Source organism: Phaeobacter sp. JH204B, from assembly GCF_048055755.1.
In the GTDB taxonomy this organism is placed as follows: domain Bacteria; phylum Pseudomonadota; class Alphaproteobacteria; order Rhodobacterales; family Rhodobacteraceae; genus Phaeobacter; species Phaeobacter bryozoorum.
The window spans coordinates 55,911-100,057 of the sequence record NZ_JAYMXF010000018.1; the positions used below are offsets into that span (position 1 = coordinate 55,911).

Consider the following 44,147-nt stretch of genomic DNA (forward strand, 5'->3'; position numbering starts at 1 on the left):
ATCAAACCCCGGATCAAAGACGGTCACCGGGCCATCGGCGGTGCTGATCTGGTCGGGGAACACTACGGCATTGTCCTGCTTGATCAGGGTCAGCCTGTCTGCATTGACGGGCAGGCCGTAGAAGGCCGGGCCATGTTCCGAGGCAAAGCCCGCCAGCTTGTCCAGCGCGGCCTCTTCTTCGAAGACATGCGCGAGCAGCGACATCGTGTTGGGGGCCGTGAAACAGCCGGCACAGCCACAGGTGCTGAGTTTGTTGGGGTCGGTATGGGGCGCGGAATCCGTGCCGAGGAAAAACCGCCGATCGCCGGAGGTGGCGGCCGCGCGCAGGGCGATCCGGTGCTCTTCGCGCTTGGCCACCGGCAGGCAGTAGTAATGCGGTTTGATGCCGCCGGCCAGGATGTGGTTGCGGTTGATGATCAGATGGTGCGTGGTGATTGTCGCGCCGAGGTCTTCGTCCTGGCTGGTCACATAATCGGCGGCGTTTCTGGTGGTGATATGTTCCATCACCACCCGCAGGCCCGGTGTCGCCTTGCGGATCGGGTCCAGCACCCGGTCGATGAACACCGCCTCGCGGTCGAAAATGTCGATATCATGGTCAGTGACCTCGCCATGGGTGCAGAGCGGCAGGCCGATCTCTGCCATCGTCTCCAGCACCGCACGGACCTTGTCGAAATTGCTCACCCCCGAAGCAGAGTTGGTGGTGGCCCCGGCCGGATACAGCTTCACCGCCTTGACCAGACCGCTGGCGTGGGCCGCTGCCACATCCGCAGGATCGGTGTCCTCGGTCAGGTAGAGCGTCATCAGCGGTTCAAATGCCATACCGTCGGGCAGGGCCGCCAGAATACGGTCGCGGTAGGCGGCGGCCTGGTCACCGGTCACCACGGGCGGCACAAGATTCGGCATGATGATCGCACGGCCGAAATGGCGGGCGGTTTCGGGGAGAACGGCCTTCAGCATCGCGCCGTCGCGCAGATGCAGATGCCAGTCATCGGGGCGGGGGATGGTGAGCTGAACGGTCATGGCGTTCGCCTAGCACAGGGCCGCGCGAAGGGGAAGCGACGGGATCATCTTGTCGCGCTGCTGGCCTGTCCCCGGTGTCGCTCAGCGCTCGGGTGGCAGGGTGATCTCGCCCTCGGCAGCGCGTTTCCGGAGCGCCTCAAGCCGACGACGGAAGCGCGGGGCGCGCAGCCTGCCGGTGACATTGCGGCAGAGCAGCGCCATCAGATAGGGGCGGTCTGTCTGTTCCAGCTCTGCCATCAGCTTTCGCAGATACGGGCCATTGGTGCGGCGGGCGCGATAGAGTTTGTAGAACTGCTGTTCCGTCAGCCGGTCAGCACCGGCCAGCGCCAGAATATTATAGAGGATTTCCATCTCGATCAGCCGGGTCTGCACAGTGTCGCCCAGATGGGGCGTGCGCAGGCGCATCACGTTTTTGCGCGCAAACAGGGCGGCATGCATGGAATCCAGCCGCTCACGCGGATCGTAGATCACAAAGCCCTGCCGGGCCGCATCCATCATGTCGGGGGCAAACCCGTAGCGATTGCTGAAATCGACACGGCGCATCTCGGTGAAGCGGTCGTCCCAGTCTGTCAGCCGGGGATCAAGGGTTGCTTGCGGCTGGATCGCGACCACGGTAGCGCCAGGCGCGGCCACGGAGAAGGCGGCCGCGGCATAGCCGCAGGGACCGGCGCCGTAGAACACCACCTTGTCGAATTCGTCAAAGAAACCATCATCGATCAGCTGGTCGAAAAACCCGAAGATGCGGTCATTTCGAAACCAGGTGTCGCCGTTGGAGATGAGGCACAGATGCGACCAGCCCAGGTTCTTGACCAGATCAAACCCGAGGGGCTGCGCCAGATCTGACAGGTTGTGGATGCCTTGGATTGTCTCAAAGCTGACCAGCAGCGTATTGCCCTGATCGATGAAGCTGGCAAAGTGACGATTCCCGAGCGGCTGATACATGCCGTTTTCTTCGGCCAGCGCGGCCATGCGGGCCTGCCACTGCGCGGGCTTCAGCCCGGACAGATCCTCGTCCAGCGTGTCCAACGTATCCTGCTGCATAGCCTCGTCCTCTCGCCCCGTCCTGGATCGGACGGGTTTGCCTCCAGCAACATCTAAAGGCGAAATAAGGCTAAAATTGGAAATTGTAAGGCCGGTTTGTCGGCCATTGTTGCGCGCAAAAGGAGGCGGAACGGCTTGCTGCGCGGGCGGCGGGGGCGGGCCGATCGCATCCGGTCAGGGCTCAGCTCTGCCCACTGCTCAGTCCTGCCCATTGTCGGGTTTGTCGCTGCCCTGCTGCGCGCTGTGACGGCCCAAGGTGGCAAAACCGGCGAGAGTGCGGGCGGTTCCGGGGCTGATCAGCCGCGAAGGCGGTGTCATCAGCAGGCGCGAAAACAATGTCCGATAGGCGTCCTGCTGCATCAACATGCGAAAGCGGTCGTGGCGCCACTGCACCGCGCGTTCGTGCAGGCGCTGAAGCTTGGGGTCTTCGCGCAGCAGCTCGGCGATCGCCTCACGGGCGGGGCGATAGCGGGCGATGCTGCCGTCCTCATCGGTGTTGAAATTGCGTTCCACCCAATAATCCATGCCCAGCTCGCCCGGGCGGTTGACCCGTCCGCGGTCGGCTTTCAGCACATAGCTCTCCATCGCGCCAAGCGGGTAGTGGTTGAGCTGCACCAGATCGAAATTCGACTGGCCATAGTTGGAGTAGATCCGCTGCGTCCTGAAGTCCTGACCCAGTTCACGACCCGATCCGTCGAACCAGCGATACCGCGCCAGCGCGGCCTCATCCTGTGGGCTTCGCGGGCGATGCACCCCCAGTTTGCGATAGGTGCCGTCATTGCGATAGAGCGTCTTGAACATCGCCGCGCGCCACGGCCAGTGGATCACCTCCGGTGCGCAGCGGGTAAAGCTGTCGGTCACCGGCTGGTCCTGATAGCGCACCGTTTCGCCATTGCCGAACAGCCGCCAGGTGAGGGTGATCGCATCCGCCTCCGGCAGCGCGTCATGCAGGTCGGTCAGGCGGCCGTCTCCGACGTGGATATTGACGAACTCATCCACGTCAAACGCCATCACCCAGTCCGCCTTGCGCATCAGCCGGTGTTTGTCCGCTTTCTTAAGCCCGGTGAACTGGATGCCGCCCTTGTCATAGGGGCCGTCGTTGCGCAGATGGGTGATATGGCCCAGTTCATCCAGTCGATCCAGCATCCGGTCGGTGCCATCCGCGCAGTCATTGGACAGGATCAGAATGTCGCTGAAGCCGACGGCCTTGTGATGGGCGATCCACTCCAGCAGGAAAGCCCCTTCGTTCTTTACACATGTTACGGCCAGTGTTCGCATGCTGTCTCCCGCTACGTCTGTGCCGTCGCCGCCTTGGGGGCATGGCGCGCCCTTGGGGCGGATGGCCTGCCTCTGTCATCGCATTGCAGCGAAAGCCGGTCAATGTCATGCGCCGCTGCGCCGGGTGTTTGGGCCTTGCTGTGCAGATCGGTACATGCGGTGCTGGCGTGGTCGGCGGGGCGTCTATGAGACCAAAGTGGCATCGACAAGCGCTTGACCCGACCGGTTCGGCGTGGCCTCTTGGTGCCGAACATATGGCCTGTTGGTCAGGGGCCAGATGTCTCCTGATCAGGGACCAGAAGGGGGGCAGATGTCGCAGGAAACACAGGCGGTCGAGCCGGAAAATCCCACCCGCCACGCAGCGGACAGTGCCCAGGCTCGGGGACGGGCTCAGGGGCAGGCTCAGGCCAACGGTCTGCCCGGCTCCATTGATGCGGTGCAAACCCTGCTGACAGGCGCGGGCTATGTCGCGGATCGCGGGCTTGCCACGGTGGTCTTCCTGTCGCTGCGCCTCGGTCGGCCGCTGTTTCTGGAGGGCGAGGCCGGGGTCGGCAAGACCGAGATCGCCAAGACACTCGCTGCCGCGCTTGGACGTCGGCTGATAAGGCTGCAATGCTACGAGGGGCTGGATGCCGCCAGCGCCGTCTATGAATGGAACTTTGCCGCCCAGATGATGGCCATCCGCACCGCCGAAGTCGCCGCCGAGGAGGCAAGCGACCGTGCTGCGCTTCAGGCGGAACTCTTCAGCGACGACTATCTGATCCGCCGCCCGCTGCTTGAGGCGATGCAGCCGGACCCGGCGGGCGCACCTGTCTTGCTGATCGACGAACTCGACCGCACCGATGAGCCGTTCGAGGCCTTCCTGCTTGAGGCGCTCAGCGATTTTCAGGTCACCATCCCCGAACTTGGCACCATCAAGGCTCCCGAGCCGCCCATTGTGATCCTCACCTCCAACCGCACCCGCGAGGTGCATGACGCGCTGAAACGCCGCTGTCTCTATCACTGGGTGGATTACCCGGACTTTGAGCGCGAAATGGAGATCCTGACCGCCCGCGCTCCCGGTCTCGCACCGCGTCTGTCGCAGGAGGTCGTCGCCTTTGTGCAGGCCCTGCGCACCGAGGATCTGTTCAAACGCCCGGGCATCGCCGAAACCATCGACTGGGCCAATTGCCTGCTAGCGCTGGATGTGATCGACCTGTCGCCCGAGGTGATCGCCGACACGCTGGGGGCCATCCTGAAATATCAGGATGACATCAGCCGCCTGCATGGATCAGAGGCCAAACGCATTCTCGATCAGGCCCGTGCCGCGCTGGGTCCCGCCTGATGCGCCAGCCCTGTCCATATGCCTGAATACCCGCCATTGCCGCTGCCGGAAACGCCCCGGCTGGCGCAGAACATCACCCATTTCGCGCGGGCTTTGCGCCGCGCTGGGCTGCCTATCGGTCCGGGCCGGGTGAGCGAGGCGGTGGAGGCTGTTGCCGCTGCTGGCTTTACCTCGAAACAGGATTTCTACTGGACGCTGCACGCCTGTTTTGTCTCCAAGCCGGAGCATCGTCAGGTCTTTGCGCAGATCTTTCGCCTCTATTGGCGCGATCCGCGCTTTCTGGAGCATATGATGGCGGCGATGCTGCCCGCAATCCGTGGCACGCAGGAGGAGAAGGCCGCCAAACCGGCCCAGAAACGCGCCGCCGAGGCATTGCTGGACGGGGCTGAGGCACCGGATCGCCCTGACCCGCCGGAGGGGGAGGAGCCACCGGAACAGCTGGAATTAAACGCCGAACTCACCATGTCGCGCGAGGAACGGTTGCGGCAGCTCGACTTTGAGCAGATGAGCACCGCCGAGGTGGCCGAGGCCAAGCGGATGCTGGCCAAGATGCAGCTGCCGATCCGCCCCATTCAGTCGCGCCGTCTGATGGCGGCTCCATCTGGCAGCCGGATCAACTGGCGGCGCACGCTCGCCCAGGCCGCACGTCAGGGCGGAGAGGTCACGACCCTCGCGCGGGCGCAGCGCCGGCTGCGCTGGCCCAATCTGGTGGTGATCTGCGATATCTCCGGCTCGATGAGCCAATATTCCCGCCTGATCCTGCATTTCCTGCATGCGGTCGCCAATCGCAAGGGGCCGGGCTGGGCGCGGGTCCATGGTTTTACCTTCGGCACACGGCTTACCAACATTACCCGCCATCTGGCGCAGCGCGATGTTGATGCCGCCCTGGCCGCAGCCGGGGCCGAGGCGCAGGACTGGGAGGGCGGCACAAGGATCGGCGCCTGCCTGCATGATTTCAACCGTGACTGGTCGCGCCGCGTCATGGGGCAGGGGGCCGTGGTCCTGCTGATCACCGACGGGCTGGACCGCGACGACAGCGATCAGCTCAGTGCGGAAATGCAGCGGCTGCATCTCTCCGCGCGCCGTCTGATCTGGCTCAACCCCTTGCTGCGCTTTGACGGGTTCGCCCCCAAGGCGCGCGGCATCCGCGCCATGCTGCCTCATGTCGACAGCTTTCGCGCAGGCCATTCCATTGCCGCGCTTCAGGATCTGGCGGATATGCTCGCGCGTCAGGATGACAGCGGCGAAAAACAGCGCCTGTTGCAGATGCTGACCGCCGACTGACCCCGGCGCCCGACGCCCGCATCGGCAGGCTCTGGCCGAAAAATGACCCTCACAGGCAACTTATTTGCTTTGCCGCGAGTTGGCTCCTTAGGCTTTGCACCGCACAGCGAAAGGAACACCGCATGGTTTCGCAGCTTCTCAGATCCTCGACCGCGTTGGCGGTCATCGTCTCTCTCAGCCTTCCGGTCGCCGCACCGGCGCAGTCCAAATCGGATCCGACCGATCTCAGCCAGATGACGGCGGAGCAGATCACCGAGGCCGTGCAGCGCTGCCTGCGTTGGCTGCAAAACGGCCGCATCACCCCCGAGGGTGAGATCCTCAAAGGCAAGGGCAAAGGGGCCAAGGCACAGTTCTGCCAGGCCTATGTCACCGGAGAGCTGGACGCAGCATTGGATCCGGCGCTCGCGTCCGTTGCCCTGATGGCGGGCGCTGAACAGGCTGAGCCTGCACCTGAGGCAGGCGAACAGGCTGAGCCAGCAGCCCCGACCGAGGCCGAGCAGGTCGCCGCCGCTCCGGTTGAACCTGCCCCAGAACCTGCCACAGACGCTGCCGAATCTCAGATCGCGCCGACCGAAGCTCCGGCCGAGACGGCAGAGACAGCCGCTGAACAGAGCGCAGGTGAAACCACCGCAGAGGCAGAGACACCGGTGGAGCCGGCAGCCAATGACGGGGTGGATACAGCCGCCAGCACAGAGGCAGGCGCCGCCGCCGCACCCGAGGCTACGGCTGAGGCCGAGACCACCTCCGACACCGAACTGGCCGCAGCGCTGGCAGAGGCTGAGGCCGGGACCGACCCTGCACCTGCGTCCGATCCTGAACCCGAACCCGAGGTTGAGCCGCTCGACAGTCAGGCGCAGGCCGACGCCCTTGCCCAGACCGAGGAGGCAGATGACAGCGCCGCCGCCGCAGCGGCCAGCGCCGCCGCCACCGAGGAGGCAGAGGTTGTCGAGGAAACCGTGACCGAGGACAGCGCGCGCAGTTCGGATGAGGAATTTGAAACTGCGGTGAACACCCCGGCGGCTGAGGCCGCGGCCACTGCCGAGACGTCTGCAAACGCTGAAACTGACAGCAACAGCGCCCCTGCCACCGCAGACAACGACGATGACGGTCTCAGCAAGTTGCAGAAGGCCGCTCTGCTTGGACTGGGGGCCGTGGCCATCGGCCAGCTCCTGAAACAGGGCGAAACCGTTGTCAGCAATTCCGGCGACCGCGCGGTGGTTGAACAGAACGGCCAGTACCGGGTGATCAAGAATGACGACGCCCTGCTTCGCCAGCCCGGCAGCAATGTCACCACCTATAAGTTCAAGGACGGGTCCACCCGCACCGTTGTCGTACGCGAGGATGGCGCAGAGGTGGAAACCATCCGCGCCCGCGATGGTCGGGTGCTGCGCCGCACCCGCACGCTGACCGATGGCAGCACCGTGGTCCTGTTCGACGACACCCAGCGCAGCGACAATGTTGTGGTCTCCGAACTGCCCACCGCCGCGCCGCGTCAGTCAGGTTTCAGCAGCGACGCGATCAGCGCCGATGAACTGGCGCTGGCGCTGGCGGCAAAGGAAGCGCCGCAGGTCAACCGCCGCTTCTCCCTGCGCCAGATCCGCAATATTGACGCGGTGCGCCGCTTGGTGCCGGAAATCACCGTGCAATCCATCAACTTCGAGACCGGCTCTGCCGTGATCCGCGCCGCCGAGGCCGAAGAGCTATCGGCGCTGGGCAATGCCATGCGCGAGATGATTGCAAAGAACCCGCAGGACGTGTTCCTGATCGAAGGCCACACCGATGCGGTCGGTGCCGCGCCCTATAATCTGGCACTATCGGACCGCCGCGCCGAGAGTGTCGCGCTGGCGCTCACCGAATATTTCAACGTGCCGCCGGAAAACATGGTGGTGCAGGGCTATGGGGAAACCGATCTGGCCGTGGTGACACAGCGCGCCGACCGCGCCAACCGCCGCGCTGCCGTACGCCGCATCACGCCGCTGCTACAGGGCGGTAGCTGACCGGGTGGCAGGGGGCAAAACCCCCGCATCTGCACATAGTAAAAGGGCGCCCCAACGAGGCGCCCTTTCTGTCTTGATCGCGCAGCGCGGTTACTTCCGGTTGCGTTTCTTGATCGACTTCACGGTTTTCACCATCTTGCCAAAGCTCTTGTCCTTGGCACGGCGCTGCGCCAGCGAGGCCGAGTTGAACGCCTCCTCCGCCGCCAGCTTGCGCCAGCGGTCAAGCCGCGCCGGGTCCACCTCGCCGGCTGCGATACCGGCCTGCACCGCGCAGCCCGGTTCGCCCTCATGGGCGCAGTTGCGGAACCGGCACTGGGTGGACAGCTCTTCAAGATCGGCGAAAACATCGCTCACCCCCTCGGCGGCATCGGTCAGCTGCAACTCCCGCATTCCCGGCGTGTCCAGCACGCCGCAGCCGTTTTCGATGAAATAGAGCTGCCGCCGGGTGGTGGTATGGCGCCCGCGCGCGTCGTCTTCGCGGATGCCTTGGGTTGCGATATCCAGATCATCGCCCAATGCCTTGGTCAGCGTGGATTTGCCCACGCCGGAGGTGCCGAGAAAGGCAATCGTCTGCCCGGCCCGGACCCAGGGCGCCAGCGCCTCACGCGCGGTCTCGCTCTTGGCGTTCAGCGGAACCACCTCAACCAGATCGGAAATCGCCTTTGCCTTGGTGACATAGGGCTCAAGATCGTCGCAGAGGTCGATCTTCGTCAGCACGATCACCGGCGTCACCTCCGCGTCAAAGGCCATGGCGATAAATCGTTCCAGCCGCGCGACGTTGAAATCCGCGTTGCAGGAGGTGACCACGAACATGGTGTCGATATTGGCCGCAATCAGCTGGATCTTGCGATCCTTGCCCGGCGCGCGGCGGCGGATCAGGCTCTTGCGCTCCAGCACCCGGCTATGGGTCGGCAGCTCGGCGTCCAGCATCAGCCAGTCGCCCACCGTGGCCTCGGGGCCGGGGGGGATCACCATGTCGATGCCATCGCCAAGGGCGCGCAGCCCGCTGCGGTTCACCTCGGTGATACGCACGGGCGGATGGCTGGCGATCTCTTCGAGATCGGTTTGCTGAGAGAAAAAGCTCTGCCAGCCCAGATGCTCCAGCGGGCTCAGCGGTCGCGCGGTATCGGCAGATCCGTCAGTGGAGGCGGGGCTCAGGAATTGGGAATAGTCCCTTGTCATTGGGAATGTCTTTCTTGGTGTGATCGCGGGGCCTGCCCGGATCCGTGTCTCTGATGAATGTCGCGCAGATCTTTCCTGACACCTGCGGATGAGCGCAGGTGGTCTTCACCGGGGCAATCTGCAAACCGGGGTGGCCTCTGCCGCCCCTTCTTCACCAGGACATAAACTCTCCAATTCTCTGGCGCTTGGTCTACCCGAGGCGGGGTGACTTGGCAAGCTTTCGCCGCGCGTGGCCTGTGCGGGCTGCCGGGCCTAGCGCGTCAGCTCCCGCATGCCGCGCTCCAGTCCCGCCAATGTCATCGGCACCATCTGATCCTCGAAAATCTCCCGGATTATCTGGATCGAATGGGTATGGCCCCAATAGGCCTCCGGCACCGGGTTGATCCACAGATGTGAGGCCCACTGCGCCCGCGCTCGCTCCAGCCAGACCTGGCCTGCCTCCGGGTTCCAATGCTCATTGGCGCCGCCGGGATAGGCGATTTCATAAGGCGACATCGAGGCATCGCCGACAAAGATACATTTATAGTCCGCCCCATAGGTGCGCAGCACCTCATGGGTGGGGATCTGCGCCTCCCAGCGGCGGCGGTTGTCGCGCCAGACCCCTTCATAGAGGCAATTGTGGAAATAGAAATATTCCAGATGCTTGAACTCGCTGCGCGCCGCCGAGAACAGCTCCTCCACCACCTTGATATGCGGATCCATCGACCCGCCGACATCCAGAAACAGCAGTACCTTCACCGCATTGTGCCGCTCGGGCCGGGTCTTCACATCCAGATAGCCATGTTCGGCGGTGGCGCGGATGGTGCCGGAGAGGTCCAGCTCCTCGGCAGCGCCCTCGCGCACCCAGCGGCGCAGCCGTTTCAGCGCCACCTTGATGTTGCGGGTGCCCAGTTCGACATCGCCGTCGAGGTTCCTGAACTCGCGCTTGTCCCAGACCTTCACGGCGCGCTGGTGGCGGCTTTCCTTCTGGCCGATGCGCACGCCTTCGGGATTGTAGCCATAGGCGCCAAAAGGCGAGGTGCCAGCGGTGCCGATCCACTTGTTGCCGCCCTGATGGCGGCCTTCCTGTTCCTTCAGCCGCTCTTTCAGGGTTTCCATCAGTTTTTCAAACCCGCCAAGCGCCTCGATTTCGCGGCGCTCTTCCTCGCTCAGATGCTTTTCCGCCATCTTGCGGATCCACTCTTCGGGGATATCCACGGCCTGCATCACCGCCTCGGCGGGGATCACCTCCAGTCCTGAGAATGTCGTGGCAAAGGCACGGTCGAATTTGTCGATATTGCGCTCATCCTTCACCATGGCGGCGCGCGCCAGATAGTAGAAAGCGTCGATATCATAGGTCGCCAGCCCGGCCTTCATCCCCTCGAGAAAGGTCAGATACTCCCGCAGGGATACCGGAACCGCCGCCTTGCGCAGGTTTTCAAAGAAGGGCTGAAACATCGGGGTCTCCGTCAGGGCTCATCAGGCGGTCATGTCGCGGTCCATAGCCCCGCGTCAGAGCAGGGCGCGGTCCGCAAGGATGGTTGCAAACATCCCCAGAATACCAAAAACAATGGCGTATGCAGCGCCATATTGCAGTTTGTCCGCCAAGCTGCCGCCGCGTTTCTGGGCCGTACGGGCCCCCAGGAATGCGCCAATGATCAATGCGCCGATTACGATCATGCCAATGTCCGTATGTTAGAGTGTTCAGGTCTCAGGTGGGGCCGCCGCGGGCCGGGTCAAGCCGGTGCGCCCCTCAGCTGTGGTTATTGCGGCGGCGCCAGGGCTGCGATTTCGCGCATTGCCCCCCGGACCGCCCAATCCGGGCCAAACCCGTATCGCGCCCACCCCTGACTGTCCAGCCTGACCGCATAGGCAGCGTCAGTTTGCCCCTCCAGCAGCAGCGCCTCGGCCTCCAGCAGCATCAGGCTTGACAACAGCACCGCATTCTCGCCGCGCGCTGCCACCGGCAGGGCAGGGCGGATCCGCGCCAGGGCGCTGGCGCCGTCGCCGCGCACGATGTCAAAGGCCGCCATGCGGCTGGCGATCTGCGCGCGCAGCAGCGGGCTGTCATAGCGCCCCTGCAAATAGATCAGCGCGGTCTCGAAATGCTGCTGCGCCAGCTCCGGCTCGTCCCGCTGCAGAATGCGCCCCAGCACATAGTGGTTGAACGCCCGCCGGTGATCCTGCCAGCCCAGATCGCGGGCAATGGCGGCGCCGCGATGGGCGGCCTGCAAACGGGTGCCGCGGCCAGTGCCCGGTGTCAGCGCCGCCTCGGTCGCGCGGATCCAGTCCCGAGAGGTGCGCGGCAGCGGCGCCGCGGCGCGCCCGGCACCTGCCGGGTTCAGCCGTGCCAGAATGGCAGGCAGGCGCGCGGCCACCTCGGCCCGTGTCATGCCGGTACGCAGCTCGGGCGCATAGCCCAGCCGCAGGATCAGCATGTCAAACCCGGTCAGTACCGTATGGATATTGTCATCGTTGAACACCGAATCCGGCAGCCGGTAGAGATCGTTCAGCGGCCCGATCGCCTGCGCCAGCTCTTCGTGCAGGCAGTCGCGGGTCTCTTGCGGGCTGACATCATTCGGCACAAAAATCGCCAGCCGCTGACGGGCGCGCAGATTGGCCCAATTGGTGCGCGGATGGCGCTTGTAGCGGCGATACTCCGCCAGCGAGCTGACGTTGGGGACCACGAAACAGGCCGCCCGGGGCGAGGCGCGGCGGATCGCCTTGCGCGGCACGGCTTCGATGGTGATATTGGCCGCCCCGGTGGTCAGCTGCCGCAGGTCCAGCCCCGCTTCTCGGCGCAGTCGCAGCAGCAGCGCCTCCAGATCGCGGGTCAGCCCGCTGCCCGGCTGGCCGGTGACGCGCAGCGTGATCGGAGTTTCAAACCGGGTAAACACAGGCAGTTCGGTGCCGCCTTCGAGCTGGAAATGCAGATCCAGGAAATCCCGTGCGATATCGCTGTTGGCCCGCTGCGGCGCCACCGGATGGGCACGGGCAAAGCTCTTGGCCGGGGCCAGCGCTGCCGTGGCCGCGCCGCGGTGACCGGGGGCCGGCGGGGCGCTTCCGGTGCCACATCCCGCCAGTGTGGCGAGCAGCACCAGCGCGGCGCAGCCGCGCCGGAACACGCAGGACAGGGCAGCCGCCGGGCCGCTGCTGCCGCTGGCAGGCTTGCGCGGGGCCGCGAAGGGGGGCCGGAATGTGAACAAGCGATATCTCCTGCGGCGCGATCGCCCCAGCTTGTGCCAAGACAGGGTTAAAAATCAATGTTATGGCTGGCCTTATCGCAGCGGTGTGACAATGAGAAGAGCCACCCGGCATCACATTGACGGCAAAATTTCGCCCGCGCCGCGGGCGGTGCGTCTCTGTTGATGCAGACAGAGGTTGTGCATCACGGCGGGTCCGATCAACCCTGTCAGCGGTGACGGAACGCAGAGACAGGTTGAAAAGGCTACGCCAATGGCGTATATACGCAAAGAGACACAGAAATGCCTGCGGGTGGATTATCGCATCACCCCGGTCGCGGTCGAGGACGCCATCCACGCCTATCTGGACGAGGATGAGCTGGCCCGGCTGATCGCAACCCTGGTGCGCGACCCCACCATCGGGCGCAAGACGGATGAAGATTACACCCATGTCGCCGGGGATCTGGCGCTGCGCTACCGCATCCATCAGGCCAGCCCTGATCTGATGATGGTCTATGTGCTGCGGATCCACCGCCGACAGCCCGATCCGCGGCTGTCCGGCTTGATGGCGCAGGGGGCACGGGCAGTGCGGGATCTGGCCCTGGATGTGGTCAAATCCCGGATCAAGGCACTATTGAAGGAGGGCAACTGACATGGCAGAGCATCACGCACGGCGTCGAACCGGCAGCCGTATCCGCCAGCAAAGCGAAGCGGACCGCGACGCCATGGCGCTCAAACAGATGCAGGAGGACATCTCCGGCAAGACGCCCTTGGAGACCATCGCAACCCGCGAGGTGCCGATGGTGGATGTCGTGCGCCTGCGCAAGACCCTCGGCATGTCGCAGGAACGCTTTTGCAGCCACTTCGGCTTTCGCCTCGGCTCGGTGCGCAACTGGGAACAGGGCCGCCGCCTGCCGGAACGTCCCGCCCGCATCCTCTTGCGCATGATCGAGGATGACCCCGAGCGCGTCGAACGCTTCCTGCGCGAGGCGTATTGACCTTGTGACCGCTTCCATGCGGGCAGGGCAGGCGGACGGGGCCACCCCGCGGTGCCCCACACCGCAGACGGAAGACGCGGCATAGGCGCCGGTCCAGCCCACTGGCGCACTCAGCCGTCAGCAGGCCGGTGTATGTGCCGCCCCCTTACCAACCCCGTCGCGTCGCCGCGCACCATGCGTGAGCACCGTAAACAACGCTCAACAATCAGGGAGCGGACGTGCCTACATCACAGCTTACGATCACACCCCGGCTGTCCTGCGATGATCTGGTCACATGGGCGCATCGCGGACCCGGCGACAGGCTCGTCGTGTGTTTTTCAGGGATTGGCAAGGATGCCGAAACCTGCCCGCCTTATGAATTCGCGCGAAGCGCGACGGGAAATGGCCGCCACAACACCCTGTTCATCGCGGATCCGCAGCGAAGCTGGCTGAACACGCCGGGTCTTCTGAGCCGCATCGGTGCCGAAATTGAGAGTTACCGCGCGATATGCGGCGCCACCCGTGTGATTGCGATGGGCCATTCCATGGGCGGCTTCAGCGCCATCGTCGCATCCTCCGTTACCCGCATAGACGCCGTTCTCGCCTTTGCGCCGCAGATTTCGATCCACCCCGATATCGTGCCTGACGAAACACGCTGGGCGGCCTATCGCAACCGGATCTCGCATTACGAGGTGAAATCTGCTGCCGATCATTTTCGCGACGGCACGGATTATACCGTCATCCACGGGAGACATGGCCGCGAGGCACCGCAACGGGACCGCTTTCCCCGGCGCGACACCCTTCGCCACTATGTGATGCCCGGCACCCATCATAATGTCCCGCAACGGCTCAAACAGCTGAACTGTCTGGAGCAGGTCGTGCACCTTGCCATCGAAGGGCGCTCACGCAAGCTGCGGCTTCTGTTGAAGCAGACAGCGCAGGCCTATCTACGACCAGAAGAGGAACAGCCCGTCTGATACGGAGGCAAGGACAAAAAAGGCCCGCAACAAGGGGCGGGCCTCTGGTCTGATCCTGCGCGGCTGGCCTTCAGCGACGTCCCCGCGCCATAAAGGCGAGTCGCTCGAACAGATGCACATCCTGTTCGTTCTTCAGCAGCGCGCCATGCAGTTTCGGCAGCGCATCCGCGCCATCGCGCTTCAGATCTTCCGCGCTCAGATCCTCGGCCAGGAGCAGCTTCAGCCAGTCCAGCACCTCTGAGGTCGAAGGTTTCTTCTTCAACCCGGCCGTATCGCGGATCTCGTAGAACTGCGTCAGCGCGGTGGTCAGCAGGCTGTCCTTGATACCGGGATGATGCACCTCGACGATCTTGCGCATGGTTTCGGCATCGGGAAACTGGATGTAGTGAAAGAAGCACCGACGCAGAAACGCGTCCGGCAGTTCCTTTTCATTGTTGGAGGTGATGATCATGATCGGGCGCTGCCTGGCCCGGATCGTCTCGCCGGTTTCGTAGACATGGAACTCCATCTTGTCGAGCTCCTGCAACAGGTCGTTCGGGAACTCGATGTCGGCCTTGTCGATTTCGTCAATCAGCAGAACGACCTTCTCGTCGGCCTCAAAGGCCTCCCAGAGCTTGCCTTTCTTGATGTAGTTCCTGACGTCATGCACCCGCTCGTCGCCCAGCTGACTGTCGCGCAGCCGGCTGACCGCATCGTATTCATACAGCCCCTGCTGCGCGCGGGTGGTGGATTTCACGTTCCATTCGATCATCCGCAGTCCCAGCGCATCCGCCACCTGCCGCGCCAGCTCGGTCTTGCCGGTGCCCGGCTCGCCCTTCACCAGCAGCGGCCGCTCCAGAGTGACCGCGGCATTGACCGCGATTTTCAGATCTTCGGTCGCGACATAATCCTTAGTGCCCTGAAACTGCATGTCTTTCCTGCCTCGTTGCCTCGCTGCAACCCCTGGGGGCGCTCTTATGCAGGTTTTAACCCTTTGTGCGTACTATTGTGTAGTGACAATCGCCTGCGCAGGGGATAAACGCTGCGGCATGCGGGGGGAGCCGCTGAGTTTGTAAACAATACCGAGGAAGACCGGCAGTATGGGGCAAACCAAAGGTAGCGAAATGAAGCAAGACGTGTTCCTGCCGGATGATTATCGTCCGGCTGAAGATGAACCCTTCATGAATGACCGGCAGCAGGAGTATTTCCGTCGTAAGCTCTATGACTGGAAACAGGAACTCCTGGCCGAAAGCCGTGACACCATCGAGGGGTTGCAGGACAATACCCGCAATATTCCCGATGTTGCCGACCGCGCCAGCGAGGAAACGGACCGCGCGCTGGAACTGCGCACCCGGGACCGTCAGCGCAAACTGGTCGCCAAGATCGACGCCGCGATCCGCCGCATCGACGAAGGCGAATACGGCTATTGCGAAGTCACCGGTGAACCGATTTCGCTCAAGCGTCTGGACGCCCGGCCCATCGCCACGATGAGCCTTGAGGCACAGGAACGCCACGAGCGGCGCGAAAAAGTCCACCGCGACGACTGATTTTCTTGCATTTGTGAAAAAAATCACAACGCCGGGGCCTGTCGCTCCGGCGTTTTTCGGTTATCTGGGGGTATCGCCTGGCCAGAACAGACCGGTCGGCGTGCAGACAGCGGGACAGCATGAGACTGACAGACCGGAAAATCACCATCATCGGCGCGGGCATCGGTGGGCTGGCGGCGGCACTGGCGTTCAGCCAGCAGGGCGCCGAGGTCACGGTCCTCGAACAGGCCGAGGCGATCACCGAGGTCGGCGCGGGTATTCAGATCAGCCCCAATGGTGTCGCGGTTCTGCGCGCGCTGGGGCTGGCCGATGATCTCGCCTGGACTGCGCCGCGCGCCCGTGCGGTGGTTCTGCGCAGCCACCGGCGGGGCCGGGAGGTGCTGCGTCTCGATCTCGACCAATATGCGCCGGGGCGGAATTTCTACTTTGTCCACCGCGCCGATCTGATCAACCTGCTGGCTGATGCCGCACGTCGCAGCGGCGTCAAGGTGCGCCTGTTGCAGAAGGTCGACCGCATCAGCTGCGGCGCCCGGCCGGTGGTGCATCTGGCCAATGGCGCGCAATGCGGCGGCGATCTGGTGATCGGCGCAGACGGGTTGCACTCCAAGGCGCGCGCCGCGCTGAACGGCGTGGCCAAACCGCGCTTTACCGGGCAGGTGGCCTGGCGCGCTACGGTTGCCAATCTTCACAATCACCCGGCCGAGGCGCAGGTCTTCATGGGGCCGGGTCGCCATCTGGTCACCTATCCGCTGCGCGACAGCAGCCTGATGAACATCGTCGCGGTGCAGGAACGCAAGACCTGGGCGGATGAGGGCTGGCATCAGCAGGATGACCCCGAAAACCTGCGCGCCGCCTTCCAGGGCTTTGGTGGCGCTGCCGCAGAATTGTTGGGGCAGGTCGATCAGGTGGCGCTCTGGGGGCTGTTCCGCCATCCGGTGGCCGAAGTCTGGCACAAGGGCGCGCTGGCGATCATGGGCGATGCCGCGCATCCCACCCTGCCGTTCATGGCTCAGGGTGCGAACCTCGCGCTTGAGGATGCCTGGGTGCTGGTTGATGCCCTGCGCACCGCCAAGACCACCGAGGCCGGTCTGGCCGCCTATCAGGCGCGCCGCCACGACCGCACCGCCCGGGTTGTCGATGCCGCCACCGGCAATGCCTGGAAATACCACCTGCGCCAGCCGCTGGCCTGGCCTGCGCATCAGATCCTGCGCCTCGGCGGTCGCCTCGCGCCCCAGCGCATGGTGCAGCAATTCGACTGGATCTACGGCCATGACGTCACCGGCGACAGCGCGGCCCCGACCGAAAACGACCCCGGCACCGGCGGCCCCGTCACCACGCTGGCCTGACCGGCGGGCAGGGCGTCAGAACCTGGGGCGCGGCGCTGGAGCTGGCGCATTCGCACACCCTCGTCGCAACAATCCGCAGTTGCTGCTTGCTTAGTTGCACAAAGGCAGGTAGGGAGGTCGGGTTAGGTTATCTCTATCGACTTTTCTGCTCCTTACGGCTCAGCGATGCGATCTTGCACTGACTGGCCGAGCTGCCGCATTCCGCGGGTGGCATTTTTAAGGAGACTTACGATGGCTAATGGCACCGTAAAATGGTTCAACTCTACTAAAGGTTTTGGTTTTATCGCCCCCGAGGGCGGTAGCAGAGATGTGTTTGTGCATATCTCGGCGCTTGAGCGCGCAGGCCTGACCACACTGAATGACGACCAGAAAGTCACATTCGATATCGAAGCCGGTCGTGATGGCCGCGAAAGCGCAGCCAATCTGGCTCTCGCCTAAGCTTTTGCCCCCGCGGGGGTATCTGCTGAGATGATATTCGGGCGCATCGGAAACGATGCGCCCTTTGTTGTTCTTGCGGACTTGTTCTTGCGGACTTGTTCTTGCGGACTTGTTTGTGCGGAGTTGTCCGTGCCGAGGTGAAATCTTTGCGGACCTCAGGGGGCGGCCGATATCAGCGGCCCGCGCGCCGTTAGGGCTGACCCCGGTCAATCCGCCGGATCGCCCGCGACCCGGCACTCAGGCTGCTGCCTTATCCGCCTATAGGTCCAGATCGACCCAGACCGGCACATGGTCTGACGGTTTGTCGCGGCCGCGCACCTCCTTGTCGATCTGGCAGTCGCGCAGCAGATCGGCGGCCTGCGGGCTCAGCAGGAAATGGTCGATGCGGATGCCGTTATCGCGGTTCCAGGCCCCGGCCTGATAATCCCAGAACGAATAATGCCCCGGCCCCTGATGGCGGGCGCGGAACGCTTCGGTAAAGCCGAGTGCGACAATCCGCTGGAATGCCGCCCGGCTTTCGGGGCGGTGCAGCGCGTCGTCTTTCCAGGCTTCGGGCGTCTTGGCGTCTTCGGCCTGCGGAATGATATTGTAATCCCCGGCCATCAGCGCGGGCATTTCCTCGGCCAGCAGATCCTTGGCCCGCTGCCGCAGCCGCTCCATCCAGGCCAGTTTATAGGCGTATTTGCCGCCGTCGACCGGCTGTCCATCTGCGTCCAGCTCAACCGGGTTGCCATTGGGCAGATAAAGCCCGCAGATGCGGATCGCCTGTTTGCCCACCACGGTTGCCTCGATCCAGCGCGCCTGTTCGTCGCTGTCATCTCCCGGCAGGCCGCGCCGCACATCCTCCAGCGGCAGCTTCGACAGGATCGCCACCCCGTTGAAACTCTTCTGGCCATGGGTTTCAACATTGTAGCCCCGGTCCTCGAACAGCTCACGCGGAAAGGCCTCATCGACCGATTTGATCTCCTGCAGCACCACCACATCGGGTTGCGCCTCATCCAGCCATTCCGGCAGCGCATGGATGCGGGCCTTGATGCCGTTGATGTTGAAGGTGGCGATTTTCATATACGGTCTCCTGCCTCAATGGCCCGCAGCGGGGCGCCTGATCTATCGCGCAATCCGGGCGAGGGGGCAAGGGCGTGCCCCGGCAACAGCAGCGAATCAGCAGCACGCGATCCGCTCGGTATCGCCCTCCCGGCTGCCGGGTGATTTGCAGCCCTGCAAAATCATCGCCTGACGGTCTGCTTATGCTTTGTGCGTCTGCGGTTGTGGATAGCTCTGTGGCTAACCTGTGCAGAACCTGCCATTCGGTTCAGGATCAACGGATTGACGCTCCTTCCTAAACCGTGGACCTATCAGAAAAACAACCGATAGGCGTGTTTATCAGTTGCGAAACAGGCATCCCGTGCCAATCGTCGACGGGTGTTTTTCACCTAGAACGGGAGACGATCCATGACCACATCAACCTTGCGCCACGACCTCTTTGCACAGCCGTCGACACCTGCGGCGGCGGAGCTTCATACCGGCGATCTTCATGCCGGGGACGGGGTCGAGATGTTCTCCTCCGGTTCGATCTGCCGCGAGGGCGACGGCAATCTGGGTGCGGGCGCAGGCACCGCGCTGTTCTCCTCCGGTTCCGCCCCGCAGGCCGATGGCGCCACCACCACCGGCGCGGCCACCGGCCTGTTCTCCTCGGGCAGCTAAGCCGCGATGAGCCAGCCCCCCCGGCAGCCTGTCTGACGGTTGACGGGCACAGGGCGCGTTCCATCTTGGTGCTTCAACCATGACCATCATCCTGCCTTTCAAGATCCCGGACGCCGAAATCCGCGCGTCCGCAGATGGCCCGCCCGACCATCCGCCTCCCTCTGGACCGGGGCGGCGGGGCACGGCGCCGGGTACATCGGCTGCAACATGGGTCGAGAGCTTTGCCTGCCACCGGCGCCGGCCGCAGGAGGTCTACTGGCTGAAGGAGAACGCAGAACTGCTGAGCCTGCTGCGGGTGATGCAGCAGCGGGCCGGAGGACCGGCAGGCGCAGGGGGGATCGGCGGCGAGGCGGCGCTGTCCCCCCTGCGCCCCTTCTGTGACGGCGCCACGCGCCAACTGCGGTTTTTCCCGCAATATTATCGCTTTATCCTGTCGATCTGCCTCGACTACGAAGATCTGACCGGCACGCCCGCCGCCGCAGCGGAGCTGGCACATTGGGCCGCGGCTCAGGGTCTCGTGGAGGCGGAACTGTCGGATCTGCAACGCGCTGAGGCACAGCAGTTACTGGCCCGCCGTGGCATTGCGCTGCCGGTTGATCCTGGGCTTGCGGACCGGCTGCGCCGCTTCACCCGCCGCAGCGCGACCTTTGCGATCCCCAATCGCAAGGCTGCCTACGAGCTGACCCATATCGTGTTCTACCTCTCCGATTACGGGCGCCGGGATCCGGGGCTGGACGCCCGCGCCCTGCAAAGCCTGACCTACGCCGGGCTGTTGGCCTGCCTTGATCAGGATCTGGACCTGTTGGCCGAGATCTGCATTGCCCTGCGCTATGCCGGCGCGACGCCTGCGCCCTATTGGGAGCAGCTGCTCAGCCACGCGACCGCGCAGTTTACCCTGACACCAGACGGGTTTGACGGGCGCATGGATGGCTATCACGCCTGTTTCGTTACGCTGTGGTGGCAGCAGGTAACTGCGGTGGGCCGGAAAACCGAGCCCGCCTGTCGGCTCCCCGCAGGCGCCGGGCAGGCCCTGCATATCGCCGCCCCGGCCACCCGCAGCCTGCTGGCGCCGCTGTCGGTCTGGCTGATGGAGGCAGGCGCTGGACCCGGCCGGACAGCACCCGCACTCTGGCAGGATGCCCTCAGCCATATGGCGGCGCACTCTGGTCCCGAGGCCCGCAAACAGTTGCGGAACCTGCAAAACAGCACCCCCGCATTCGAGGCGTTCTGGCAGATCTTCAGCAGGGCGGGGGACTGTCACGCCCGATATCGACGGATCGGGGCAGGGGGACTCAGCCTGTCGCCGTGATCAGAACGCGCCAGCCCGTTTAGCGGCGACGCTCCGGCCATATGGAAGCAGATGACGGATCTGGTCCGCAGGGCACCGCGCGGCCAGCATCACTTAGCGCAAACCGATGGTCATGCAGCCCCTGCGGGCGTTTCTACATCGAAAACGAGGTGCCGCAGCCGCAGCTTGAGGTGGCATTGGGGTTGTTGATCACGAACCGCGCGCCAATCAGCTCTTCGGTAAAGTCGATCACCGCGTTTTCCAGAAACGGCAGCGAGACCTCATCCACCACCACCTTCTGCCCCTGACCCTCAAGGATCAGATCATCGGCCTGCGGGGCATCCAGTGCAATTTCGTACTGAAACCCGGAACAGCCGCCGCCTTCGACAGCCACGCGCAGCGCCTGACCCTGATCGGCCGCGCCGATTTCGGCCAGCCGGGCAAACGCGCGCTCGGTCACTTTTGGAGGCAATTGCATCTCTGGTCTCCCAATACGGTGATCACTGCCGTGTTGCAGCTGAGTTCATAATATAGAAAGGTGACGCCACAGGGACAAGATTGACCGGGGAAAAGATTAGTGACCTACGCGCCTTATGCGACCATGCCCGACCGTAGCCGTGGCCGCCAAGTCCCCGAAGAAGAAAGCAGTTTCCGCTCCCCCTATCAGCGCGACCGTGACCGGATCATCCACGCCAGCGCCTTTCGCAGGCTGAAACACAAAACCCAGGTCTTTGTTGAACATGAAGGCGACAATTATCGCACCCGGCTCACCCATTCGATCGAGGTGGGTCAGGTGGCGCGGACCATTGCGGGCGCACTTCGGCTCAATCAGGAGTTGACCGAGGCGGTGGCGCTGGCGCATGATCTGGGGCACACGCCCTTCGGCCACACCGGCGAGGATGCTCTGCACGCGCTGATGGCCCCCTATGGTGGCTTTGATCACAATGCGCAGGCCATCCGCATCGTCACCTCGCTGGAACGGCATTACGCCGAATTCGACGGGCTGAACCTCACCTGGGAAACCCTTGAGGCGATTGCCAAACATAATGGTCCGGTTGTGGGCGATCTGCCCTGGGCGCTGGCCGAATGCAATGCGGCGCTGGATCTGGAGCTGCACACCCATGCCAGCGCTGAGGCGCAGGTTGCGGCCTTGGCCGATGACATCGCCTATAACAACCACGACCTGCACGACGGTCTGCGCGCCGGGCTGTTCACCGATGCCGATATTGCCGAGCTGCCGGTGATCGGACCGGCCTATCAGGCGGTGGATCGCCGTTATCCCGGCCTTGACGCGCGCCGCCGCCGGCATGAGGCGCTGCGGCGGGTCTTTGGCGTGATGGTCAGCGATGTGATCGACGGCGCCCGCGCCCGTCTTGCTGCCAGCGGCGCGCAAAGCGTCGAGGATGTGCGTGCCCTGGGCGCGCCCGTGGTGGTGTTCTCCGATGCGCTCTGGGCCGACCTGAAGGAAATCCGCGCCTTTCTCTTCACCCGCATGTACCGCGCGCCCAGCGTGATGCGCAAACGCGCTGAGGTCTCCAAGGTGGTGGAGGCGCTGTTTCCGCATTTCCTCAACCATCCGGCAGAGATGCCCGCGCGCTGGCAGGGCGATATCGCCGCCGCCGCTGATGAAACCGCTCTGGCCCGGATCGTGTCGGATTACATCGCAGGCATGACCGACCGCTTTGCATTGCAGGAGCACCGCCGCCTGTTCCCGGCTGAGGCCGCTGCCGCTGCGGCAGATCTGCAAGCCGGGCAATAGGCGCGGGCTGCGCTGCGACTGGCGGTAACGCTGATGCCAACTGGCACTATCCTGAGGCAGGTCAGATGCGGTTTCATGGGGAAGACGCCCAGAACCGCAATCGCAGATGCAAGAGGCCGCCATGGCAAACAATGGCATGACGCATTGGACCGTGACCTTTCAGGATGCGCCAGAGATGGCGCGGATCCGCGCGGATCGCCCGCGCCGGGATGCTCATATCGCCTTTGTACGCGCCCATCCCGAATTGCAGATCGGCGGCGCATTGGCGATGCGGCCCGAGCAGGATTTTCCGGGGGCGATCTGGAATGTCGAGGCGGCCAGCCGCGATGAGGTTGAGCGTCTGATTCTGCGCGACCCCTATTATGTCGCCTCGCTGCGCCGGTATCAGATCACCAGATGGGGCCGTCTGCCGGCCCGTGATGTACCGGTGGCCTGACCTGCCGCGCCTTGGTGCGCATATCGCGTAACCTCGCCCCGCGCGCAATTTTCTTCACCCGGAAAATTGACCGGAAAGCGGGAATTCTCCGGGGCGCCCCGGCCGCTGATGGTGATGGGTTCTGCAATCCTGTTGACCCTTCCTGCCGCCCCCGGTATCCGCTGTGCTGAACAGTTGGGACGCCAGATATGAACCTCTTTACCGATATCCGCTCGCTCGTGATCGACAGCCTGACCGCCATGACCGGCGAGGGCGCGCTGCCCGAAGGGCTCGATTTTGCCAATGTGGCGGTGGAGCCGCCGCGCGATGCCGCCCATGGCGACATGGCGACCAATGCGGCGATGGTGCTGGCCAAGCCCGCCAGGATGAAGCCGCGCGACATCGCCGAGGCGCTGGCGGCGAAGCTGGCCGCGGACGATCGGATCGCCAGTGCTGAGGTCGCAGGCCCTGGCTTCCTGAACCTGCGGCTGGCTCCGGGCATCTGGCAGGGCGTGCTGAAATCGGTCCTGGACGCAGGCACGGATTTCGGCCGCTCGGACGTCGGCGCGGGCAAGCGGGTGAACGTGGAATATGTCTCCGCCAACCCGACCGGCCCGCTGCATGTGGGTCACACCCGCGGCGCGGTCTTCGGCGATGCGCTGGCGGCGCTCCTGGCCTATGCCGGCTATGACGTCACCCGCGAATATTACATCAATGACGGCGGCGGTCAGGTCGATGTGCTGGCGCGCTCTGTCTACCTGCGCTACCTCGAGGCACACGGGCAGGACGTGGCCTTTGCCGATGGCACCTATCCGGGCGACTATCTGGTTCCCGTCGGGCAGGCGCTGAAGGACAAGGTGGGCGATGCCTATGTCGATCAGGGCGAAGATGTCTGGCTGGCCGAGGTGCGCGAATTCGCAACCGATGCGATGATGCAGCTGATCCGCGAGGATCTGGCCCAGCTTGGCATCGAGATGGATGTGTTCTACTCGGAAAAATCCCTCTACGGCACCGGCAAGATCGAGGCGGCGCTGAAAGAGCTGGATGCCAAGGGGCTGATCTATCAGGGCGTGCTGGAACCGCCGAAGGGCAAGAAACCCGACGATTGGGAGCCGCGCGAACAGACCTTGTTCAAATCCACTGATCACGGCGACGACGTTGACCGGGCAGTGAAGAAATCCGATGGTTCCTGGACCTATTTCGCGCCCGACATCGCCTATCACTACGATAAGGTTGAGCGCGGCTTTGACGAGCTGATCGACATTTTCGGCGCCGACCACGGCGGCTATGTCAAACGGATGAAGGCGGCGGTTTCGGCGCTGTCCGATGGCCGGGTGCCGCTGGATATCAAGCTGTGCCAGCTGGTGAAGCTGTTCAAGGACGGTCAGGAATTCAAGATGTCCAAACGGGCAGGGACCTTTGTTACCCTGCGCGATGTGGTCGATGCCGTCGGCGCCGATGTCACCCGTTTCATGCTGCTGACGCGCAAGAACGATCAGGGTTTCGATTTCGACCTCGACAAGGCGCTGGAGCAGTCCAAGGACAACCCGGTGTTCTATGTGCAATACGCCAATGCGCGGATCTGCTCGACCCTGCGCAAGGCGGCAGAGGCCGGGATTGCGACCGACGAGGCCACGCTGGCCGCGGCCGACCTGTCGCTTCTGGACGATTCCGCCCAGCTGGCGGTGGCCAAGAAGCTGGCCGAATGGCCACGTCAGGTGGAAATCGCCGCCCGCACCCACGAGCCGCACCGGGTTGCCTTCTATCTCTATGATCTCGCCTCGGAACTGCACGGGCTGTATCACCTTGGCAAAACCAACGAAGGTTTACGTTTTGTTAACGAGAGCAACCCATCTGCAACACATGCAAAAATGGCACTGGCCAAGACCGTTTCCATTGTCATTTCTGCCGGTCTTGGTATTCTTGGGGTCACACCGGCGCAGGAGATGCGATAGCTAAAATCGCCCAGGCCGCCGGATCGAGGCAGATCATCAAGTAGAAACCCGGATCGGCGCACTGCGTGCCGTCTGCGGGCAGTGAGGCGGAAATGGCGTATTTTACGCAGGCAGGTCACGGCCAGTCGTATTCCAATGGTGGGGACCGTTCTTCGGCCTCCGCCACTGAAACACAGGGCACCCGGCAGGAGCCTTCCTTTGCCGATGCGCATCTGCCCTATCCGCAGCCCAAACACCCCTTCGGATTCGATCCGCAGACATCGGCCGCCGCGCCACAGGCCCAGCAGCCGGCAGCGGGCGGCTATTTTGCGCAGCCCCATACATCCCCCGGACAGGGCGCGCAGTCCTACAGCCCCTATCAGCAGCCCGCGCCCAGCTATGGTGCCTCCGCGCAGGACGCCTATAGCGGGCCGGGCACCGGTCAGGGGCATCGCTACGATGACTACGGGTTTAGCCCGGAACCGGCAGGGGCCGGTCGCGCCGGCCTCAGCAAGGCGTTCAGCGTCCTTGGCGCCGTGGCCTCGCTTGCATTGGTCGCAGGCATCGGTCTCTGGGGCTACCAGCTGATTTCCCGCGATGTCAGCGGCGTGCCGGTCGTGCGCGCCGTCGAAGGCCCGCTGCGGGTGCAGCCCGAGAACCCCGGCGGCCTGCCCGCCGATCATCAGGGGCTTGCCGTCAATGCGGTTGCCGCCAATGGCAATGTCGAAACTCCTGCCGACCGGCTGACACTGGCGCCGCAGGACGTGCAGCTGACCGAGGATGACCAGCCCATGCAGGCGGCGCTCACCACCGGTGCTGCGCGGATCAACGACACCCGCGATGGCGCGGCTGATGCTGCTGCGGCGGCCAATGCCGATACAGGCAGGCTCTCCAGCGAAGCGGTCGCGGCCTATCAGGGCGGCGATATCGACGCGCTGGTGGCTGAGCTGACCGAGGATTTCGCCCCTCTGGGGGAGGAGACCCTGCGCGGCGCCGAACAGCTGTCGGCTTCCGCCACAGCCCCGGCCATCGTCCAGCCACAACCCCTACAGGCAGTGAGCGTCGCGGCCGTGGCGCCCGCGCCAAATGCAGCCCTGCGCAATGCCCCCGGTGTGCGCGTCTCGCTGCGCCCCGCCGCGCGGCCCGCCCGTTTTTCACCAAGCCGCGCCACAGCGTCTGCCCCGGTTGCGCAGACCACGCAGGATGTCTCGCCCGACAGCCTGCCCGCAGGCACCCGTCTGGCCCAGCTCGGCGCCTATGAAAGCGCCGAGGTCGCGCGCGCCGAATGGGATCGCATCCACGGACGCTTCGCCGATTATCTGGAAGGCAAGAAACGGGTGATCCAAAAGGCGGAAAGCGGAGGTCGCACCTTCTACCGCCTGCGCGCGATGGGCTTTGACGACCTCTCCGATGCGCGCCGTTTCTGCTCCGCTCTGGTGGCAGGCAACGCCGACTGTATCCCCGTGACCACCCGCTAGGACATGGGCCTCCCCCCGACACCTCCGCGCCCGGCTCCAGCCGGGCGTTTGTCGTTTTCCATCCGGCAAACTGCTGCCAGTTCGACCCATCCGGCCATGGCGCCGCCCCCGACACTGGTGTATCAGCGCCCCAGCACAAGAGGATCGCAATGCGTTACGGAGCCACAATTCTAGATGCCGAAGGTCTGCGTCTCAGCGCCGCCGAAAAGGCGCTGTTCGCCCGCGCCAATCCCTTTGGCTTCATCCTGTTTGCCCGCAATATCGACAGCGCCGAGCAGACCCGCGCGCTCTGTGATGAACTGCGCGAGGCGGTTGGCCGCAACTGTCTGATCACCATAGATCAGGAGGGCGGCCGCGTGCAGCGCCTGCGCCCGCCGCTGGCACGCCAGTGGCGGCCCGCGCTGGATCACGCGGCGGCTGCCGGGGCAGGGGCGGATCGCGCCATGTATCTGCGCGCCCGCCTGATCGCGGAGGAACTGCGCGGGCTGGGCATCGACAGCAACTGCGCACCGCTGGCCGATGTGGCCGGTCCCGATACCCACCCGTTTCTCCAGAACCGCTGTTACGGCAGCGATCTGGCGGCGGTGGTGCGCCGCGCCCGCGCCACCGCCGACGGCCTGCTGGATGGCGGCGTCGTGCCGGTGGTGAAACATATCCCCGGTCATGGCCGCGCGACACTGGACAGCCACAAGGACCTGCCCCGCATCAGCGCGCCGCTGGATCAGCTGACCGGCTCGGATTTTGCCGCCTTTGCCGCGCTGAATGACCTGCCGATGGGGATGACCGCCCATCTGGTCTATGAGGCGCTGGACAGCCGCCCCGCCACCCTGTCGCCCCGCGTCATGCAGATGATCCGCACCGACATCGGTTTTGACGGGCTGATCATGAGCGATGACATCTCGATGAAGGCGCTGAGCGGCACACCGCAGGATATCGCGCGCGACACGCTGGCGGCAGGCTGCGATGTGGTCCTGTTCTGCAACGCCCCGCTGGATGAGCGCGCCGCGGTGGCGGAGGCTTCGGGCCAGATGGGCGTGGCTGCACAGGCCCGCGCCGAACAGGCCGAGGCCGCCCGCCGCGCTCCGGCCCCGCTTGACATAACCGCGGCCGAGGCCGAACTATCAGCCCTCATGGGCGGACAGGTATATGGCTGACACTTTGTTTGACGACGACGCGACCAGCGTCGAGGAGCGGCTCGCGGCCGAAGCATTGATCGTGGACGTTGACGGCTACGAGGGGCCGCTGGACGTGCTCTTGTCGCTCTCGCGCACGCAAAAGGTCGACCTGCGCCGCATTTCGGTGCTGGAACTGGCGCGCCAATACCTCAGTTTCGTGGAAAAGGCCCATGAGCTGCGCATCGAACTGGCCGCCGATTATCTGGTCATGGCGGCCTGGCTTGCCTATCTGAAATCCCGCCTGCTGCTGCCGCCCGACCCGACGGAGGACGGCCCCTCCGGTGAGGAACTGGCGGCGCATCTGGCCTTCCAGCTGGAGCGGCTTCAGGCCATGCGCGACAGTGCCGCCCGCCTGATGGCGCGCGATCAGCTGGGCCGCAACTTCTTTGCCCGTGGTCAGGGTGAGGATGTGACCCGCATCCGCACCGTCAGCTATTCGGCCAATCTCCTGGACCTGATGCAGGCCTATGCCCGGATCCGCACCCGCGATGATTTCCGCCCCTTCGTGCTGGACCGCGAGGCGATCTTTACCATGGAGGCGGCGCTGGAACGGATGCGCCACCTGATCGGCTACACCGGCAGCTGGACCGATATGCTGACCTATCTGCCCGATGGCTGGCACTCCGACCCGATGAAACGCCGCTCCGCCACCGCCTCCACCTTTGCCGCCTCGCTGCAACTGGTGAAAGAAGGCCGGTTGGAGCTGCGACAGAGCGAGACCTATGCGCCCATTCAGCTGCGCATTCGTGACAAGGATACCTGATGGACGACCACAGCCAGAACACTGTTGCGGAGGAAACCCAAACCCTCTTCGACGCGCCCCCAATGGCCGAACAGGAGCGCATGGTTGAAGCGGTGCTCTTTGCCAGCGCCGAACCGGTGACGGTGCGCGATCTTGAGGCGCGGATGCCGCATGGCTGCGAACCGGGCACCGCGCTGGAGCACCTGCGCAAACGCTACGACGGGCGCGGCGTCAACATCGTGCGCGTCGGCGATGCATGGGCGCTGCGCACCGCCTCTGACCTTGGCTTTCTGATGCAGAAGGAAACGGTCGAAACCCGCAAACTCTCACGCGCGGCCATCGAAACCCTTGCGATCATTGCCTATCACCAGCCGGTCACCCGCGCCGAAATCGAAGAGGTGCGCGGCGTGTCGGTGTCGCGCGGCACCATCGACCAGCTGCTGGAAATGGACTGGATCCGCCTTGGCCGCCGCAAGATGACACCGGGCCGCCCGGTGACCTTTGTGGTGACGCCCACGTTCCTCGATCACTTCGGGTTGGAAAGCGCGCGTGATCTCCCCGGCCTCAAGGAGCTGCGCGCCGCAGGTCTGCTGGAAAACCGCCCGCCACCGGGCAGCCTGCCTCTGGGCGGGCGCGGCGACAGCGACGAGGTCGAGGAACAGCCGGAACTCTTTGGCGACTGAGGGCAGGCCGCCGCGCCGCAAAAGGGCCGCAAACCTCTGCGATACTGCCGGTGCACGCGGTAAGATCCGCATGCAACAGATGCCAGGGCCAAGGAGTGACGCAGATGAGCATAGACCGGTTGATCAACATGATCCTGCGCCGTCTTGTGGGCCGCGCGGTCAATGCAGGCGTCAACGCCGGGATCAGGGCAATCGCCAAGCGCGACAAGGGGCAGGGCACGGAAAAATCCGCGCGCCCGCTGCCACAGGACAAGGCAACCGCCCAGAAGGCGCGCCTGACCGGGCGCAATACCCGACCCCCACGGTTCTAGGCTCAGGCTCCCCCAGTCAGGGCGTCAGCCCTTGGTTTGGGGTTTGAAATGCTTTGATAGCTTCAGCCCCTGACCCTGATAGTTTGATGCGATATCAACGCCATAGAGCTGTTCGGGGACTTCCGACATCTTCTCGTAGACCAGCCGCCCCACGACCTGCCCGTGCTCCAGCACAAAGGGCGCATCATGGCAGCGCACTTCCAGAACGCCACGCGATCCGGCCCCACCAGCGGCAGCATAGCCAAAACCGGGATCAAAGAAGCCCGCGTAATGCACCCGGAATTCGCCCACCATCGCCAGATAGGGCGCCATTTCGGCAGCATAATCCGGCGGGATGGCAATCGCCTCGCGGCTCACCAGAATGTAGAACGCACCGGGATCCAGAATGATCTGCCCCTTGGTGGTGCGGACCTCTTCCCAGTACTCCGCCGGATCGTAATGGCCGAGCTTTGACAGATCGACCACACCGGTGTGATGTTTGGCGCGGTATCCCACCAGATCGCCCCGCTCAGGCCGAAGATCGACGGAGAAGCCCAGACCGTCGGAGATCACCGGTGTTCCCGACACAATCGGCGTCGCCTCATGCACTGCGCGCAGCTCCGCGTCACTGAGGAATGTGCGCCCCTGACGAAAGATGATCTGCGTCAGCAGCTGCCCCGGCTGCACCACAACTGAGAAGCTCTGCGGGCAGATTTCCGCATAAAGCGGCCCGTCATAGCCATCGGTGACCCGGTCGAACTCAACACCCTGATCGGTGATCACCCGCGTCATCACATCCAGCCGCCCGATGGAGGATTTGGCGCTGGCGGCGGCTGTCATTCCCTCGGGCAGACGGATCCGCTCCATTAGCGGCACCACATAGACGCAGCCCTTTTCCAGCACCGCACCACCGGTCAGCGCCACCCGGTGCATGGTCAGATCCTCCAGCCGGTCGGCCACCGTGCGCCCCAGACCGGGCAGAAAGGAGGCCCGCACCCGATAGGCACAATCACTCAGCCGCAGATCAAGGCTCGCCGGTTGGATCTGGTCATTCAGGATCGGAGAAGAAGCGGAAATCGCAGCCTCGGTGATCATCTGGCGGATTTGGCGATCCGACAGCACGCCCTGTGCCGCTCCGCTCACGAGCCGTGGTTCTGATGTCATCCCGATCCTCCCAACGCTTTATTATCAATACCTTGCACGAAAGGCAGATACAAAAACACCCACCCCAGAGAGGGGCGGGCGTTTTTTAGCCCCTTGCGAGGCGGGGTATTTTGGTCGGGCTAGCAGGACTCGAACCTGCGACCTTCCGTCCCCCAGACGGACGCGCTACCAGGCTGCGCTATAGCCCGTTGCGCTGGTTTCTACCCGTTTTTCCGGCAGGGGCAAGCGAAAAAACCAGATTATTTCGCCGTCTCTGCAAGATTAATGTGACGCGACCCTAGGCAGCGCCCCGATGCGCCCGCAATGCCTCGGCACAGGCGCGGGCCTGTCCGACATGATCCGCAGGCAGCTGCGCAATCCCCGCAAGCCGCGACAGCGCGCCGGAGGTCTGCGCAGCGCGCGGCTCCGCCTCATCGGGGATATCAATCACCAGCGGTCGAAGCTCCGGCGCCGCAGCCTCGGTGGGATCGTCGGCGGTAGGGGTGTCAGCGGCAGATGTATCAGCGGCGGGCAGGTCCGCTTCGGCCACATCGGCTGCGGGGAGATCGGGTTCGACAAATTCCTGCCCAGCCGGGGCGGAAACCGGCGCGGCAGGCTCTGCCGGTTCATCCAGCGGCGGCGCCGTCTCCGTGACCTCTGCGACCTCGATAACCTCTGCCATCGCCTCATGGTCCGGCGTTGCCGCATCCACAGGCTCTGCGAGCGGCGCGGTCTGCGCCAGCTCTTCAGGCTCTGCCAATTCGGTTGCCGCGCCCAGTTCGACAGGGGCGGTCAATTCGCTCGGCAGGCTCAGTTCGCCCGTGGCAGCCATATCGGAGCCACCCGCGGGCATCGCAGCCGCATCCTCGTCATGTGGCTCAGGCGCGATAGGTTCAACCGCGCCTTCGGTCACCTCGGATGCCGGGTCAGCGGTGGCCAGTTCCGTGGCCTCCGCTTCGGGATGCTCCGGCGCGACAGCCGCAAATCCTGCGTCCTCAAGTCCCGCAAGGTCGGGTTCCACGAGGTCAGGTTCCGGCAGGTCAGGTTCCGGCAACGCGGCATCCTCCTGCACCGGCGTGGTCAACAGATCCTCATCAACCGCAGGCGCAGCCAAGACCGGGTCGCTGACAATGCCCGCGTCCAGCTGCGGATCCTCCAGGGCAACCGGAGCCGCAACCTCAACCTCGGTCGCAACCTCAGCCAGATCTGGCAGCTCTTCCGGCCCTGCTTCCAGTGCCGCCACAGCCTCAAGATCCGCACGATCGGCAACCGGGTCAGGCATATCCAGCACGTCAGCCGGAGGCGCGGCAGCGTCCGGCGTCTCCGCCGCATCGGCAAAGGCCAGCGGCACATCCTCGGGCGAGGGGGCCTCATTGTCGTCGGGCAGATGATCATCCGCTGCGTCGGTCAGCAGATCGCTGCCCGCCAGTTCGCCCGGCATCAGATCGCCATCTGCCAGCGCGTCATCTGACACATCGCCACCAGCGAAAAAGTCGGTTGTCGCTACCGGCTCGGCAGCTTCCTGTGCGACATCGGCCTCAGGATCGGCCAGCGGCTGCACTGTGACCTCTGGCACGGCCTCCGCCGCAGGCGCGTCCGGTGGCATATCGCCAAGTGCGGGATCGCTGTCCAGCGCCTCAACCACGGGTGCCGGGCTGTCGCCCTGATCAAACACCACGGGATCTTGCGTATCCGTCTCGGCGAGGGCCTCGGCCATCGGCGCATCAGAGTCGGCAGCAAATACATCCGCGCCAGCACCGGCAGGGGCCTCGGCCTCATCGGCGGCAGGCGCCATTGCCATGGATACCGGCGTTTCCACCTCGGGCGAGGCAAGCTCCTCATCCCCCCAGGGAGAGGGATTCGGTGCCTCGGCCTCGATTGATGCGTCTTCGGCAGTCTCTTCCACGGCCTCCGGGATGAGCTCAGGCTCAGGCTCGACCTCAGGCTCAGGCTCAGGTGCGAGGAGCGGCGCTGGCTCAGCCTCGGCCATCAGCTCCACCGGCGCGATAGTTGTCACCGGCTCGCCCGGTTCTGCCATCAGCGCGGCGCTGTCAGACATGGCGCTATCAGACATGGCGCTGTCAGGCGCATATGGCGCAGGCGCGGCGCTGTCATCTGCGCCCGCATCTGTGTCCAGAGCCATGGCAACCGGGCTGTCCGCTGGACTCTCAACCGGACTCGCAACCGGCATCTCGATTGTCGCCTCCAGCGCCGGATCCGCTGACGGTTCGGCAAGCCTGTTCCCTTCCGCCGCCACCGGCGGGAGCGCCGCAGCCTCGGCGACCTCCACGGTGCCGGGGTCTTGCGCCTCCGGCGTCTCCGGCCAGAGCTGCGCCTGCCCCTGCTCCGGCGCATCCGCCACAGCCTCGACAGGCGCATCCAGCAGCGCATCGTCTTCCTCACCAAGCGGCAGGCCCGGTTGGGTCAGCTCCGCTGCAACATCGGATGGCGCCGCCGGGGGCAGGTCCGCGATCGCGTCGGCGGTATCCGCCGGCACGGAAACGTCGGGTGCCTGCGGCATGGCCGCGCCCATCATGGGCGGGAGGTCATCCGCAGGACCATCTGCCTGTGGCGCGCTCTCGGGGGCGTCGGCCATGACATGCAGATCGCTGGTGGGTTCGGCGGCGGCAGGGATGGCGGTTTCGCTGACCGGTGCGGCAGGCGGGTGGACCGAACCGGTCTGCGCGACAGCCGCGTCAATCGGATCCATCGGCGCCATGGCAGGCTCCGCCGCAAGCGGCGCTGCCGGAGCGGGTGCAGCTGCGGCGGGTGGAACATCTGCCAGTGGGGCCATTGGTGCCGCGCCCTGAGGCTGCACAGGCGTCAGGGAGGCAGCGCCGGTTTCGGGCTGCGCCGGGACAGGGCCAGCATCGGAAGGCTGCGCCACGGCGGCGGCGTCGAAGGCGGCAGCCTCAACCGGACCGGCATCCACCGGTGACGTTGCTGCGGAGCCGACCACTGGCGCGGGCGGGCCACCTGCGGCGGGCGCTGCGGGCATTACCGGCGCAACAGGCGCGGCGGAAGCAGGGGCCATTGGTGCCGCTGCTGCGGGCTGCATCCCAGCCGAGGCCGCGCCGGGGGAGGCATCCGCAGCCAGAGGGGCCATTGGTGCAGCGGCAGGAGTGGTCGCAGCGGAGGCGACAGGCGCGGTGACAGGCGCAGTGGCGGGCACGTCCGTAGCAGGCATCTCAACAGCGGGGGCGGCTGCCACCTCTGGCGTCTGCGCGGTTGCAGGCTCGGGCGCGGGCGCTTCGGCGTCGGAGAAAAGATCACCCCCGGACAGCTCCGCGCTGGCGGGTTCCTCCTGCGCCTCTGCGACCGTGGCCTCAATTGTGTCCGCCTCGACCGCGTCCGCCTCAACCGTGTCGGCATCTATCGGCGCGCCACCGCCCATCGCGGCGACATGGACCGGGCCATGTTCGCGTAACAGCGCCTGCACATCCTTGATGGACAGCCCCTTGTCGTGCAGCAAGTACTTGATGCTGCTGATCAATTCCACATCGGCAGGACGATAGTACCGGCGTCCGCCTGCGCGTTTGACCGGTTTGATCTGGGTGAATTTGCTTTCCCAGAAACGCAATACATGCGCCTGGATCCCCAGCCACTCCGCAACTTCGCTGATGGTGCGGAAGGCGTCTGGTGATTTTGACATCGCGTGGTGTGTCCCGTGGTTACTGACCGTTATTTACGGTTCCCGTCTGCCACCCGGTCCTTCATCAGATGCGATGGTCGAAAGGTCAAAACCCGGCGAGGCTGAATGGGCACCTCTTCGCCGGTCTTCGGGTTGCGGCCAACGCGGGCGGATTTATCGCGCACGCTGAATGTCCCGAAGGAAGAAATTTTGACCTGTTCCCCACGGACCAGGGCGTCAGACATATGCTGAAGCATGCTTTCCACCAGCTGCGCGCTTTCGTTGCGCGACAGGCCAACCTCGCGGAAGACCGCTTCACTCAAATCCATTCGTGTTAGTGTTTTTTCGCCCATGACTATCCCCGCTGTTTGGCAAAGCATAGGGCGGGGGGAATTTCCCTGTCAATATCAATGAATTGCATCGCGGAGTTCCGCCCGTAAAATCGCGCCGCTTCTCGGGCTGGCTTTGCCGCTTACCAGCGCAGGACAACCGATCCCCAGGCCAGACCGCCGCCGATGGCTTCGGTGACGACCAGATCGCCCTGTTTGATCTGGCCGCGTTCCTTGCCCACTGACAGCGCCAGCGGGATCGAGGCGGCCGAGGTATTGCCGTGGTCTTGCACGGTGACCACCACCTTTTCCATCGGCAGGCCCATCTTCTTGGCGGTGCCCTGGATGATGCGGATATTGGCCTGATGGGGCACGATCCAATCGACATCGGCGGCGGTCAGGCCGGCGCGCTCCAGCGCGGTATTGGCAGTGGAGGCCAGTTTCTCGACCGCATGGCGGAACACCTGATTGCCCTGCATCCGCAGATGGCCGGTGTTCTGGGTGGAAACGCCGCCGTCCACATAAAGCAGATCCTTGTAGCGACCGTCGGAATTGAGGTCGGTGGCCAGAATACCACGGTCGGCACTGGTGCCTGCGCCGTCCTGCGCCTCCAGAACCAGCGCACCGGCACCATCGCCGAACAGCACACAGGTGGAGCGGTCGCTCCAGTCCATGATCTTGCTGAAGGTCTCGGCCCCGATCACCAGCACCTTCTCGGCCTGCCCGGAGGCCACCAGCGCATTGGCGTTGCTCAGCGCATAGACAAACCCGGCGCAGACCGCCTGCACGTCAAAGGCAAAGCCACGGGTCATGCCCAGCTGGGCCTGCACCATGGTGGCGGCAGAGGGGAAGGTGAGATCGGCGGTCGATGTGGCCACCACGATGGCGTCGATATCATCCGCGGTCAGCCCGGCATCACCCAGCGCCTTTTCGGCGGCCTTGGTGGCCATGAAGGAAGTGGTCTCGCCGTCGGCGGCGAAATGGCGGCGCTCAATCCCGGAGCGGCTGCGAATCCATTCGTCCGACGTATCCAGCGTGGCTTCGAATTCCGCGTTCTCGACCACGCGTTCAGGGAGATAATGCCCGGTCCCGACAATTACTGCGCGTCGCGTCATTCTGATGCCTGCCTTTTAGTCTTTTTTGGTGGGCGCCTGGTCGGTTTTGGTCTCGTCCATTTGCGCTGGTTTATCTTGGGTAAGCGCCACAGAGGATGCAACCCGTGCGGCGAGTTTTTCTGCAAACCCCTGCTGGGCAAGACGGAAGGCCAGCTTCACCGCCGCCGAGACACCGGTGGCATCCGCGCCACCATGGGATTTCACCACGGTGCCATTGAGACCAAGGAAAACACCGCCATTGACCCGGCGCGGGTCCATGCGCTTGGACAGCCGCTTGAGCGAGGTCATCGCCAGCAGCGCCGCAATCCTGGACAGGAACGAATATTCAAAGGCTTCCCGCAGGGCGACACGCATCAGGCTGGCAGTGCCCTCGCCGGTCTTGATCGCGACATTGCCGGTGAACCCGTCGGTGACGATCACATCGGCGACATCGCCGGGGATATCGCTGCCCTCGACAAAACCGACAAAGTCAAACCCCCCGGTTTCGGAATGATCCGAGATCAGCCCATAGGCTTCTTTCAGGTCGGCATGGCCCTTGTGCTCTTCGGTGCCGACATTCAGCAGGCCCACGCGGGGGCGGGGAATGTCCATCGAATTGCGCACATAAGAGGTGCCCATCATGGCGTATTGCAGCAGATCCTGCGCGTCGGCGCGCACATCGGCGCCAACATCGAGCATCACGTTGAAGCCCTGCGGATTGTGCGACGGCCAGAGAATCGCAATGGCCGGGCGGTTCACACCGGGCAGCTTGCGCAGCCGCAGCATCGACAGCGCCATCAGCGCGCCGGTATTGCCGCAGGAGACCGCACCGGCGGCTTCACCCTCCTTGACCGACTCCAGCGTCGACCACATCGACGTGCCCTTGCCGTGGCGCATCACCTGAGAGGGCTTGTCCTCCATGGTGACCACATCGCGGGCATCGCGGAATTCCACCCGGCCGTCGAGAATACGCTTCTTGGCGACCAGTGGCGTCAGTTGTTCTTCGGGACCATGCAGGATGAACCCCAGATCGGGGTTCTTTTCGGCGGACATGGCAATGCCGGCCACCACAACTGCGGGGCCGGCATCTCCGCCCATGGCGTCAACCGAAATAACTATGCGGCCGGCATTCTTCTGCATCTGATCGGGTTTACCCGCCATGAAAATGCCTGCCTGACATTAAGTCTGGTGCAGACGCGGCTTAGGCCGCGTCTTCGTCCATGTCGATCTCGTCAGCGGCTGCGACGATTTCTTTCTCGTCGTAGTGGCCGCAGGAGGGGCATACGTGGTGCGGACGCTTCAGTTCGCCACAGTTGCCGCATTCGTTCGGGTTTGCAGCAACCAGTGCATCGTGCGCGCGGCGGTTGTTGCGACGCGACTTGGATACTTTGTTCTGTTGGACAGCCATGTCTCAACCTTTGTCACTTGGGGCCTTGGGGCTGTCCCCGCGGCGCGTTTCACATTCAATGTTTCGATCGGTCTGCCGTGCGTTTAGGCCTCAGCCTTGCCGATGTCCAACCAAAATTCCGATGAGCGCGCGAAAATACTGCGAATTGACGCTGGCGCAAGTGGTTTTTTGGCCGGTCAGCGCATGAACACCAATCGGAATCGTCTGGCCGCTCTCTTTTCAGTCTTCGCGGCTGCCGTCAAGCTGATCACGCAGCGCGGCCAGCCCGGCAAAGGGCTTTGTGTCCTCGTCGCGCATCGGGGCAACACCCGGTTCGGCGTGCACTGATTCTCCGAGCGAGACGCCGTCTTTACGGGGGTATTGCGGCAGCGCCAACGCCAGCGCTTCGACCATCACCTCATGCGGGGAGATATGGCTGCCCAGCGGTTCGCTGGTGTCATCCTCGGGCATCTCCACCTCTTCCTCGCTGTCGGGATGCACCATCCCGGCGATAAAGCTGCGGCGCACCTTCTGATCAATGCGGGTGGTCACCGGATCCAGTGTCACCACGCAGGGCTGCACCACGGTGGCGCCCAGATCCGCAACCAGTTCCCAGTCACGTTTGCCCAGAGCGCGGATCTCTCCGGCAAAGCGCAGTTTGCGCAGATCGTCGACGCCCAGCTCCTGCGCGAGGGCGGTCAGACCAGCGGCGTCGGGGCGCAGTTCGAACGAGGTTGCGCGGTTTTGCGGCAGGTCAGCGACCCGAAAAGCGGTGCTCTCAGACATTTGGGGGACTTTCGTTTCTTGAACCGGAGGCTTGGTTTAGGTAATCCGGTTCAAAGGCGTATTCAAGCCGGGGGGCAAGAGAGTAGCATGGCATCCAAACGTATGAGGTCGCTGAAGGCGGCGACAAGGGTCACGGTTCTCTTGGTAGCGGGGCTCGCGGTTGGCGCCTGTTCCATGTACCGCAAGCACGGATATGTCCCCAGCGAAGAGCTGCTGTCAGAGGTGGTTGTCGGCGTTGATACCAAGGACAGCGTTGCTGAAACCATTGGGGTTCCGGCGGCTGAGGGCGTGCTGACCGATGGCGGCTACTACTATGTTTCCACCCTGATGCGCCGACGCGGACCTTCGGCCAGCAAGCCGGTCTCGCGGGAGCTGGTTGCGATCAATTTCAACGGTCAGGGCGTGGTCACGGGGATCGAACGCTACGGTCTGGAGCAGGGCCGGGTGATTCCCCTGCAACGCCGCGTGACCAGCTCTAACGTGCAGGACAAGACCTTCTTGCGCCAGCTGCTGGGCAGCCTCGGCAACTTTGGTCCCGGTGGGCTGATCGAATGATGCGGCGGGTCTGATTGGCCTGCATATCAAATTCTGAGAAAGCCATCCCGATCCGGGGTGGCTTTCGTCGTTTGGCTGATACGTGATCCATGCTAGGCAGGCCTCAGGCTGCGGTGCCTGTGGTCGCTGGAAGAGCTGCGTTGAGTGATCTGTTGCCCCTTGTGAAGATGTCCCCTGCAAAGGTCGCGCCGCGGCCGCTGCTGTGTCGTGGCCGCTATCGGGTCCGGCTGATTGATGGCGCCGGGCAGGTGGCCGGTGATGGCGGCGATCTGCAACGGGCGCGGGCGCTGCGAAGCCTGTGTTTCGGCCGCAGCAAGCTCGACGCAGAACCGCTGGACCTGCGCTGCCAGCATATGCTGATCGAGGATCAGGCCAGCGGTGTTCTGGTCTGTTGTTTTCGCCTTCTGCTGCTGCCAGATGGCGCATATATCGCCCAGAGTTATTCCGCGCAAAGCTATGATCTGAATATGTTTTCCGCCCGTCGTGGCCCGTTGCTGGAGCTGGGAAGGTTCTGCATCCATCCCGATTGGCAGGATGCCGATATCCTGCGGCTTGCCTGGGGGGCGCTGACGGCGTTTGTCGATGATCACGGGGTCGAGCTGCTGTTTGGCTGCTCGTCCTTTCAGGGTGTTGATCCGGCGCCCTATGGGCAGGCCCTTGCCCTGCTGCTGGCCCGTCATCAGGCACCGACCGGGCAGGGGGTGGGGGTGCGGGCGGCGCAGGTGCTGCCCCTTGCGGCACTGGATCTGCCGCCCGTGGATGGCAAGGCGGCGCAGCAGCAGATGCCACCCCTGTTGCGCACCTATCTGATGATGGGCGGCTGGGTCAGCGACCATGCGGTGATCGACCGCGAGCTTGGCACGCTGCATCTCTTTACGGCGGTGGAAATCGCCACTATTCCCGCAGCGCGCAAACGTCTGCTGCGCGCCATTGTCACTGGCGTTGACCGTCCGGTGCGCTGACAGCCGTTGACCTGCCCCGCGCCCCGGTTTAGCAGCCTCACATGGCACGTATTCCTCTTTTACAGATGTCCGGTATCTCCCTCACCTTTGGGGGCGATCCGGTGTTCGCGGATCTTGATCTGGTGGTGCAACCCGGCGACCGGGTGGCGCTGGTCGGGCGCAATGGCTCCGGCAAATCCACCCTGATGAAGGTGATGGCCGGTCTGGTCGAGGCCGACACCGGCTCGCTGGTGGTGCCGCCGGGCAAATCCGTCGGCTATATGGAGCAGGACCCGCAGATGACCGGGTTTGCCACGCTGGGCGAATTTGCCAGTTCCGAACTGGATCCGGGCGAGATGTACAAGGTGGAGCGGGCAGGCGAGGGGCTGAAGTTTGATCCCGCCCGCCCTGTGGCGACGGCCTCCGGTGGTGAAAAACGCCGCGCGGCGCTGGCCAAGCTGATGGCCGAGGCACCCGATCTGATGCTCTTGGACGAGCCGACCAACCATCTGGATATCGAGGCGATCACCTGGCTTGAGAATGAGCTGAAATCGACCCGCGCCGCCTTTGTGCTGATTTCGCACGACCGGGCGTTTCTGCGCGCCCTGACCCGCGCGACGCTTTGGGTGGACCGGGGGCAGGTGCGCCGTCAGGAGAAGGGGTTTGATGCCTTTGAGGCCTGGCGCGACAAGATCTGGGAAGAAGAAGACCAGCAGAGGCATAAGCTGAACCGGCTGATCAAATCCGAAAGCCGCTGGGCGGTGGAGGGCATCTCCGCCCGCCGCAAACGCAATATGGGCCGGGTGCGCGCGCTTCAGGATCTGAAATCGGAGCGGTCCAGCCAGATCAAGCGGCAGGGCACGGCTGAGCTGGCGCTGGACGCGGGCCCCAAATCGGGCCGCAAGGTGATCGAGGCCGAAGGGCTGACAAAATCCTACGGTGACAAGGCAATTGTGCGGGACTTCTCGCTGAAGGTGCAGCGCGGCGATCGCGTTGCCTTTGTCGGGCCGAATGGGGCAGGTAAGACCACGCTCCTGAAGATGCTGCTGGGGCTGGAACAGCCTGATGAAGGCCATGTGCAGATGGGCACCAATCTGGAGCTGGCGCTGTTTGATCAGACCCGTGATCAGCTGGACGGCGATGCCAGTCTCTGGGAAAACCTGACCTCGGATCCGCTTCTGGGGATTTCTGGCAAGGCGGATCAGGTGATGGTCCGGGGGCAGCCGAAACATGTGGTCGGCTACCTGAAGGAATTCCTGTTCGACGAGGCGCAGGCCCGCGCGCCGGTGCGGTCCCTGTCCGGCGGCGAGAAGGCGCGTCTCTTGCTGGCGCGGCTGATGGCGCGGCAGAGCAACCTGCTGGTGCTGGACGAACCGACCAATGATCTGGATGTCGAGACGCTCGACCTGTTGCAGGAACTCCTGGACAGCTACGATGGCACGGTTCTGCTGGTGAGCCATGACCGGGATTTTCTGGACCGCGTGGCCACCACCACCATCGCCATGGAAGGCGGCGGCGGGGCCACGGCCTATGCTGGCGGCTGGAGTGACTATCTGGCCCAGCGTGCCCCGGTTGAAGGTGCCGCAGAGAAAGCTGAGAAAGCCAAGGCGAGCAAGCCGAAACCCAAGCAGGAAGCCCAGCCCAAGGACGGTCTGAGCTTTAAGGAAAAACACCGGCTGGAGGCGCTGCCCGGAGAGATCGAGCGGCTGGAGGCGGAGATCGCCAAATTGCAGCAGCTGATGGCTGATCCCGAGCTGTTCACCCGCGAACCGGTGAAGTTCCAGAAGGCCACCGATGCGCTGGTGGAGCGGCAGGAGAAACTCTCTGCCGCTGAGGAAGAATGGCTGGAGCTGGAAGAGAAATCCGCAGGCTGAAGCCCCTCTGATTTTTCGGTAAGCAGGGCTGACCCAATGTTTCGCGTGCGAAATATTGGGTCAAAGACGCTGCCGTAGTCTTTTGTAAAATATAAATTTTTCCTGATTGAAGCCTAAGGCGGCGCGCGGTAGCTGCGCAATGGGTGCGAGTTTTGACCCTGCGGATGCTAGCGAGGAAGCGCCCGCGCCGGATTGCCGACCACTGTCACCCCGGCCTCCACATCTCGTGTCACCACCGCGCCGGCACCGACGATGGCGCCATCGCCGATGCTGACGCCGGGCAGGATGATCGCGCCGCCACCGATCCAGACATCGCACCCCAGCGTGACTGGATGGGCGATTTCCAACCCCTTGGCGCGCAAGGCTTTATCCTTATGGTGCTGGGCGCAGTAGATCTGCACATTCGGCCCCAGCATGGAGCGGTCCCCAATGCGCACCGGCGCGGTATCAAGGATGGTGCAGCCCGCGTTCAAATAGACCTGATGCCCGAGGGTGATATTGACCCCGTAGGCGCAGTGAAACGGGGCCTCGATCAGGCAATTCTGCCCATGTTCTGCAAAGAGGGCTGCCAGTGACGGGCTGAGGCTGTCGCCGGGGTCAGGGGGGCGGTGATTGTGCTGATGCACTGCCAAGCGGGCCTGATGACGCAACGCGGAGAGTTCGCTGTCCAGGCAACAGTACCAGTCGCCCGCCTGCATCTTTTGTCGTTCGGATCTGCTCATGCCGGATCCGTTCCGGGCGAGGGTGGTGTGATGGTTCGGGTGTAGTCATCCATCAGATCCGCCAGCTCCTTTGCCGTGGTAGGGAAGCGGGCATAGCTGTGAGAGGCCGGAACCGTCGCCCAGGGCTGTTTGTCCTCGGTCATGACTTCGACATAGGGGGTGAACCAAGTCAGATCATCGAGTAGGGAGGCGCGCAGGTTCACCCGTTCTGGTGCCGCCTTCAGGCGGGAGAGGACAAAGCTGAGGCAGGTCGGGCAGTAATAATGCTTGCGCTCTTCGCTGTGTTTTCCACCCTGCACCAGCTCTCCCGTGACGGTGACCGCCTCTGCCGGAAACATGACGGTCAGGGAATAGGCGCTGGCGGCAAGTTTCTGACAATCGCGGCAGTGGCAGGCCAGCGTCAGCAGGGGGGAGGCGGTGACATGCAGCTGGACAGCACCGCAGAGACAGGCGCCGGTCAGCGGCAGGTTGGGCTGGGTCATGGGTCTGCTCCCCCTCGGCAAGGTTGTGCGACAGGCTAGCGGAGAACCGGGAGGCTGTCGCTGATCAATTCCGTATTGCGCGGAGAGGGGAGAGGGGGTGTCTCAAGGGGTGGTCTGCCCCTTGAGGTCTTGGTTTCGATGCGGGCAACCGAGAGCGCCTCAGCGCATCCGCAGCGCGCCGTCGAGGCGGATCACCTCGCCGTTGAGATAGCCCATCTCGACGATGAACCCGGCCAGACGGCCATATTCGGCAGGGTCGCCAAGCCGGGCCGGGTTGGGCACATCGGCGGCGAGCTGCTGCTGCACCTCTTCCGGCAGGCCCGCCAGCATCGGGGTCATGAAGATGCCCGGCGCGATGGTCATCACCCGCACGCCAGAGGACGCGAGATCACGGGCCATCGGCAGGCACATGCCCACAACGCCGCCTTTGGAGGCGGCATAGGCAGCCTGACCCTTTTGGCCGTCAAAGGCCGCGATTGACGCGGTGTTGATGATGACACCCCGGCCACCGTCTGCCTCAGCCTCGCATTTGGCGATTTCCACCGCAGCGAGCCGGGCGACGTTGAAGGTGCCGACAAGGTTGATGTCGATGGTGCGCTGATAGGCATCCAGAGGGTGCGCGCCATCGCGGCCCACGGTCTTGATGCCAAGGGCGATGCCTGCGCAGTTCACACAGACGTTGATCTTGCCCATCTTCTCGCTGGCAAGCGCCATGGCTGCGGCTACCGACTCTTCGCTAGTGACATCGGTCTGGGCAAAATGCCCGCCGATTTCGGAGGCTACGGCAGCGCCGCGTTCGGCGTCACGATCCAGGAGCGTGACCTGGGCGCCTTGGGCGGCAAAATGACGGGCGGTGGCCTCACCAAGGCCAGAGGCGCCGCCGGTGATGACGGCGGCGGTTTGCGACAGTTTCATGAGCAGGGCTCCTCCCGGGGGTCTATGCTATCGGGTTCATATCTGAACGTGTGTTCAGATAATCACGTCCCCCTAGCAGTGTCCAGAGAGCCCGGGGTTCATCAGCCGTTTGTCGAGCGCGGCGAGCGGACGCAGCAGCCGACCCAGCGGCGGCCAATAGGCCCAGGTGCCACCCAGCTGGTGCAGCCGTGCGCCGGTGCCCAGTTTGAAGCGGGCCAGACCGGCGGCGTTTTCGGTGTTGATCACGCCAAGGTCGAGCTGTTCATAGCCGCGTTTGGCAAGCCAGGACATCGCCTCCCACATCAGCAGGTTATGGGCGGACAGCGCCTTGCCGCGATCGGTGGTATGGCCGATGTGATAGGTGGCGCCACGCCCATGGCAGAGCACCAGCACGGCGGCGACGATCTCCTTGCCGTCATGGGCTTCGAAAATCTTGGCCATCCCCTTGTTCTCGCGGGCATAGGCCAGGGTCAGATCCACTGGCCAGTTGCGATAGCCGCGGCTGGATTGCTGCGCGGCATCAGCAGCAAAGATCCAGTGCGCCGGGGTCTGGGGCAGGGATTGGCGGGTGATGCGCAGCCCCTGCTGTTCGCCATGGACCAGCCGGTTGCGCCATTTCTGATGCAGCGCCGCGCGGCGCTGATCCGGGTCACCGGTGAGGTCGAGCAAACCGACATGCGCCGGGCTGACCAGCGCCACCGCGCCGTGGCGGGCGAGGGCGGGGGTCGGCGTTTCTGGCGACAGGATGACGGGCGTGCGGCGCAGGCCGTTTTCCTGCAATTGTTCCAGCAGTCGCAACGGCTTGTCGATGCGGGCGCGGTTGACCATGGCCACGTTGATGCGGCCCCAGAGCTTGCGGCGCATGACGACGGTGCCTTTCATCTGGTTCAGCACCAGAGGGTCCTTGCCCGTCGCCTGAAGCGCGCGGGCAAATTCCGCCGATTGCGGTAGGGCAGAGATGGTTTCGTCGCGGAGAATGGGGCGGGGCATGACATCTGCTGGTGTGAAATCGAACATGGCGCCATTAACCGCAGCGAAACCTAAATGATGGTTAATGAAGATATGAAAAATGCGAATAAAATTCGAAATCATTCCGCACCGGCTCCGCGGGTCACCAAAGCTGCGGCTCTTCTGGTGGCTCTGGCGCTGTCGCTGCCGGTTGGGCTGGTGCTGATGCTGCTGGATCTCTGGGTGCTGTGAAGCCTTTTGTTTTAGCCCGGGATCCGAGGGCAGGGTCGTGGCAGCAGCTCCGGTGCACGGCGGTGATGC

The 44,147-nt window shown here is 64.1% G+C and carries 44 protein-coding genes and 1 tRNA gene (1 of these 45 only partly in view); 23 read left to right on the forward strand and 22 right to left on the reverse strand.

The features are described from left to right. The 3 genes from pyrC to VXL81_RS10090 form a co-directional block, all read right to left on the reverse strand. Nucleotides 1–1,020: the 5' portion of a dihydroorotase gene (gene pyrC / locus VXL81_RS10080; RefSeq protein ID WP_416554080.1), read on the reverse strand. It extends 21 nt beyond the left edge of the window; 1,020 of the gene's 1,041 nt are visible here — the first part of the coding sequence; the start codon lies at nucleotides 1,018–1,020; the stop codon falls past the left edge of the window. Between the two features lie 81 nt (nucleotides 1,021–1,101). Further along, nucleotides 1,102–2,061: a phosphoadenosine phosphosulfate reductase gene (locus tag VXL81_RS10085; protein WP_416537769.1), complete on the reverse strand. Its 960-nt coding sequence runs from the start codon at nucleotides 2,059–2,061 to the stop codon at nucleotides 1,102–1,104. Nucleotides 2,062–2,259: 198 nt separating this feature from the next. Next, nucleotides 2,260–3,339 (reverse strand): glycosyltransferase family 2 protein, encoded by a 1,080-nt coding sequence (locus VXL81_RS10090; protein ID WP_416554082.1) that lies wholly within the window; start codon nucleotides 3,337–3,339, stop codon nucleotides 2,260–2,262. A gap of 310 nt (nucleotides 3,340–3,649) precedes the next feature. Here VXL81_RS10090 and VXL81_RS10095 point away from each other — a divergent pair, with 310 nt between their 5' ends. From VXL81_RS10095 to VXL81_RS10105, 3 genes are all read left to right on the forward strand, one after another. Continuing rightward, a complete protein-coding gene (locus tag VXL81_RS10095) occupies nucleotides 3,650–4,663 on the forward strand; it encodes an AAA family ATPase (protein ID WP_416554084.1) in 1,014 nt (337 codons plus the stop codon). Nucleotides 4,664–4,681: 18 nt separating this feature from the next. Beyond that, a complete protein-coding gene (locus VXL81_RS10100; protein WP_416554086.1) occupies nucleotides 4,682–5,947 on the forward strand; it encodes a vWA domain-containing protein in 1,266 nt (421 codons plus the stop codon). Between the two features lie 122 nt (nucleotides 5,948–6,069). Continuing rightward, complete coding sequence (locus VXL81_RS10105; protein ID WP_416554088.1) at nucleotides 6,070–7,944, forward strand: OmpA family protein; 1,875 nt, start codon at nucleotides 6,070–6,072, stop codon at nucleotides 7,942–7,944. A gap of 90 nt (nucleotides 7,945–8,034) precedes the next feature. Here VXL81_RS10105 and rsgA read toward each other — a convergent pair whose 3' ends face one another. From rsgA to VXL81_RS10125, 4 genes are all read right to left on the reverse strand, one after another. Beyond that, nucleotides 8,035–9,126 carry a ribosome small subunit-dependent GTPase A gene (gene rsgA, locus VXL81_RS10110; protein WP_416537764.1) on the reverse strand — a complete coding sequence of 364 codons (1,092 nt, stop codon included), beginning with the start codon at nucleotides 9,124–9,126 and terminating at the stop codon, nucleotides 8,035–8,037. Nucleotides 9,127–9,378: 252 nt separating this feature from the next. Continuing rightward, on the reverse strand, nucleotides 9,379–10,563 hold the full coding sequence (locus VXL81_RS10115; protein WP_416554090.1) for a vWA domain-containing protein: 1,185 nt from the start codon (nucleotides 10,561–10,563) through the stop codon (nucleotides 9,379–9,381). Nucleotides 10,564–10,617: 54 nt separating this feature from the next. Further along, a complete protein-coding gene (locus tag VXL81_RS10120; protein ID WP_340545170.1) occupies nucleotides 10,618–10,785 on the reverse strand; it encodes a hypothetical protein in 168 nt (55 codons plus the stop codon). An 83-nt stretch (nucleotides 10,786–10,868) separates the two neighbouring features. Next, the gene (locus VXL81_RS10125) at nucleotides 10,869–12,239 is read right to left on the reverse strand and encodes a DUF2927 domain-containing protein (RefSeq protein WP_416537800.1); all 1,371 of its coding nucleotides are present in this window, start codon (nucleotides 12,237–12,239) and stop codon (nucleotides 10,869–10,871) included. Nucleotides 12,240–12,561: 322 nt separating this feature from the next. Between VXL81_RS10125 and VXL81_RS10130 the strand changes: the two genes are divergently transcribed. The 3 genes from VXL81_RS10130 to VXL81_RS10140 all read left to right on the forward strand — a co-directional run bounded on the left by VXL81_RS10130 (nucleotide 12,562) and on the right by VXL81_RS10140 (nucleotide 14,241). After that, nucleotides 12,562–12,939: a hypothetical protein gene (locus tag VXL81_RS10130; RefSeq protein ID WP_340545171.1), complete on the forward strand. Its 378-nt coding sequence runs from the start codon at nucleotides 12,562–12,564 to the stop codon at nucleotides 12,937–12,939. Nucleotide 12,940: 1 nt separating this feature from the next. Beyond that, on the forward strand, nucleotides 12,941–13,285 hold the full coding sequence (locus VXL81_RS10135; protein ID WP_416540372.1) for a helix-turn-helix domain-containing protein: 345 nt from the start codon (nucleotides 12,941–12,943) through the stop codon (nucleotides 13,283–13,285). A 218-nt stretch (nucleotides 13,286–13,503) separates the two neighbouring features. Beyond that, nucleotides 13,504–14,241, forward strand: a complete 738-nt coding sequence (locus VXL81_RS10140) for a hypothetical protein (RefSeq protein ID WP_416554092.1) — start codon at nucleotides 13,504–13,506, stop codon at nucleotides 14,239–14,241. A gap of 70 nt (nucleotides 14,242–14,311) precedes the next feature. Here VXL81_RS10140 and VXL81_RS10145 read toward each other — a convergent pair whose 3' ends face one another. Continuing rightward, a complete protein-coding gene (locus VXL81_RS10145; RefSeq protein WP_340545174.1) occupies nucleotides 14,312–15,151 on the reverse strand; it encodes an AAA family ATPase in 840 nt (279 codons plus the stop codon). Between the two features lie 193 nt (nucleotides 15,152–15,344). Here VXL81_RS10145 and dksA point away from each other — a divergent pair, with 193 nt between their 5' ends. From dksA to VXL81_RS10160, 3 genes are all read left to right on the forward strand, one after another. Continuing rightward, a complete protein-coding gene (dksA, locus tag VXL81_RS10150; RefSeq protein ID WP_340545175.1) occupies nucleotides 15,345–15,767 on the forward strand; it encodes an RNA polymerase-binding protein DksA in 423 nt (140 codons plus the stop codon). A 119-nt stretch (nucleotides 15,768–15,886) separates the two neighbouring features. Next, on the forward strand, nucleotides 15,887–17,113 hold the full coding sequence (locus VXL81_RS10155; RefSeq protein ID WP_416554094.1) for an FAD-dependent monooxygenase: 1,227 nt from the start codon (nucleotides 15,887–15,889) through the stop codon (nucleotides 17,111–17,113). A 231-nt stretch (nucleotides 17,114–17,344) separates the two neighbouring features. Then, entirely contained in the window at nucleotides 17,345–17,551 is a 207-nt protein-coding gene (locus VXL81_RS10160; RefSeq protein ID WP_014874221.1) for a cold-shock protein, read from the forward strand. A gap of 258 nt (nucleotides 17,552–17,809) precedes the next feature. On the opposite strand, the gene xth is transcribed toward VXL81_RS10160, so the two are convergent. Further along, nucleotides 17,810–18,616 (reverse strand): exodeoxyribonuclease III, encoded by an 807-nt coding sequence (gene xth, locus VXL81_RS10165; protein WP_416535899.1) that lies wholly within the window; start codon nucleotides 18,614–18,616, stop codon nucleotides 17,810–17,812. Nucleotides 18,617–19,003: 387 nt separating this feature from the next. Between xth and VXL81_RS10170 the strand changes: the two genes are divergently transcribed. Beyond that, nucleotides 19,004–19,255: a hypothetical protein gene (locus VXL81_RS10170; protein ID WP_416554096.1), complete on the forward strand. Its 252-nt coding sequence runs from the start codon at nucleotides 19,004–19,006 to the stop codon at nucleotides 19,253–19,255. Between the two features lie 79 nt (nucleotides 19,256–19,334). Beyond that, nucleotides 19,335–20,564, forward strand: coding sequence for a DUF6902 family protein (locus VXL81_RS10175; protein WP_416554098.1), 1,230 nt, complete (start codon nucleotides 19,335–19,337; stop codon nucleotides 20,562–20,564). A gap of 133 nt (nucleotides 20,565–20,697) precedes the next feature. Here the strand turns inward: VXL81_RS10175 and VXL81_RS10180 are convergent, their stop codons facing one another. Then, nucleotides 20,698–21,021: a HesB/IscA family protein gene (locus VXL81_RS10180; RefSeq protein ID WP_014874225.1), complete on the reverse strand. Its 324-nt coding sequence runs from the start codon at nucleotides 21,019–21,021 to the stop codon at nucleotides 20,698–20,700. A 99-nt stretch (nucleotides 21,022–21,120) separates the two neighbouring features. On the opposite strand from VXL81_RS10180, the gene VXL81_RS10185 reads away from it, so the two are divergent. The 8 genes from VXL81_RS10185 (at nucleotide 21,121) to VXL81_RS10220 (ending at nucleotide 29,040) form a co-directional block, all read left to right on the forward strand. Beyond that, a complete protein-coding gene (locus tag VXL81_RS10185; protein WP_340545180.1) occupies nucleotides 21,121–22,302 on the forward strand; it encodes a deoxyguanosinetriphosphate triphosphohydrolase in 1,182 nt (393 codons plus the stop codon). A gap of 121 nt (nucleotides 22,303–22,423) precedes the next feature. Then, on the forward strand, nucleotides 22,424–22,738 hold the full coding sequence (locus tag VXL81_RS10190; protein WP_416535895.1) for a YciI family protein: 315 nt from the start codon (nucleotides 22,424–22,426) through the stop codon (nucleotides 22,736–22,738). Between the two features lie 188 nt (nucleotides 22,739–22,926). Next, a complete protein-coding gene (gene argS / locus VXL81_RS10195; protein WP_416535894.1) occupies nucleotides 22,927–24,672 on the forward strand; it encodes an arginine--tRNA ligase in 1,746 nt (581 codons plus the stop codon). Between the two features lie 92 nt (nucleotides 24,673–24,764). Beyond that, nucleotides 24,765–26,129 (forward strand): SPOR domain-containing protein, encoded by a 1,365-nt coding sequence (locus VXL81_RS10200; protein ID WP_416542872.1) that lies wholly within the window; start codon nucleotides 24,765–24,767, stop codon nucleotides 26,127–26,129. A gap of 149 nt (nucleotides 26,130–26,278) precedes the next feature. After that, nucleotides 26,279–27,283 (forward strand): beta-N-acetylhexosaminidase, encoded by a 1,005-nt coding sequence (nagZ, locus tag VXL81_RS10205; protein WP_416554100.1) that lies wholly within the window; start codon nucleotides 26,279–26,281, stop codon nucleotides 27,281–27,283. Further along, on the forward strand, nucleotides 27,276–28,067 hold the full coding sequence (locus VXL81_RS10210; RefSeq protein ID WP_340545184.1) for a segregation and condensation protein A: 792 nt from the start codon (nucleotides 27,276–27,278) through the stop codon (nucleotides 28,065–28,067). Before nagZ ends, VXL81_RS10210 begins: the two co-directional genes overlap by 8 nt. Then, nucleotides 28,067–28,729, forward strand: coding sequence for an SMC-Scp complex subunit ScpB (scpB, locus tag VXL81_RS10215; RefSeq protein WP_340545185.1), 663 nt, complete (start codon nucleotides 28,067–28,069; stop codon nucleotides 28,727–28,729). The genes VXL81_RS10210 and scpB overlap by 1 nt, the downstream gene beginning before the upstream one ends. Nucleotides 28,730–28,833: 104 nt before the next feature. Further along, a complete protein-coding gene (locus tag VXL81_RS10220) occupies nucleotides 28,834–29,040 on the forward strand; it encodes a hypothetical protein (RefSeq protein ID WP_340545186.1) in 207 nt (68 codons plus the stop codon). 24 nt (nucleotides 29,041–29,064) lie between these two features. On the opposite strand, the gene VXL81_RS10225 is transcribed toward VXL81_RS10220, so the two are convergent. The 8 genes from VXL81_RS10225 to VXL81_RS10260 form a co-directional block, all read right to left on the reverse strand. Next, nucleotides 29,065–30,183, reverse strand: coding sequence for a 2'-deoxycytidine 5'-triphosphate deaminase (locus VXL81_RS10225; protein WP_340545187.1), 1,119 nt, complete (start codon nucleotides 30,181–30,183; stop codon nucleotides 29,065–29,067). A gap of 111 nt (nucleotides 30,184–30,294) precedes the next feature. After that, nucleotides 30,295–30,371 (reverse strand) — tRNA-Pro (locus VXL81_RS10230). A gap of 89 nt (nucleotides 30,372–30,460) precedes the next feature. Next, a complete protein-coding gene (locus VXL81_RS10235; protein ID WP_416554102.1) occupies nucleotides 30,461–33,814 on the reverse strand; it encodes a MerR family transcriptional regulator in 3,354 nt (1,117 codons plus the stop codon). 29 nt (nucleotides 33,815–33,843) lie between these two features. Continuing rightward, nucleotides 33,844–34,146: an integration host factor subunit alpha gene (ihfA, locus tag VXL81_RS10240; RefSeq protein WP_008207184.1), complete on the reverse strand. Its 303-nt coding sequence runs from the start codon at nucleotides 34,144–34,146 to the stop codon at nucleotides 33,844–33,846. A 119-nt stretch (nucleotides 34,147–34,265) separates the two neighbouring features. After that, the gene (locus tag VXL81_RS10245) at nucleotides 34,266–35,237 is read right to left on the reverse strand and encodes a beta-ketoacyl-ACP synthase III (RefSeq protein ID WP_416535889.1); all 972 of its coding nucleotides are present in this window, start codon (nucleotides 35,235–35,237) and stop codon (nucleotides 34,266–34,268) included. Nucleotides 35,238–35,252: 15 nt separating this feature from the next. Beyond that, nucleotides 35,253–36,377 carry a phosphate acyltransferase PlsX gene (plsX, locus tag VXL81_RS10250; protein WP_416554104.1) on the reverse strand — a complete coding sequence of 375 codons (1,125 nt, stop codon included), beginning with the start codon at nucleotides 36,375–36,377 and terminating at the stop codon, nucleotides 35,253–35,255. A 40-nt stretch (nucleotides 36,378–36,417) separates the two neighbouring features. After that, nucleotides 36,418–36,624, reverse strand: a complete 207-nt coding sequence (gene rpmF / locus VXL81_RS10255) for a 50S ribosomal protein L32 (protein WP_014874239.1) — start codon at nucleotides 36,622–36,624, stop codon at nucleotides 36,418–36,420. Nucleotides 36,625–36,843: 219 nt separating this feature from the next. Continuing rightward, nucleotides 36,844–37,389, reverse strand: coding sequence for a YceD family protein (locus VXL81_RS10260; protein ID WP_340545191.1), 546 nt, complete (start codon nucleotides 37,387–37,389; stop codon nucleotides 36,844–36,846). 87 nt (nucleotides 37,390–37,476) lie between these two features. Here VXL81_RS10260 and VXL81_RS10265 point away from each other — a divergent pair, with 87 nt between their 5' ends. From VXL81_RS10265 to VXL81_RS10275, 3 genes are all read left to right on the forward strand, one after another. Next, nucleotides 37,477–37,944, forward strand: coding sequence for an outer membrane protein assembly factor BamE (locus tag VXL81_RS10265; RefSeq protein WP_416554106.1), 468 nt, complete (start codon nucleotides 37,477–37,479; stop codon nucleotides 37,942–37,944). Between the two features lie 140 nt (nucleotides 37,945–38,084). Beyond that, nucleotides 38,085–38,906 (forward strand): GNAT family N-acetyltransferase, encoded by an 822-nt coding sequence (locus VXL81_RS10270; protein ID WP_416554108.1) that lies wholly within the window; start codon nucleotides 38,085–38,087, stop codon nucleotides 38,904–38,906. Nucleotides 38,907–38,971: 65 nt separating this feature from the next. Further along, entirely contained in the window at nucleotides 38,972–40,759 is a 1,788-nt protein-coding gene (locus VXL81_RS10275; RefSeq protein WP_416554114.1) for an ABC-F family ATP-binding cassette domain-containing protein, read from the forward strand. Between the two features lie 167 nt (nucleotides 40,760–40,926). Here VXL81_RS10275 and VXL81_RS10280 read toward each other — a convergent pair whose 3' ends face one another. The 4 genes from VXL81_RS10280 to VXL81_RS10295 all read right to left on the reverse strand — a co-directional run bounded on the left by VXL81_RS10280 (nucleotide 40,927) and on the right by VXL81_RS10295 (nucleotide 43,895). Continuing rightward, nucleotides 40,927–41,481 carry a sugar O-acetyltransferase gene (locus VXL81_RS10280; RefSeq protein ID WP_416554110.1) on the reverse strand — a complete coding sequence of 185 codons (555 nt, stop codon included), beginning with the start codon at nucleotides 41,479–41,481 and terminating at the stop codon, nucleotides 40,927–40,929. Next, nucleotides 41,478–41,963 carry a GFA family protein gene (locus tag VXL81_RS10285; RefSeq protein ID WP_416554112.1) on the reverse strand — a complete coding sequence of 162 codons (486 nt, stop codon included), beginning with the start codon at nucleotides 41,961–41,963 and terminating at the stop codon, nucleotides 41,478–41,480. Before VXL81_RS10285 ends, VXL81_RS10280 begins: the two co-directional genes overlap by 4 nt. 159 nt (nucleotides 41,964–42,122) lie before the next feature. Continuing rightward, nucleotides 42,123–42,878, reverse strand: a complete 756-nt coding sequence (locus tag VXL81_RS10290) for an SDR family NAD(P)-dependent oxidoreductase (protein WP_340545196.1) — start codon at nucleotides 42,876–42,878, stop codon at nucleotides 42,123–42,125. A 72-nt stretch (nucleotides 42,879–42,950) separates the two neighbouring features. After that, nucleotides 42,951–43,895, reverse strand: a complete 945-nt coding sequence (locus VXL81_RS10295; RefSeq protein WP_340545197.1) for a GNAT family N-acetyltransferase — start codon at nucleotides 43,893–43,895, stop codon at nucleotides 42,951–42,953. A gap of 45 nt (nucleotides 43,896–43,940) precedes the next feature. Between VXL81_RS10295 and VXL81_RS10300 the strand changes: the two genes are divergently transcribed. Next, on the forward strand, nucleotides 43,941–44,078 hold the full coding sequence (locus VXL81_RS10300) for a hypothetical protein (protein ID WP_340545198.1): 138 nt from the start codon (nucleotides 43,941–43,943) through the stop codon (nucleotides 44,076–44,078). The last annotated feature ends 69 nt before the right edge of the window (nucleotides 44,079–44,147 follow it).

Excerpts from the sequence above, each read along its gene's own strand:
- VXL81_RS10085 (WP_416537769.1), bottom strand. The coding sequence starts at position 2,061 with ATGCAGCAGGATACGTTGGACACGCTGGACGAGGATCTGTCCGGGCTG.
- VXL81_RS10090 (WP_416554082.1), bottom strand. The coding sequence starts at position 3,339 with ATGCGAACACTGGCCGTAACATGTGTAAAGAACGAAGGGGCTTTCCTG.
- VXL81_RS10095 (WP_416554084.1), top strand. The coding sequence starts at position 3,650 with ATGTCGCAGGAAACACAGGCGGTCGAGCCGGAAAATCCCACCCGCCAC.
- VXL81_RS10100 (WP_416554086.1), top strand. The coding sequence starts at position 4,682 with ATGCCTGAATACCCGCCATTGCCGCTGCCGGAAACGCCCCGGCTGGCG.
- VXL81_RS10105 (WP_416554088.1), top strand. The coding sequence starts at position 6,070 with ATGGTTTCGCAGCTTCTCAGATCCTCGACCGCGTTGGCGGTCATCGTC.
- rsgA (WP_416537764.1), bottom strand. The coding sequence starts at position 9,126 with ATGACAAGGGACTATTCCCAATTCCTGAGCCCCGCCTCCACTGACGGA.
- VXL81_RS10115 (WP_416554090.1), bottom strand. The coding sequence starts at position 10,563 with ATGTTTCAGCCCTTCTTTGAAAACCTGCGCAAGGCGGCGGTTCCGGTA.
- VXL81_RS10120 (WP_340545170.1), bottom strand. The coding sequence starts at position 10,785 with ATGATCGTAATCGGCGCATTGATCATTGGCGCATTCCTGGGGGCCCGT.
- VXL81_RS10130 (WP_340545171.1), top strand. The coding sequence starts at position 12,562 with ATGGCGTATATACGCAAAGAGACACAGAAATGCCTGCGGGTGGATTAT.
- VXL81_RS10135 (WP_416540372.1), top strand. The coding sequence starts at position 12,941 with ATGGCAGAGCATCACGCACGGCGTCGAACCGGCAGCCGTATCCGCCAG.
- VXL81_RS10145 (WP_340545174.1), bottom strand. The coding sequence starts at position 15,151 with ATGCAGTTTCAGGGCACTAAGGATTATGTCGCGACCGAAGATCTGAAA.
- dksA (WP_340545175.1), top strand. The coding sequence starts at position 15,345 with ATGAAGCAAGACGTGTTCCTGCCGGATGATTATCGTCCGGCTGAAGAT.
- VXL81_RS10155 (WP_416554094.1), top strand. The coding sequence starts at position 15,887 with ATGAGACTGACAGACCGGAAAATCACCATCATCGGCGCGGGCATCGGT.
- VXL81_RS10160 (WP_014874221.1), top strand. The coding sequence starts at position 17,345 with ATGGCTAATGGCACCGTAAAATGGTTCAACTCTACTAAAGGTTTTGGT.
- xth (WP_416535899.1), bottom strand. The coding sequence starts at position 18,616 with ATGAAAATCGCCACCTTCAACATCAACGGCATCAAGGCCCGCATCCAT.
- VXL81_RS10170 (WP_416554096.1), top strand. The coding sequence starts at position 19,004 with ATGACCACATCAACCTTGCGCCACGACCTCTTTGCACAGCCGTCGACA.
- VXL81_RS10175 (WP_416554098.1), top strand. The coding sequence starts at position 19,335 with ATGACCATCATCCTGCCTTTCAAGATCCCGGACGCCGAAATCCGCGCG.
- VXL81_RS10180 (WP_014874225.1), bottom strand. The coding sequence starts at position 21,021 with ATGCAATTGCCTCCAAAAGTGACCGAGCGCGCGTTTGCCCGGCTGGCC.
- VXL81_RS10190 (WP_416535895.1), top strand. The coding sequence starts at position 22,424 with ATGGCAAACAATGGCATGACGCATTGGACCGTGACCTTTCAGGATGCG.
- argS (WP_416535894.1), top strand. The coding sequence starts at position 22,927 with ATGAACCTCTTTACCGATATCCGCTCGCTCGTGATCGACAGCCTGACC.
- VXL81_RS10200 (WP_416542872.1), top strand. The coding sequence starts at position 24,765 with ATGGCGTATTTTACGCAGGCAGGTCACGGCCAGTCGTATTCCAATGGT.
- nagZ (WP_416554100.1), top strand. The coding sequence starts at position 26,279 with ATGCGTTACGGAGCCACAATTCTAGATGCCGAAGGTCTGCGTCTCAGC.
- VXL81_RS10210 (WP_340545184.1), top strand. The coding sequence starts at position 27,276 with ATGGCTGACACTTTGTTTGACGACGACGCGACCAGCGTCGAGGAGCGG.
- scpB (WP_340545185.1), top strand. The coding sequence starts at position 28,067 with ATGGACGACCACAGCCAGAACACTGTTGCGGAGGAAACCCAAACCCTC.
- VXL81_RS10220 (WP_340545186.1), top strand. The coding sequence starts at position 28,834 with ATGAGCATAGACCGGTTGATCAACATGATCCTGCGCCGTCTTGTGGGC.
- VXL81_RS10225 (WP_340545187.1), bottom strand. The coding sequence starts at position 30,183 with ATGACATCAGAACCACGGCTCGTGAGCGGAGCGGCACAGGGCGTGCTG.
- VXL81_RS10235 (WP_416554102.1), bottom strand. The coding sequence starts at position 33,814 with ATGTCAAAATCACCAGACGCCTTCCGCACCATCAGCGAAGTTGCGGAG.
- ihfA (WP_008207184.1), bottom strand. The coding sequence starts at position 34,146 with ATGGGCGAAAAAACACTAACACGAATGGATTTGAGTGAAGCGGTCTTC.
- VXL81_RS10245 (WP_416535889.1), bottom strand. The coding sequence starts at position 35,237 with ATGACGCGACGCGCAGTAATTGTCGGGACCGGGCATTATCTCCCTGAA.
- plsX (WP_416554104.1), bottom strand. The coding sequence starts at position 36,377 with ATGGCGGGTAAACCCGATCAGATGCAGAAGAATGCCGGCCGCATAGTT.
- rpmF (WP_014874239.1), bottom strand. The coding sequence starts at position 36,624 with ATGGCTGTCCAACAGAACAAAGTATCCAAGTCGCGTCGCAACAACCGC.
- VXL81_RS10260 (WP_340545191.1), bottom strand. The coding sequence starts at position 37,389 with ATGTCTGAGAGCACCGCTTTTCGGGTCGCTGACCTGCCGCAAAACCGC.
- VXL81_RS10265 (WP_416554106.1), top strand. The coding sequence starts at position 37,477 with ATGGCATCCAAACGTATGAGGTCGCTGAAGGCGGCGACAAGGGTCACG.
- VXL81_RS10275 (WP_416554114.1), top strand. The coding sequence starts at position 38,972 with ATGTCCGGTATCTCCCTCACCTTTGGGGGCGATCCGGTGTTCGCGGAT.
- VXL81_RS10280 (WP_416554110.1), bottom strand. The coding sequence starts at position 41,481 with ATGAGCAGATCCGAACGACAAAAGATGCAGGCGGGCGACTGGTACTGT.
- VXL81_RS10285 (WP_416554112.1), bottom strand. The coding sequence starts at position 41,963 with ATGACCCAGCCCAACCTGCCGCTGACCGGCGCCTGTCTCTGCGGTGCT.
- VXL81_RS10290 (WP_340545196.1), bottom strand. The coding sequence starts at position 42,878 with ATGAAACTGTCGCAAACCGCCGCCGTCATCACCGGCGGCGCCTCTGGC.
- VXL81_RS10295 (WP_340545197.1), bottom strand. The coding sequence starts at position 43,895 with ATGTTCGATTTCACACCAGCAGATGTCATGCCCCGCCCCATTCTCCGC.
- VXL81_RS10300 (WP_340545198.1), top strand. The coding sequence starts at position 43,941 with ATGAAAAATGCGAATAAAATTCGAAATCATTCCGCACCGGCTCCGCGG.